This window comes from Bradyrhizobium sp. 154 (genome assembly GCF_023073875.1).
Lineage (GTDB): Bacteria > Pseudomonadota > Alphaproteobacteria > Rhizobiales > Xanthobacteraceae > Bradyrhizobium.
Window position 1 is genome coordinate 1 of record NZ_JADPKG010000094.1, and the last position, 57406, is coordinate 57406.

General features: G+C 63.6%; 50 protein-coding genes, 1 tRNA gene and 2 pseudogenes (1 of these 53 cut by a window edge). 25 read left to right on the forward strand and 28 right to left on the reverse strand.

Annotated elements, in window-relative coordinates; genetic code table 11:
* The 15 genes from IVA92_RS21345 to topA form a co-directional block, all read right to left on the reverse strand.
* Positions 1–248: nitronate monooxygenase (locus tag IVA92_RS21345; RefSeq protein ID WP_247276999.1), on the reverse strand; the 248-nt coding region annotated here is incomplete at its 3' end.
* 220 nt (positions 249–468) lie between these two features.
* Positions 469–1365, reverse strand: coding sequence for an alpha/beta hydrolase (locus IVA92_RS21350; RefSeq protein WP_247277000.1), 897 nt, complete (start codon positions 1363–1365; stop codon positions 469–471).
* Between the two features lie 174 nt (positions 1366–1539).
* The gene (locus tag IVA92_RS21355) at positions 1540–2424 is read right to left on the reverse strand and encodes a sugar phosphate isomerase/epimerase (RefSeq protein ID WP_247277001.1); all 885 of its coding nucleotides are present in this window, start codon (positions 2422–2424) and stop codon (positions 1540–1542) included.
* Between the two features lie 59 nt (positions 2425–2483).
* Positions 2484–3251, reverse strand: a complete 768-nt coding sequence (locus IVA92_RS21360) for a transporter substrate-binding domain-containing protein (protein ID WP_247277002.1) — start codon at positions 3249–3251, stop codon at positions 2484–2486.
* 32 nt (positions 3252–3283) lie between these two features.
* Positions 3284–3637 carry a cytochrome c gene (locus IVA92_RS21365; RefSeq protein ID WP_247277003.1) on the reverse strand — a complete coding sequence of 118 codons (354 nt, stop codon included), beginning with the start codon at positions 3635–3637 and terminating at the stop codon, positions 3284–3286.
* 94 nt (positions 3638–3731) lie between these two features.
* Complete coding sequence (locus IVA92_RS21370; protein WP_247277004.1) at positions 3732–5453, reverse strand: PQQ-binding-like beta-propeller repeat protein; 1722 nt, start codon at positions 5451–5453, stop codon at positions 3732–3734.
* A gap of 1151 nt (positions 5454–6604) precedes the next feature.
* Complete coding sequence (locus IVA92_RS21375) at positions 6605–8374, reverse strand: adenylate/guanylate cyclase domain-containing protein (protein ID WP_247277005.1); 1770 nt, start codon at positions 8372–8374, stop codon at positions 6605–6607.
* A 336-nt stretch (positions 8375–8710) separates the two neighbouring features.
* A complete protein-coding gene (gene mdoH / locus IVA92_RS21380) occupies positions 8711–10861 on the reverse strand; it encodes a glucans biosynthesis glucosyltransferase MdoH (protein WP_247277006.1) in 2151 nt (716 codons plus the stop codon).
* Positions 10849–12309 (reverse strand): glucan biosynthesis protein G, encoded by a 1461-nt coding sequence (locus IVA92_RS21385; RefSeq protein WP_247277181.1) that lies wholly within the window; start codon positions 12307–12309, stop codon positions 10849–10851. Before IVA92_RS21385 ends, mdoH begins: the two co-directional genes overlap by 13 nt.
* 456 nt (positions 12310–12765) lie before the next feature.
* Positions 12766–12933: a 50S ribosomal protein L33 gene (gene rpmG / locus IVA92_RS21390; RefSeq protein ID WP_007603295.1), complete on the reverse strand. Its 168-nt coding sequence runs from the start codon at positions 12931–12933 to the stop codon at positions 12766–12768.
* A 124-nt stretch (positions 12934–13057) separates the two neighbouring features.
* Positions 13058–14383, reverse strand: a complete 1326-nt coding sequence (locus IVA92_RS21395) for an LLM class flavin-dependent oxidoreductase (protein ID WP_247277007.1) — start codon at positions 14381–14383, stop codon at positions 13058–13060.
* A 249-nt stretch (positions 14384–14632) separates the two neighbouring features.
* The gene (locus IVA92_RS21400; protein WP_247277008.1) at positions 14633–15385 is read right to left on the reverse strand and encodes an NUDIX hydrolase; all 753 of its coding nucleotides are present in this window, start codon (positions 15383–15385) and stop codon (positions 14633–14635) included.
* Between the two features lie 32 nt (positions 15386–15417).
* A complete protein-coding gene (locus IVA92_RS21405; protein WP_247277009.1) occupies positions 15418–15858 on the reverse strand; it encodes a DUF983 domain-containing protein in 441 nt (146 codons plus the stop codon).
* Complete coding sequence (gene rnr, locus IVA92_RS21410; RefSeq protein ID WP_247277010.1) at positions 15852–18209, reverse strand: ribonuclease R; 2358 nt, start codon at positions 18207–18209, stop codon at positions 15852–15854. Before rnr ends, IVA92_RS21405 begins: the two co-directional genes overlap by 7 nt.
* Before the next feature lie 7 nt (positions 18210–18216).
* Positions 18217–20967 carry a type I DNA topoisomerase gene (gene topA / locus IVA92_RS21415; RefSeq protein ID WP_247277011.1) on the reverse strand — a complete coding sequence of 917 codons (2751 nt, stop codon included), beginning with the start codon at positions 20965–20967 and terminating at the stop codon, positions 18217–18219.
* A gap of 228 nt (positions 20968–21195) precedes the next feature.
* Between topA and IVA92_RS21420 the strand changes: the two genes are divergently transcribed.
* Positions 21196–21435 carry a hypothetical protein gene (locus tag IVA92_RS21420; protein ID WP_247277012.1) on the forward strand — a complete coding sequence of 80 codons (240 nt, stop codon included), beginning with the start codon at positions 21196–21198 and terminating at the stop codon, positions 21433–21435.
* 165 nt (positions 21436–21600) lie between these two features.
* Here IVA92_RS21420 and IVA92_RS21425 read toward each other — a convergent pair whose 3' ends face one another.
* A complete protein-coding gene (locus tag IVA92_RS21425; RefSeq protein WP_247277013.1) occupies positions 21601–22071 on the reverse strand; it encodes a helix-turn-helix domain-containing protein in 471 nt (156 codons plus the stop codon).
* A gap of 122 nt (positions 22072–22193) precedes the next feature.
* Here IVA92_RS21425 and IVA92_RS21430 point away from each other — a divergent pair, with 122 nt between their 5' ends.
* Complete coding sequence (locus tag IVA92_RS21430; protein WP_247277014.1) at positions 22194–22967, forward strand: SDR family oxidoreductase; 774 nt, start codon at positions 22194–22196, stop codon at positions 22965–22967.
* 71 nt (positions 22968–23038) lie between these two features.
* Here IVA92_RS21430 and dprA read toward each other — a convergent pair whose 3' ends face one another.
* On the reverse strand, positions 23039–24181 hold the full coding sequence (gene dprA / locus IVA92_RS21435) for a DNA-processing protein DprA (protein ID WP_247534317.1): 1143 nt from the start codon (positions 24179–24181) through the stop codon (positions 23039–23041).
* Positions 24182–24272: 91 nt separating this feature from the next.
* Here dprA and IVA92_RS21440 point away from each other — a divergent pair, with 91 nt between their 5' ends.
* Positions 24273–25517 carry an amidase gene (locus IVA92_RS21440; protein WP_247277016.1) on the forward strand — a complete coding sequence of 415 codons (1245 nt, stop codon included), beginning with the start codon at positions 24273–24275 and terminating at the stop codon, positions 25515–25517.
* Here the strand turns inward: IVA92_RS21440 and IVA92_RS21445 are convergent.
* From IVA92_RS21445 to IVA92_RS21460, 4 genes are all read right to left on the reverse strand, one after another.
* The gene (locus IVA92_RS21445; RefSeq protein WP_247277017.1) at positions 25509–26723 is read right to left on the reverse strand and encodes a patatin-like phospholipase family protein; all 1215 of its coding nucleotides are present in this window, start codon (positions 26721–26723) and stop codon (positions 25509–25511) included. The genes IVA92_RS21440 and IVA92_RS21445 overlap by 9 nt on opposite strands.
* A gap of 215 nt (positions 26724–26938) precedes the next feature.
* Positions 26939–27535, reverse strand: a complete 597-nt coding sequence (plsY, locus tag IVA92_RS21450; protein ID WP_247277018.1) for a glycerol-3-phosphate 1-O-acyltransferase PlsY — start codon at positions 27533–27535, stop codon at positions 26939–26941.
* Between the two features lie 38 nt (positions 27536–27573).
* Entirely contained in the window at positions 27574–28884 is a 1311-nt protein-coding gene (locus IVA92_RS21455) for a dihydroorotase (protein WP_247277182.1), read from the reverse strand.
* A 5-nt stretch (positions 28885–28889) separates the two neighbouring features.
* On the reverse strand, positions 28890–29837 hold the full coding sequence (locus IVA92_RS21460) for an aspartate carbamoyltransferase catalytic subunit (protein ID WP_157334028.1): 948 nt from the start codon (positions 29835–29837) through the stop codon (positions 28890–28892).
* A gap of 222 nt (positions 29838–30059) precedes the next feature.
* Between IVA92_RS21460 and IVA92_RS21465 the strand changes: the two genes are divergently transcribed.
* Genes IVA92_RS21465 through IVA92_RS21475 form a run of 3 tightly spaced genes read left to right on the forward strand, consistent with a single transcriptional unit; the run spans position 30060 to position 33227 of the window.
* Positions 30060–30773: a M15 family metallopeptidase gene (locus IVA92_RS21465; RefSeq protein ID WP_247277183.1), complete on the forward strand. Its 714-nt coding sequence runs from the start codon at positions 30060–30062 to the stop codon at positions 30771–30773.
* Positions 30774–30795: 22 nt separating this feature from the next.
* The gene (locus IVA92_RS21470) at positions 30796–32439 is read left to right on the forward strand and encodes an acyl-CoA dehydrogenase family protein (protein WP_247277019.1); all 1644 of its coding nucleotides are present in this window, start codon (positions 30796–30798) and stop codon (positions 32437–32439) included.
* A gap of 23 nt (positions 32440–32462) precedes the next feature.
* Positions 32463–33227, forward strand: a complete 765-nt coding sequence (locus IVA92_RS21475; RefSeq protein ID WP_247277020.1) for a type II CAAX endopeptidase family protein — start codon at positions 32463–32465, stop codon at positions 33225–33227.
* Here the strand turns inward: IVA92_RS21475 and IVA92_RS21480 are convergent.
* Positions 33224–34147, reverse strand: a complete 924-nt coding sequence (locus IVA92_RS21480) for an AEC family transporter (protein WP_247277021.1) — start codon at positions 34145–34147, stop codon at positions 33224–33226. The genes IVA92_RS21475 and IVA92_RS21480 overlap by 4 nt on opposite strands.
* Before the next feature lie 3 nt (positions 34148–34150).
* The gene (ruvX, locus tag IVA92_RS21485; protein ID WP_247277022.1) at positions 34151–34642 is read right to left on the reverse strand and encodes a Holliday junction resolvase RuvX; all 492 of its coding nucleotides are present in this window, start codon (positions 34640–34642) and stop codon (positions 34151–34153) included.
* Positions 34643–34687: 45 nt separating this feature from the next.
* Here ruvX and IVA92_RS21490 point away from each other — a divergent pair.
* Positions 34688–34941, forward strand: a pseudogene (locus IVA92_RS21490) (hypothetical protein).
* Positions 34942–35147: 206 nt separating this feature from the next.
* Here the strand turns inward: IVA92_RS21490 and IVA92_RS36080 are convergent.
* Positions 35148–36081 (reverse strand): annotated as a pseudogene (locus IVA92_RS36080) (cyclase family protein).
* A gap of 200 nt (positions 36082–36281) precedes the next feature.
* Positions 36282–37172, reverse strand: coding sequence for a LysR family transcriptional regulator (locus IVA92_RS21505; RefSeq protein ID WP_247277025.1), 891 nt, complete (start codon positions 37170–37172; stop codon positions 36282–36284).
* 96 nt (positions 37173–37268) lie between these two features.
* Here IVA92_RS21505 and IVA92_RS21510 point away from each other — a divergent pair, with 96 nt between their 5' ends.
* The 9 genes from IVA92_RS21510 (at position 37269) to IVA92_RS21550 (ending at position 45509) form a co-directional block, all read left to right on the forward strand.
* A complete protein-coding gene (locus tag IVA92_RS21510; RefSeq protein ID WP_247277026.1) occupies positions 37269–38276 on the forward strand; it encodes a nitronate monooxygenase in 1008 nt (335 codons plus the stop codon).
* A 24-nt stretch (positions 38277–38300) separates the two neighbouring features.
* Positions 38301–39377 carry a nitronate monooxygenase family protein gene (locus IVA92_RS21515; RefSeq protein WP_247277027.1) on the forward strand — a complete coding sequence of 359 codons (1077 nt, stop codon included), beginning with the start codon at positions 38301–38303 and terminating at the stop codon, positions 39375–39377.
* 77 nt (positions 39378–39454) lie between these two features.
* Positions 39455–39742, forward strand: a complete 288-nt coding sequence (gene gatC, locus IVA92_RS21520; protein WP_247277028.1) for an Asp-tRNA(Asn)/Glu-tRNA(Gln) amidotransferase subunit GatC — start codon at positions 39455–39457, stop codon at positions 39740–39742.
* A gap of 18 nt (positions 39743–39760) precedes the next feature.
* On the forward strand, positions 39761–39973 hold the full coding sequence (locus tag IVA92_RS21525) for a hypothetical protein (protein ID WP_247277029.1): 213 nt from the start codon (positions 39761–39763) through the stop codon (positions 39971–39973).
* Positions 39970–41445 (forward strand): Asp-tRNA(Asn)/Glu-tRNA(Gln) amidotransferase subunit GatA, encoded by a 1476-nt coding sequence (gene gatA / locus IVA92_RS21530; protein WP_247277030.1) that lies wholly within the window; start codon positions 39970–39972, stop codon positions 41443–41445. The genes IVA92_RS21525 and gatA overlap by 4 nt, the downstream gene beginning before the upstream one ends.
* Entirely contained in the window at positions 41436–41738 is a 303-nt protein-coding gene (locus tag IVA92_RS21535) for a hypothetical protein (RefSeq protein ID WP_247277031.1), read from the forward strand. Before gatA ends, IVA92_RS21535 begins: the two co-directional genes overlap by 10 nt.
* Positions 41735–43213, forward strand: a complete 1479-nt coding sequence (gene gatB / locus IVA92_RS21540; RefSeq protein WP_247277032.1) for an Asp-tRNA(Asn)/Glu-tRNA(Gln) amidotransferase subunit GatB — start codon at positions 41735–41737, stop codon at positions 43211–43213. The genes IVA92_RS21535 and gatB overlap by 4 nt, the downstream gene beginning before the upstream one ends.
* A gap of 1535 nt (positions 43214–44748) precedes the next feature.
* Positions 44749–45015: a hypothetical protein gene (locus tag IVA92_RS21545; protein ID WP_247277033.1), complete on the forward strand. Its 267-nt coding sequence runs from the start codon at positions 44749–44751 to the stop codon at positions 45013–45015.
* A 400-nt stretch (positions 45016–45415) separates the two neighbouring features.
* Positions 45416–45509 (forward strand) — tRNA-Ser (locus IVA92_RS21550).
* A 270-nt stretch (positions 45510–45779) separates the two neighbouring features.
* On the opposite strand, the gene IVA92_RS21555 is transcribed toward IVA92_RS21550, so the two are convergent.
* The gene (locus IVA92_RS21555) at positions 45780–48209 is read right to left on the reverse strand and encodes a lytic transglycosylase domain-containing protein (protein ID WP_247277184.1); all 2430 of its coding nucleotides are present in this window, start codon (positions 48207–48209) and stop codon (positions 45780–45782) included.
* A gap of 279 nt (positions 48210–48488) precedes the next feature.
* Between IVA92_RS21555 and dapA the strand changes: the two genes are divergently transcribed.
* The 4 genes from dapA to IVA92_RS21575 are packed head-to-tail and all read left to right on the forward strand — an operon-like array spanning position 48489 to position 50966.
* Entirely contained in the window at positions 48489–49379 is an 891-nt protein-coding gene (gene dapA / locus IVA92_RS21560) for a 4-hydroxy-tetrahydrodipicolinate synthase (protein WP_247277034.1), read from the forward strand.
* Positions 49380–49431: 52 nt separating this feature from the next.
* Complete coding sequence (gene mscL / locus IVA92_RS21565; protein WP_247277185.1) at positions 49432–49848, forward strand: large conductance mechanosensitive channel protein MscL; 417 nt, start codon at positions 49432–49434, stop codon at positions 49846–49848.
* A gap of 59 nt (positions 49849–49907) precedes the next feature.
* The gene (gene smpB, locus IVA92_RS21570) at positions 49908–50381 is read left to right on the forward strand and encodes an SsrA-binding protein SmpB (protein WP_145629990.1); all 474 of its coding nucleotides are present in this window, start codon (positions 49908–49910) and stop codon (positions 50379–50381) included.
* A gap of 3 nt (positions 50382–50384) precedes the next feature.
* Positions 50385–50966 carry a peroxiredoxin gene (locus IVA92_RS21575; protein WP_247277035.1) on the forward strand — a complete coding sequence of 194 codons (582 nt, stop codon included), beginning with the start codon at positions 50385–50387 and terminating at the stop codon, positions 50964–50966.
* 8 nt (positions 50967–50974) lie between these two features.
* On the opposite strand, the gene IVA92_RS21580 is transcribed toward IVA92_RS21575, so the two are convergent.
* Both IVA92_RS21580 and IVA92_RS21585 read right to left on the reverse strand, forming a co-directional pair.
* Positions 50975–51649, reverse strand: a complete 675-nt coding sequence (locus tag IVA92_RS21580) for a uracil-DNA glycosylase (protein ID WP_247277036.1) — start codon at positions 51647–51649, stop codon at positions 50975–50977.
* Positions 51630–52274 carry an NYN domain-containing protein gene (locus IVA92_RS21585; protein ID WP_247277037.1) on the reverse strand — a complete coding sequence of 215 codons (645 nt, stop codon included), beginning with the start codon at positions 52272–52274 and terminating at the stop codon, positions 51630–51632. The genes IVA92_RS21580 and IVA92_RS21585 overlap by 20 nt, the downstream gene beginning before the upstream one ends.
* Before the next feature lie 329 nt (positions 52275–52603).
* Here IVA92_RS21585 and rpoZ point away from each other — a divergent pair, with 329 nt between their 5' ends.
* The 5 genes from rpoZ to lepB all read left to right on the forward strand — a co-directional run.
* On the forward strand, positions 52604–52996 hold the full coding sequence (gene rpoZ / locus IVA92_RS21590) for a DNA-directed RNA polymerase subunit omega (RefSeq protein ID WP_007603391.1): 393 nt from the start codon (positions 52604–52606) through the stop codon (positions 52994–52996).
* A gap of 206 nt (positions 52997–53202) precedes the next feature.
* Positions 53203–55488 (forward strand): bifunctional (p)ppGpp synthetase/guanosine-3',5'-bis(diphosphate) 3'-pyrophosphohydrolase, encoded by a 2286-nt coding sequence (locus IVA92_RS21595; RefSeq protein WP_247277038.1) that lies wholly within the window; start codon positions 53203–53205, stop codon positions 55486–55488.
* A 45-nt stretch (positions 55489–55533) separates the two neighbouring features.
* Positions 55534–56286, forward strand: a complete 753-nt coding sequence (locus IVA92_RS21600) for a pyridoxine 5'-phosphate synthase (protein WP_247277039.1) — start codon at positions 55534–55536, stop codon at positions 56284–56286.
* Complete coding sequence (gene acpS, locus IVA92_RS21605; protein ID WP_247277040.1) at positions 56283–56702, forward strand: holo-ACP synthase; 420 nt, start codon at positions 56283–56285, stop codon at positions 56700–56702. Before IVA92_RS21600 ends, acpS begins: the two co-directional genes overlap by 4 nt.
* A 248-nt stretch (positions 56703–56950) precedes the next feature.
* Positions 56951–57406, forward strand: partial view of a signal peptidase I gene (gene lepB, locus IVA92_RS21610; protein ID WP_247277041.1) — the 5' portion only. It continues 309 nt past the right edge of the window; the window shows 456 of its 765 coding nt (coding positions 1–456); its start codon is at positions 56951–56953; its stop codon lies off the right edge, out of view.

Genomic DNA, 57406 nt, shown 5'->3' on the forward strand with positions numbered 1-57406 from the left:
TCGATTGGAAATGGCAGATGCGGTCCACTCAGCAATATACCGACCCCGAACGGCTTTTCGGTGAGCGATCGCAGGCGCCCAATCTCCTCGCGCAGCACCGGCGGCGGGTTGCCGCTAAATGACATAATGCCGAGTCCGCCAGCGTTGCTCACCGCTGCCGCAAGCTCGGGCCCGGTGATAAACCCCATCGGTGCGGCAAAGACGGGCACATCAATCGCCAACAGATGGCAGAGCGCGGTGCGCAGCATGACAGCCTCCATTGCATTCGGTGTACCCCCGCCACCGCAGCGGAAGTAAACATCGCCCAGAGGGCGGACTCAAGGTGGCGCGTGCTCCAACAATCCGGTGTTGGCCCTGAGCGGTATTGCACCGCCACAAGAACTCGGTCGCTAACAGGACATAGCGGAAATTGTCCGACAACCGACTATTGTAGAGGGCGACGCTCGTGATCCAAACCGGACTACGGTGTTAATGTTTGCCGATAAACGTAAGGACAGCCTGGTCGTACGCGTCAGGAGCTTCTGCAGGCACGGTGTGCGAACTTCCGGCAATGATGATCCTCTCGCGGTTTGGTAGGCAGGTCTCTAGCTGGTCGACAATTCGATAGAAGAATTTGGGACTTCGCTCGCCATTGGACAGAAGCGTTGGCGCATTGATCGACTTGGCCATTTCGCACGTGAACGCCGGCCTCGGGCGTTTTGTTGTGGCGTCGGCTTGAAAGGACGCCACGTTATCGAAGTTCATCTTCTGGTCGGCAATGGATCGACGTTCATAGGCGCCCGGTCCGCCGACGGCGTTCACGAACAGCGGTATGCCGGTTTTCACGTCGCCTGCCTTGACTGCCTCCCTCGCCGGTGCCTGGGCATTGCCCCACTCTTTCAACATGTCGCCGAGCCCGGGAACGCCGGCCAGGATGCCCGTCGCGGGCGGTTCGTTGAGCGTCAGGCTGACCAACTTTTCCGGATGCACGGCGGCAAAGAAAAGCGCCGCATGCGCGCCAGACGAATGCGCAACGACCCTGACCTTCGACAAGCCTAGAGCCCGCACAAACGCGGCAAGATCCTCGCCGTGCGCATCCGCAGCGCCATCCGGCATGCTCTCAGGACTTGCCTCATTTGGGAAGTGGTTGCGGCGGCTGTAGGCAATGGCGCGATAGCGATCGGCGAACTTTGGAAGATGCTGCAGCCACATTCGGTAATCTTGAAGACCGCCGTGAACAAATATAACCGGTTCGCCTTGACCAACTTCCACGTAGGCAAGTTCAGTCCCATTGGCAGTGACGCGCTTTATGTCTTCTGCGTGGGCGCTGGAAACCTCGAGAAAAATACACGACGCTGCGGCGAACTTAGCGACGAGGCGGAGCATTGCAGTCTCCCTTATGGCTTATAGCCCCACGGCAGTGAGGCTAATTCGAGGCAATCTCAGGGCTGGTGGCCCGCCCTTATTTTTGTCTGCCGGGCCAGGCGCTGGAGGTGTTGGCGCATGTGGCAACTCGGCAGTGCATTCGCTCATTGCGGGTCCTCAATTCGCGTTACGAAACTATCGGGGCGTTCGCGGCGAAATACGCGTGTGGCGAAGGAAGGCGATGCTCGTCTCTATACTTTGCAACGGATCGGCCGAAACATCTTGCTCGACGAAAAAATGCTGCACGCCGCACCGAAACGACGCGTCGAGTATTTTTGCGAAGTCGATCGTGCCGTTGCCTAGCTCGGTGGTCGATCCGTCGCTCGCCATATCCTTGAGATGCACCAAGCGGAATCGAGATGGATGTGTCTTCAAGACTTTCACGGAATCGAGGTTTCCTTTGGTTGCCCAGTAAACATCGAGCTCGAACTTGACAAAGCGCTGATCCGTACGGCTGAGCAGAATGTCGTAAGGCTGGACGCCACCTGCGAGGTTCGCGAACTCAAAATCGTGATTATGATAGGCAAGTGTCAGCCCGGAACGCGCCGCCAATTCACCGATCCTATTCAATCTGTCACAAATCCGCTTCCAATCGTCGATTGTCTGCCGTTCCAACTGGTCCAGCCATGGACACACGACAAACCGGCTGCCAAGCAAATGAGCGATGTCGAACGATGATCCGGTATTGTCTCGCAGGTTGCCGTAGTCGATATGCAGCGACGGCGCAGTGAGACCCAGGCCCAGCAAAAGTTTCCGGGTGCGCCGCACATTGGGGCCGAGAATGCCGGCAAACTCCACCTCGCGATAGCCGAGACGGGCAACCTTCCGTAGGGTCCCGTCAAAGTCGGCTTTCAGCAGATCGCGGACCGTATAGAGCTGGAGACCAATTTTCGACAGCTCCCGACCGGATACCGGCGCAATCCCTATCGCGGCACCTCCCGCGATACCGGCGAGAATATCGCGTCTGCTGAGGACCGCGCGCGGGGAACCAACGGAGAAAGTTGTCGACCGGCGGACCACAATCCCACTGCCTCTCGATGCCCACCATTGATTGCCGGGTTGCCGAGACTGTCGCGCAGCTACTTCGGCGTTTGCAGTACGACCCCGTAACGACCGTATATCCGACCAATCGTGCCGTCGTTTCGCAGCCGTTCAAGCGCTCCATTGATGGCTTCGCGCAGTGCATCATCCGGCCGAACCATGCCAACGGCGACATTCCAGTTGAGATCGGCCACGGTCTCGTCGCGATCCAGGATGCGAAATGCTTTGTCCGGGTGCGTCAGATTGAAATAGCTCGCCGACGTGGGCGTGACCGCAGCGGCGTCAATCTCATGGTTTGACAGGGCGTCGAGGCTGTCGCTCTCGAAGCCAAAGGTCGACGTGGGTACGTGCCGTTGACCGATGATCATGGCTGCGACGGATCCGACCTGCACTCCCACCTTGGTATGCTCGTTGAGGCTCTTGAACGAGGTGAGTGGGCTGGATGACGGCACGACCAGCGCGACGCCAGTGCGATAGTAGGGCTTTGAAATTCTCAAGCGGGTTTCGCCTTGCGCGTCGCGGTCGGCGATGACATCCAGGAGAATGTCGCAGCCGGCGCTACGCATCTGGTACTGGGTGATGATCCAATCTAGCCTCAGCGAGACGCCGAGTTCGCGCGCGAGCGCCTGACCCAATTCGATCTGAAAGCCGGGAGGATCACCGGTTTTGCTCGCGAAGGGAAGCGAGTTGGGATGGGCGCAGAGCCCGAGCACGCCGGACGAACGGATCGCGTCCAGGGTCCGCGCTTGCGCTGGCCCCGACATTCCGATGACGGCGCCGATGACGAGCAGAAGAATTGTCTTCATTCGCGTCCCCGCGTAGATGGGGCCCCAGCGGCTCAGCCCTCGCGCGGCTTCAAGGCGCGGATATATTTGACGATCTGGTCGATCTGCGCGTCGGTGAGGGCGCCGTCAAATGCCGGCATCGCGCCTTGCTTGCCGTGCTTGATGCGGTTGTGCAGAAAATCGTCATCGCGCGGCGAATTCATCAGCTGCGGCCCCTTGCCGGCAGCCCGTCCGCCATCGGAGTGGCAAAAGCCGCAGGTCCCCGCGAACAACTGCTCGACATCGAACGTTCCGTTCTCTGGCGCAGGGGTAGCAGGCTGCGCTTGAACCAACCCGGTGAGACACAATAACGAAGCGCCCAACAGCGCCGATCGCAGCGCGGTGATCTTGTTCGATTGCGATTTCAAGGCATCCAGCTCCATGTCCTGAAACACGTCCGGCGAGTTCAACGTCCGGGGAGCAAGCTTGCGCCCGCTCCCCGGCAGATCAATTTGCGATAGCCTATTTCAGGCTGTAGACGATGAGCGCACCGTCGTCGCGCGGCATGCTCTTGTAAACGCCGCCGAAATTTGGCGCATATTCGTCGGACAACATGCCGCCAAAGCCCGCGACCACGGCGATATATTGCTTGCCTCCGGCGGAGTAGCTGATGATGCCGCCTTGATGGCCGGTTCCGTCGGAGTGATTCCACAGTTCACCCCCGGTTTCGGCATCGTAGGCGTGAAGTGTGCCGCGGGAGTCAGGTACGAACACGAGATTTCCCGCGGTCGAGAGCACACTTCCAAGCGGCGGCTCGGGATAGCGAACCTCCCATTTCTTCGCCCCGGTGACGGGATCGCGCGCATCCAGGTGACCATAGATCTCACCGCCCGGAGGCGGCGCCATCTTGAAATCGGCGCCGATGTTGAGCTGGACCTGTGGCGTGGTGACAGGCGTCGTCTTCTGGATATCGAGCGTCATGCACCATTCCTGGCCGATTTTATAATAGAGTCCGGTCTTAGGGCTGTACGAGCCGGAATTCCAGCTGACGCCACCTCCGATGAATGGACACAGCGGCGGTTCGGTCACTTTGCCCGCGGAGAAGTCGCGCCGGCCGATCAGCGCGCCCGTCTTGGGGTCGATATCCTTGACGAAATTGATGTTCTCAACGAGCCGCCAAACGTTCTTGACGGCGAGATTGCGGTCATAGACGAAGATGAAACCGCTCTTGTTCGGATGGACGACAAGCTTCTGACCGTCACGATCGAGCATCAAGAACTCGCCGACGGCGCTGTCGAAATCCCAGGCATCATGAGGCAGCTCCTGATGGTAGAACTTCAGCTTGCCAGTATCGAGATCGAGACCGATCACCGACGTCGTGTAGAGATTGTCGCCGGGCCGCGCGCCTTGCGTCTTGTAGTCGGCGCCCGACCAATCGTAGAGCGGCGCCGGGTTGGCGGTGCCCCACAGAATCGTGTTGGTCTCGGAATCGTAGGTGCCCGGCATCCAGCCGCCACCTCCACCCGTGCGCCAGGAATCGTTTCCCCAGGACTTCATCGCTTCATCAGTGCCTGCGACCGTCAGGAACTCCCACTTCTTTTTGCCGGTGGCGGCATCGACAGCAAATATCGGACCGCGGCCCGGCCACTCTCCGCCTTGCGAGCCGATGATCACCGTACCCTTCGCGTAAAGCGGCGCACCGGTGAAACCGACTGTAAGTTTTTGCGAATCGATCAGCTTGGTATCCCAGAGAACCTTCCCTGACTTCATATCGAGTGCGATCAGACGGCCGTCCATCGTGCCGACAAAGGCCTTGCCTTCGCCGAGCGCCAAGCCGCGATTGTAGGGGGAATGGGTCTGGCGCGCGATCAGCGCCTCGTCGAGCTCAGGGAAATAGGACCAGATCACCTCGCCGGTCGCGCCGTTTAGCGCAAAAACCCGGCTGTAGGAGCCCGTGTAATAAAGAACCCCGTCGGCCGCGAGCGGCATTGATTGCAGGCCGCGCGTCGAGCGTCCGGGAATATGGATCCAGGCAACACCCAGATTGCCGACGTTGCTTGCGTTGATCTGCGCCAGCGGGCTGTAGTGATAGGATTTGTAAGAGCCGTGATAGGTCAGCCAATCATTCTGACCAGCGGCCTCGATCCGAGCTGTATCCACGGATTGAGCCAATGCTGACGACACAATCAGTGTCGCGCCAATGGCAACAAGAGGTAAACCAGATTTGCGCCACCGCCTCTTCATGTATACGTCCTCCCGTTTTTGTTTATCGACCTGCATTTTTCAAGCGCCGACCGTGAGTTGCATGCAGTTCAGTGCCTCATCGATTCATCTCCAATCGCGCGTGAGTTCCCAGCAAGCTTCGATCTCTCCGGCGAAAATCGCCAAAGAAGCTACAAGTCCACGTTCGTTGGGTTGTCGTTGCACTTCTGCTTGCGATCATAGAGTACGCCGGATCACGCGGAGTGCAATGTCGGAAATGCGCCTGGCGCAAAATGACAGACCGGCTTACCTTTTGATAAATGTTTTCTTTCGAATAGCTGCGTCGTCAGGATGTCGCCTAGAGCAACGCAAAAAGCGAGATCCCGCGAAGAGCGATCGGCCGCTGTGCACGATGCCAAAGAATCCAGGGCTAGGCCGGCCGCCACATGTTCATGAGCGGCGCGGCGCTGCGGCGTCAATTTTCGATATGGGCAAAGACCCCCGTAAAGCGGGCGGCGGGCTCGCCACAACCGAGCGACGGTCTACTCGCCGTGATCGGAAGCCTAGCAGTCCGGTATTCCTGGTGGACGCGCTGAGGCATTGGCGTTGGCACTGGTCGCGGCAGAAGGTGTGGAAGGAGAGCCAGTGCTTGCGCCGGGCGACGTTGTTGAACCGACCGTCGTGTTTCCAGATGGTCCAGTTGCAGTGGTGCCACTCATGTCGCGAACGACCTTATTGGCTACGTCCCAGCATTGCTTGGTATCATGACCGCTCGACCCACCCGTCGAAGTTCCTTGTGCGTTTGCGAATGTACCGACAGCTAACAATGCGGCGCTGATCGCCGTTGACAGAAGAATCTTCCTCATGGACGAATCTCCTCCTTGAGAGCCGGCTGGAATGCCGACGCCTCTCAATGCTGACGCGCCATCCAACGTTCCTCACAGGGCGGCCGAACACATGGCTGCTCCGACCACCGCTGCAAAGTGCAGCTTCTTCTTGCCAACCCGGAGCCGTCACACATGGCCCTTGCGCCGTATTGCACCGCCACAGAACCCCGGTCGCTTGCGACCCGCTCGGCTCCTACACCATGGCCTGGCGCATCGGCGGCGCGTTGATCTGGTCAGCTGATGAAGCTAGGGCGGAAGCAAGTGGCAGACCACCCAAACGGATGTCCGTGCCCGTACCACAGTCTATTATCGTAAGTTCGTTACGCCGGCACGGCTTAGTCCGTCCGCGAGGTGTTCGCGATATCTCAAGTCGAGGTATGGAGTTGTTATTTCGAATTGCCGCCGCGGGTCCTTCGGTTGTCGGGATATAAACTCCTGCAGCAAAGGCTGTGCTTCTTCTATGCGTCCAAGTTGCCCCAGGCTCGCAAGAAGGGCTCTGAGAGCGAGATAAGGACGTCGTAGCTGGATCGCTAGTTCGCCGTAATGCACTGCCTCCTCGTAGTTCTCCTGATGGTAATGGGCCAGCGCAACGAAGCTAAGGAAGCTTCCGGCCTGTGGATCGTTCGGATTCAGGCGTAAGCTGCGCAATAACGAATCCAGAGCTTCAGTGAAATGCCCGATATGGACCCGAACCAAACCAAGGGAGAAAAACCCTAATGCGAAATTTGGATTAAGGTCGATTGAACGTTGCGCCTCGGCAAGCGCTTGGGAGTGCATCTGCCTCAATAAGCTGGCCCAACACAGGGCGTAGTGGCAGTAGGGATCGCGGTCGTCGAGCGCGACTGCGCGCGCGGCCGCAGTATAGATGTCCGACACATCTTTCGTGAGATCGCTGCTCCAGCCATACCAAATGCGGGCATTCAGTGTACGGGCAAGCGTCATGTGAGCCTGAGCGAGGTTCGGATCAAGCGCTAACGCCTGTCTTATAAGAGTTATCGCCTCTTCGTGCTCTTCAGGTGCGAGCTGCGAGAAGTGCCACATCGCACGCATACAGCAGTCGAAGGCATCGAGATTCCTGACGCTTTTTCGAAACGCTCGTCTCCCTTCGATCAGCAGCATCTCAGGCTCGATGGCACCGACTACGCTCTGCGTGATCTCGTCCTGAATGGCGAATATGTCGGCCAAATCGCGGTCGAAGCGCTCCGCCCAGAGGTGATTTCCTGTTTGTGCTTCGATCAGCTGTCCCGTGATCCGCACGCGCTGCCCAGCCCGTCGTACACTGCCCTCGAGGACATATCGAACGCCAAGTTCGCGAGCGACCTGTTTCACGTCAACTGCGCGCCCCTTGTACACGAACGTCGAATTTCGGGCGATGACGAAAAACCAGCGGTTATGGGACAGAGCGGTAATTATGTCCTCTGTGATGCCATCTGCGAAATATTCCTGCTCGGGATCTCCACTCATGTTCGAGAACGGAAGTACCGCGATGGAAGGCTTATCTGGGAGTGCGAGCGAACCACCCAGGATGCCGGTACTTACCGGATGCTCAGGTTGCCAATCCACCGAGTAAACCGAGACTGGACGACTGATATTCTTCAGTGAGCGCTGTCCGAGCGGAGTGAGTGCAAAGTTCAGCTTGCCTTCGATCTGATCTCGCACCGTACCTGAAATGCAAATTCCGCCTGGTTCAGCCACCCCTTCGAGTCGCGCAGCGACATTCACTCCATCGCCCAGTACATCATCGCCATCCGCCATGACGTCGCCAACATTGATGCCAATCCGAAACTCCATCCTGCGGTCCTGAGGAAGATCGGCGTTGTGGCGATCAAGAGAGCGCTGGATGGCCACGGCGGCGCGCACCGCCTGGACTGCACTACTGAACTCCGCAATCACGCTGTCGCCTGCGGTCCCAAAAACCCTGCCTGCGTGTTCGGCGATTAGATCGGATATCGTGCGACGATACCCGTCCAAAGTTTGCAAGGTCGCCTCTTCATCCGCCGACATCAGGCGGCTGTAGCCCGCAACATCTGCTGCCATGATCGCGGCCAAACGCCTTGTGATCGGAGGGTTGTTCATGGCTCCGCTCCATCTAAAGGAGCGAGTTTAGCCGAAACCAGCCCGCGGGGTAAGCCGTGCGATCTCGGCTGTCGACGGTGAAGCGGACGACGGGCGGCGCTTGGTTCGATCGCCGCTTGTGGCCCAAGGCCGACGTGGAGCCATTCTGCTGCCACGTCGGCTTCTGCGCGCAAAGCGAATGCGACAATTGCGGAGGCACGCGCCAGTCAACACTCTCGTGCCCCGGACGCAGCGCAGCGTCACTTCCGACGGTGCGCTGCCGAGCCGGGGCCCAAAGCTGCGGCTTTCTGGATCCCGGCTCGGCGCAGCAGCGCTCAGCGGCCCAGGTCGAGCTCTTCAACCAGCTCCATTCTTACCTGCGCGAGGCATCTCAAGGACCCTCTGGAGCAGCGTGGGATGGCCAAGAACGGCGCGCAATTCCGGTTTGTCGAGCCATGCTGCTGCGTCCTCAAAGCTTTGGCATTCCTCGAGCTTGATGGTTGCCGTCGCCAATGGCACGTCGACGGGGCCGAATTTGCGCGGACTGGCAAGCGATAGTGATCCCAAATGCGCGCCTAACAATTCCAGATCCTGGCTGAGCTGGTGTAGTGCCCCGGCCATCGCGGTGGGCTCAGATGCGGCGAGTTCGTTTGCACGGAGCACCACAGCGGGCGGGTTGTTGGTTTCCGGCGTGGCAAAAAGTCCAGGCGTCTTCAGTCGTGCAGACGTCATGAGACCCAACGGGATTGAAAGCAGAAGACCCAGTACGACAGGCGACATCCAAAGCAGCAGGGGCAGAGAGACCGCGTAGGCACTGAGCGATAGCGCCAATCCGCAGAGCGTAGGGCCGGCGAGCTTGCGATAGATTTCGCCGCGAGCCAGCTCGCCATCGCTCCGGCGCTGCACCTGCCAGCCGGCGTCCCGACCAGCTAGAATTTCAAACACGGCCTTGGTCTGGAGGATCATCATGCATGGAGCGATCAAAGCCGCAAGAAACGTCTCGCAAGCGACTCCGGCCAGTACGCGAGGACTCCTTGCGAATCCGATCCGCTCTTTTCGATTGCCGATCAGCACCAGGTAGGCGAGCAGCTTCGGCAGGATCAGAAGTCCCATTGTCGCTGCAAAGACCCGGGCGGCAAGCACCGGGTCCTGTTGCGGCCAGGTCGGAAACAAACTGAAGCCTTTGGGAAAATACTCCGGTCGGATGAAATGCGCCTGCAGTGCAATCAGCAGGCCGAGTACCAGGAATAGAAACCACAGCGGCGCGGTGACATAGGAGCCGATGCCCGTAAGCAAATGCAACCGCGAGACCCAATGTAGCCCGCGGGCGGGCAACACCGCCAGATGCTGAAGGTTACCCTGGCACCAGCGGCGATCTCTTGCCGCAAAGTCCAGCAGTGACGGCGGGACTTCTTCGAAGCTGCCGCCAAGGGCCGGTGCCAGATAGATTTTCCAGCCCGCGCGGCGCATCAACGCGGCCTCGACAAAATCATGGCTTAGGATGTGACCCCCGAAAGGCTTACGACCGCTCAGCTCCGGCAGGCCGGCCTCCGCAGCGAACGCCTGCACCCGGATGATGGCGTTGTGGCCCCAGTAATTGCTGTCGCCACCGTGCCACCAGGCATTGCCGGCTGCAATGATGGGGCCGTAAACACGCCCCGAGAATTGCTGCAGCCTACTGAAAATTGTGCGCGCGTTGACGATGACCGGCTGCGTCTGGATCAGCGCAGCAGCGGGATGGGACTCCATCGCGTGGACAAGGCGAACTATTGTGTCGCCCTCCATGAGGCTGTCCGCGTCGAGAACGATCATGTGATCATAGGCCGACCCAAACCTCATGACCCAGTCGGCGATGTTGCCGGATTTCCGCGCGATATTGTTGGAGCGATGCCGGTAGTACAGCCGCGCGGCGCAGCAGGCGCGGCGCAGCCCAATGAACGTCATCTCTTCACGAATCCAGATGTCGGGGTCGCTCGTATCGCTCAGTAAGAACCAGTCGAACTGGTCCCCATATCCGGTAGCTTGAACTGATTCATACATGGCGCGCAGTCGCGCCATGAGATGATGCGGGTCCTCATTATAGGTGGGTAGCAGCATGGCTGTGCGGGAGGTTACACGAGGCAGGGGGCCCGTCGTATCGATCGGCAGACAAGACCGGGTGCGCGTGAGCAGCACGAGGAATCCGGCGAACGCGGACATGAAGGAGAAGGCGACCCATGCGAGCAGCACGAGGAAAAAGCCGAGCAGCATCGCCTCGAGGAAGGTTACACCGCCAACCTTCACCACGTCATACATGCCGTAGCCGCCTGCAAGCGTCAGCACCCCAGTCCCGACAAAAATAAAGAGGCGGCGGAGCGTCAAGGCGGTGCCCGAATGTACCGGCGACGGGTTAGCCTCAGTCGCGCGATCCAGCCGGCACGGCAGCATCGGCATCGGGCTTTCTGGCGGGAGGAATGTGCTGCCAGGTGCGTCCGGCGACGGCGTCGGCGACGGCATCAGGGCGTCCATCGATAGGTCCACACTTCGGAGACTGGCGCTTCGTTTTGCGCCAAGAAAGCTCGTAATTCGATGGCGGCTTGCTTCTTGACCGAGCATTGGAAGCTCAGACGCCATCCGCCTGTCATGGGATTAGGTTGCGTGACGATGTTGCTGATTTCGGCTTGTGCAGCGGTCACCACACCTTTGATGGTCTTGGCATCGATGCCTTTGAGTCGCTCCCCCATCAGTTCCAGCACGAACAGTTTGCTATCATCTCCCCGGCTTCCGATCGCCGTTCGCGTGAACCGTGCGAGCGCCTCCGGTTTGGGGGCGTCCGGACCCCAGTGCAGCCGATAGGTGAAGATGTGTTCGCTTTTGGCGGTCAGCGGGTGCTTGGGTTGCCAGAGCGCTGCGATGTTATCGTGAATCTCCTCCTTGGTAGGTATCTCGAATAATTTCACCGCTCCTTCGCCCCAATCTCCGATCGGCTCGAACCATAGACTTGGGCGCTTTTCGAAGTTGGATTCGAGATCCTGATAGGCGAAGAAGTTCCTCTCCCGCTGCATCAGTCCGAAGCCGCCCGGATTGACATCGGCAAAGCTGCTGACCTGCAGATCGTGCGGATTGTTGAGGGGACGCCAGAGTTGCTCACCTCTGCCGTTGAAGATCGCAAGTCCATCCGAGTCGTGAACCGCGGGGCGGAAATCGTCAAAATCTTTGCGATCGTTCGGCCCGAAGAAGTACATGCTGGTCATAGGCGCGAGCCCGGCATGCTCGATGTCTACCCGGGGATAGAGAACCATCTCGACGTCGAAAACCGTGCTTTGGCCTGGCCGGATCGTGAATCGGTAGCTTGCGGCCGCGCTCTTGCTGTCCAGCAGCGCGTGCACCACGATGGACGAGGCATTTGGCGTCGGCTTCTCCAGCCAGAAAGCCTTGAACACCGGGAATTCTTCGCCCTTGCTCTCGCCGGTATCGATCGCTAGCCCGCGCGCCGACAGGCCATACGTCAGTCCTTTCGCGACTGCTCGAAAGTAACTGGCGCCCAGGAACACACAAACTTCATCGTAATAATCCGGCCTGTTGATCGGCGCGTGAATGCGGAATCCGCTGAACCCGATGTTGACATCCGGCCATTGTCCGAGACCCTCTCCGAACGAGAAGTCGTCGCGCCGATACGGGATCGGTATGACGCTCCTATTCACCACCTGAAAAATGTCGACCCGGTTCTTGTAGAAAAAGCCGCGGTGAAAAAATTGCACTTCGAACGGTAGCTTCTCATCACGCCACAACGCCTTCTCAGGCGCGAAGCGAATTGATCGGTATTGGTCGTAGTTGAGATTCTTCAGTGCATCCGGCAGCTTCTCGTCGGCAGGCGCGAATGATTTCGCGGCAAGCGCGCGGGCAAGTTCGCGCACGTAGGATGGGCTGAATGGCTGGGCGGGCCCCGTCTCAGCCTTCCCTGCACGCAGTAGCATGTTGGCAACTGAGAACGCAGCCGATACGCGAAGGACTTGCCGGCGGTTCACGCTCACGTCTCCCGGTTCGAAACAGGTGGGAAAACGGCCTATGTTCCCCGGAGTTCCGTGCGGGTAGGAGGATCTGCCACTGGTGACTTCAGCAGAATGTTCGAATGGACTGAGGAGGGGATTTGAAGCAAGACTGGCGTGAACTGCGGGGCAGCTCTCGCGGCTGGTCTGCCAACTGCCGGAGCTCGCGGTGTTTGGCGTTTCCCAAGTCCGCACGCTCAGATTAGCTCAGCTCTCGCGACCGGGACGCAGCGCAGGGTCATCTCGGTGGTGTGCTGCAGAGCCGGGCCCATGGCCCTGGATCGCTGTGTGGCTTGCTCAGGCGCTGCAGCGCGCCGAGGGCGAGAGCCAAAATAAAACGGGGCCCTGAAGGGCCCCGCAAAGCTCTGCAACGCTGCGCCGAACTTACTTGATCTTGGCTTCGCGGAATTCGACGTGCTTGCGCGCGACCGGGTCATACTTCTTCTTGACCAGCTTGTCGGTCATGGTGCGCGAATTCTTCTTGGCGACGTAGTAGAAGCCGGTGTCGGCCGAAGACACGAGCTTGACCTTGATGGTGACCGCTTTGGCCATGTTCAAAACCTCAGGAATGAAGGAAATCTGGAGCCGGCCAAACGGCCCGCGTTGGCCGGCAACCTAGCCAGAAACCGCCTGATGTCAAGGTTTTAGGGGGCAGAAACCACCCAAATCGGCCCGATCAGGCCTCGAAGAAGCGGTTTTTCGGCCGCGGCAGGCCCAGATTCTCCCTCAAAGTGGCCCCTTCATACTCTTTGCGGAAAATCCCGCGGCGCTGCAGCTCCGGCACCACTTTGTCGACGAAATCGTCGAGACCGGCGGGCAGGAACGGGAACATGATGTTGAAGCCGTCGGAGCCGCGCCCGACAAGCCATTCCTCCATCTGATCCGCGATGGTCTTGGCCGTGCCCACGAACGAAAGGCCCCCATAGCCGCCGACGCGCTGGGCAAGCTGGCGCACGGTGAGCTTTTCGCGCGCGGCGAGATCGACCATGCGCTGGCGACCGCTCTTGCTGGCGTTGGTCTCGGGAATATCGGGGAGCGGGCCGTCCGGATCGAAGCCGGAAGCGTCGGTGCCGAGAATGACGGAGAGCGAGGCGATGGCGCTGTCGTAATGCACGCGGCTGTCGAGCAGCGCGCGCTTCTCCTTCGCCTCATCAACGCTGTCGCCGACCACGACGAAGGCGCCGGGAAGGATCTTCAGGTGCTCGGGATCGCGGTCGACCTTCGCCATGCGGCCCTTGATGTCGGCATAGAGCTTTTGCCCGTCGGCGAGGCTGCCGCCGCCGGTGAACACGGCCTCGGCCGTCTCTGCCGCGAGCTGCCTGCCATCTTCGGAGGCGCCAGCCTGCACGATCACTGGCCAGCCCTGCACGGGGCGGGCGATATTGAGGGGACCGCGCACTTTCAGATATTTGCCCTGGTGGTCGAGCGTGTGCATCTTCGCGGGATCGAAGAACAGGCCGGTCTCGACGTCGCGCACGAACGCATCGTCGGCGAAGGAGTCCCAGAGCCCGGTGACGACGTCGTAGAACTCGCGGGCGCGCTTGTAGCGTTCGGCGTGCTCCATGTGATCGTCGCGGCCGAAATTGAGCGCCGCGTCCGGATTCGAGGTGGTGACGATATTCCACCCCGCACGCCCGCCGCTGATGTGATCGAGCGAGGCGAAACGGCGCGCGACGTGATAGGGCTCATCGAACGTGGTCGATCCCGTAGCGATCAGGCCGATGCGCTCGGTGACGGCCGAGAGCGCCGACAGCAGCGTGAACGGCTCGAACGAGGTCACGGTGTGGCTGCGCTTGAGCGCGTTGATCGGCATGTTCAAGACGGCGAGGTGATCGGCCATGAAGAAAGCGTCGAACTTGCCGGCCTCGAGCTTGCGGATCAGCGTCTTGATGTGGCCGAAATTGAAATTGGCGTCAGGCCAGGCGCCGGGATAGCGCCAGGCGCCGGTGTGGATGCTGATCGGGCGCATGAACGCGCCAAGCTTGAGTTGCCGTTGTGCCATCGCCCGCTATCCGTTCTTGGTGACGCTCGGGAACACATAGGCATGCCGGGCAACTCCGCCATTGGGGAGGGCGGAAAGAATTTTTTGTTTTTCGATGTGGGCTCAGTAAATTCGCATCATTCCGGGGCGCCGCGTAGAGGCGAGCCCAGAATCCATCGAGCCGTGGAGACGATGGAGAAATGGATTCCGGGCTCGCGCTGCGCGCGCCCCGGAATGACCAGAGGAAAGAGCCGCGCCGTGAATGACGGCCTAGCTCAAAACATCCTTCTGCATCTTGCCGCCGTAGAAATGGAAGAACGGCACCGGTGCATCGTGGCGGAGCGGGCCGGTGGCAAGGCGGGTGTCGAGCTCGTTGAGCACGTTGCGTGTCATCGGATGCAGGTCTGCGAGTGGTTTTGAGCCGAGCTCGACCCAGACCAGCTCGACCAGCTCGGCATCGGCATGGATCACGCCCTCGACGCGATGGGTGATCGCGGAAGCATCCGCGGTAAAGAAGCGGGTGTCGAAGCGCTTGACGCGGCCGGGCGGAGTGATGGCGCGGGCGATCAGGAACAGGCCGGAGGGATCGGGCAGCAGGCCGGCATCCGCGAATGGCTTCCAGGGGCCCTCGAGCTTCGGCGCCTTGCCTTCAGCCTTGCGGCCGAGGCAGAGACCGGTCTCCTCGCAGGCTTCGCGAATCGCGGCAATGGCGAGCGATTTGGCGCGCGAGGGAGGAGTCTTCGGGCTGCCCTTGGCGAGATTGGCTTCGAGCTCCGCGGTGATGGGGGCGGCGCAGGGCACGCGATAATCGGCCTTGTCGACACGGCCGCCGGGGAAAACGAACTTTCCGGGCATGAACACCACCTTGTCGTGGCGCTTGCCGACCAGCACTTTGGGAATAGGCCCGCTGCGATCGACCAGGATCAGTGTCGCTGCATCCCTCGGACGAAAATAGGGATGGTGGTCGGCTTCCTTCTCCTCGTGAACTTTAGCCTTCTCCTCTGCCGGCGAAATATCCGTCATGTCCTCACCCAAACCGCTCTTGTTTGTTTTGCTTACACAGGCGGAATACCATCGGGAGGGTTCTCGTCAAACCCGTGCATGCGCAGAGCCCATTGCAAGCCGACCACAGCTCCCTTGACGGGCTGCAACAGCGCGAGCGAGGCGAGGAAGGTAAAAGGCAGATAGGCCACGAAACTGAGCCACACCGGCGTCGTGTAGTTGGTCTCGATCCAGAGGATGGCCGGTACCACGATGTGGCCGACGATGACGATCACGAGATAGGCGGGCAGATCGTCGGCGCGATGCGGGGTGAAATCGAGGTCACATTTGGCGCAATTGTCCGCCGTCTTCAGAAAGGCGCGGAACAGCTTTCCCTCGCCGCAGCGCGGGCAGCGGCCGCGAAAGCCATGCTTCATCGCAGCCCACACGTCGCGCCTCTCGACAAGGCCGGTCTCGCGCGTCCAGATCTTCGGCGCCGTGCTCATCGTCACCATGCCTTGCCCTTCTGTCCCTTGCTTTTGCTCTTGCTTTTCCCCTTGGCCTTCTTGCCCTTGCCGGATGTCTTCTGTTTCTCCGGCCTGCGCTTCTTCTCGGGACTGCGTCCCGGATGCGGCGTCGACGATTTGCGCTGCGGGCGGAACGGCCTGCGTTCGCGGGAGCCGGTCTCACCGGCCGATGACAGCAGCTCGAAGCGCAGCGCTCCTGCGATGGGAGCCGCTTCGATCAGACGAACGTCGACGACGTCACCGAGCTGATACATGGTGCCGCTGCGCGTGCCGACCAGCGCGTGGCGGCTCTCGTCATAGTTGAAATATTCCGTGCCGAGGGATCGGATCCGGATCAATCCGTCGGCGCCGGTCTCGGCGAGCTTGACGAACAGGCCGGCGCGGGTGACGCCGGAGACGCGGCCCTGAAAACTCGCGCCGATGCGGTCGGCGAGATGGTGCGCGATCAGGCGATCGACGGTCTCGCGCTCCGCCTTCATCGCGCGCCGTTCGGTGAGCGAGATATGGGCGGCGACTTCACCGAGAGATTCGGGCGTCGCGCTGTCGGGCAGGGCGCCTTCGCCGAGGCCGAGCGCGCGGACCAGCGCGCGATGCACGACGAGATCGGCATAGCGGCGGATCGGCGAGGTGAAGTGCGCATAGCGGCGCAGGTTTAGGCCGAAATGACCGTAGTTTTCCGAAGAGTATTCCGCCTGGGCCTGCGCGCGCAGCACGACCTCGCTCACCAGCGGGTAATAATCGTGGCCTTCGAGCTGGGCCAGCACGCGGTTGAACAGCGTCGGGCGCAGCGCACCTGATTTCGTGAAGGGGACGTCCAGTGTCTCCAGGAACTCGCTGAGGGCGTGGACCTTCTCCAGCGTCGGCTCGTCGTGCACCCGGTAGATCAGCGGCAGCGATCTCTTCTCCAGCATCTCGGCCGCGGCGACGTTGGCGAGGATCATGAACTCCTCGATCAGCTTGTGCGCATCGAGACGCTCCGGCACGACGACGCGGTCGACCGTTCCGTCGCTCTTCAAGAGGATCTTGCGCTCGGGCAGGTCGAGATTGAGCGGATCGCGCTCGTCGCGCGCGCGCTTGACGCAGGCGTAAGCCGCGTAGAGCGGCTTCAGGATCGGATCGAGCAGCGGGCCCGTGGTATCATCGGGCCGACCGTCGATCGCAGCCTGTGCCTGCGCATAATGCAGCTTCGCCGCCGAGCGCATCAGGATGCGGTGGAAGCTGTGCGAGCGCTTGCGGCCGTCGGGTCCGATCACCATGCGCACCGCCAGTGCGCCGCGCGGCTCACCCGGCACCAGCGAGCAGAGATTGTTGGAGATGCGCTCGGGCAGCATCGGCACGACGCGGTCGGGGAAATAGACCGAGTTGCCGCGATCGAGCGCGTCGCGGTCGAGCGCGGTGCCCGGCCGGACATAGAAGCTCACGTCTGCGATGGCCACGTTGACGATGAAGCCACCCTTGTTGTTGGGATCGTCGTCGGGCTGCGCGTGGACCGCGTCGTCGTGATCCTTCGCATCCGGCGGATCGATGGTGACGAGCGGCACGTCGCGCCAATCCTCGCGCCCTTTCAGGTTCGCAGGCTCCGCCGCCTCCGCCTCGCGCTCGGCCGCGGGCGAGAATTGCAAGGGGATGTCGTGGGCGTAGATCGCGATCAGGCTGATCGCCTTCTCCGACTTCACCGAGCCGAGCCTCTCCTTGACGCGACCGGAGGCCAGGCCAAAGCCGCGCGAGCGGACGATGTCGACGCTGACGAGGTCACCGTCTTGCGCGCCTTGTGTATCGGTCTTCGCGATGTTCAGCTCGCGGTCGGCGAACTTCTTGTCGACGGGAACGAGTCGTCCGCCGCCTTCGGAAAGACTGCGGAAGACGCCGAGGATGCGGCTCTTGGCCTTGTCGATGACCTTGATGATGCGGCCGCGATAGGCGGGACCTGCGTCCTCGTCCGAGCGCTCGACGCGCAGCAATGCGCGGTCGCCGACACCGGCGGCCGTGCCAGGCTTGGGCCGGCGCGGCATCTCGATCAGGATTTTTGGCGGCTCGCCGCTTTCGACCTCGTCCCATTCGGCGGGGGAGGCGATCAACTCGCCGTCGGAGTCGCGGCCGGTGATATCGGCGAGCAGCGTCGGCGGCAGCGTGTCGGGCTCGGAGACCTTGTGGCGCTTCTTCTTGATGATGCCGTCGTCGCCGAGCTCGCGCAGCATGCGCCTGAGCTCGGCGCGATCGGCGTTCTTCAGGCCGAACTCGCGCGCAATTTCGCGGGTCCCGACCTCTCCGTGGTTTGCCTTGATGAAGGCGACGATGGCTGCCCTGTCGGGAAAGCCATGGTCATTCTTGCGTTTCACTTAACCTCTAATTCTTGCCGGCACTCTTCTTGGCCGGGGCCTTGGTGGCGGCCGCCTTGGTCGGCGACGTCTTGGCAGTCGACGAGACGGCGGCGCGCGCCTTGCTGGTGGATTCGGTTTTCGATTTGGCCGGGGCTTTCTTCGCCGCCGGTTTCTTCGGCTTCGGCGCGGCGTCCTCGCCGTCCGCAGCCTTCTCAGTAGTCTTCTTGGCCTTGGCAGGCTTTGCCGCCTTCTTCGCCTTGGTCTTGCTGCCGCCCTTGGCCGCGCGTTCGTCGATCAGCGCGATCGCCTGCGGCAGCGTGATGGCATCCTTTTCGAACTCGGCCGGGATCGTCGCGTTGACACCGCCTGCGGTGACATAGGGGCCATAGCGGCCGCTCTTCACGGTGACGGTGCCGAGCGTCGGATGGTCGCCGATCGTCTTGCCGGGATCGGCGCCGAAGCGGCGGCTCGGGCCCTTCGCCGCCTTCTCGGCGATCAGCGTCACCGCGCGGTTGAGGCCGATGTCGAATACTTCGTCGCCGGCTTCGAGACTCGCATAGGTCTTGTCGTGCTTCACGAACGGCCCGAAGCGGCCGAGGCCGGCGGTGATCGGCTGCCCCGTCTCTGGGTGCTTGCCGATCTCGCGCGGCAGCGACAGCAGTTTCAGCGCAAGCTCGAGGTCGACATCGCTGGGCGAGGTGCCCTTCGGAATGCCCGCGCGCTTCGGCTTCTCGCCTTCCGCATAATCCTTCTGCTCGCCGAGCTGGATGTAGGGGCCGAAGCGGCCGGCCTTGACCCAGACATCGAAGCCGGTGTCGGGATCCTGGCCGAGCGAGCGGTCGGCGCTAGCTTCCCCATCGGCGGCGAGCTGGCGGGTGTAGCGGCATTCCGGATAGTTCGAGCAGCCGACGAAGGCGCCGAACTTGCCGGCCTTGAGGTTGAGCCGGCCGGTGCCGCAATTCGGGCATTGCCTGACGTCGCCGCCATCGGCGCGCGGCGGGTAGATGTGCGGGCCGAGCATCTCGTCGAGCACGTCCAGCACCTGCGCGACGCGCAGGTCCTTGATCTCGTCGACGGCGCCGATGAAGTCGCGCCAGAAATCCTTCAGCACCTCCTGCCAGGAGATCTCGTTGTTGGAGATGCGGTCGAGCTGCTCTTCGAGGCCGGCGGTGAAATCGTATTCGACATAGCGGCTGAAGAAGCTTTCGAGGAACGCGATCACGACGCGGCCCTTGTCCTCGCCGTGCAGGCGCTTCTTCTCCAGCTTGACGTAGCCGCGGTCCTTCAGAACCTGGAGGATCGAGGCATAGGTCGAGGGACGGCCGATGCCGAGCTCTTCCATGCGCTTGACGAGGGATGCCTCCGAGAAGCGCGGCGGCGGCTCGGTGAAATGTTGGGTGACGGCGAGCGACTGCCGCTTCAGGGCTTCGCCGGCGCTCATGCCGGGCAGGCGGCGGGAATCCTCGTCCTCCTCGTCGTCGCGCCCTTCCTGGTAGAGCGCGAGGAAGCCGTCGAACTTGATGACTTGACCGGTGGCGCGCAGCTCCAGCGTACGGCCGCCGGCCTTCGCGGTGATGTCGACCGTGGTGCGCTCGAGCTCGGCCGCTTCCATCTGGCTTGCGATGGTGCGCTTCCAGATCAGCTCGTAGAGTTTCGCCTGGTCGGAATCGAGCTTGCGGCTCATGCTGTCGGGCCGGCGCGACAGATCCGTCGGGCGGATCGCCTCGTGCGCTTCCTGGGCGTTCTTGGCCTTGGCCTGGTACTGGCGGGGAGCGTCCGGCACATAGGCGTTGCCGTAATCCTCGCCGATCACCTTACGCGCCTGGGTGATCGCTTCAGGTGCGATCTGCACGCCGTCGGTACGCATATAAGTAATGAGTCCGGTGGTCTCCCCGCCGATGTCGATGCCTTCATAGAGCCGCTGGGCGATGCGCATCGTGTGCGCCGGCGCAAAGCCGTATTTGCGGCTGGCTTCCTGCTGCAGCGTCGAGGTGGTGAAGGGCGCCTGCGGATTGCGCCGCGCGGGCTTGGCATCGACCGCGGTCACAGCGTAGGCGGCCGCTTCCAGCGCCTTCTTGAAGTCGTCGGCTTCCGCGCCGGTGCCGATGTCGAGGCGCTGGATCTTCTTGCCGTCGGCGCCGACCAGACGGGCCTCGAAGGCATCGCCGCGCGGGGTCAGCAGGGTCGCGACCAGCGACCAATATTCGCGCGCGACGAACTTCTCGATCTCGAGCTCGCGATCGCAAACGAGGCGCAGCGCCACCGACTGCACGCGGCCGGCCGAGCGCGCGCCCGGCAGCTTGCGCCACAGCACGGGGGAGAGGGTGAAGCCGACCAGATAGTCGAGCGCGCGGCGCGCCATATAGGCATCGACCAGGGCGCCGTCGATCTGGCGCGGATGCTTCATCGCGTCGGTGACAGCCTGCTTGGTGATGGCGTTGAACACCACGCGCTCGATCTTCTGGTCCTTCAGCGCGCGCTTTTCCTTCAGCACTTCGAGCACGTGCCAGGAGATGGCCTCGCCCTCACGATCGGGGTCGGTGGCGAGAATCAGGCGGTCAGCGCCCTTCAGCGATCTCGCGATATCGTTCAGCCGCCCGGCGGCCTTGGGGTCGACCTCCCAGATCATCTTGAAATTGGCGTCAGGATCGACGGAACCGTTCTTGGCGGGAAGGTCGCGGACATGGCCGAACGAAGCCAGGACCTCGTAGGACGAGCCCAGATATTTGTTGATCGTCTTGGCTTTCGCCGGCGACTCCACAATAACGATATTCATGTAGTTCCAGTAACTTACGGGAAAATCTTGGGCCGAAAACCAAAGGATTCGGGTCGGCCGTTTCGACCCGAACATGGGTGGTGAGGCCGTCCCTGTCAAATCGGGGCGTGTTGAAGGCCGCCGCGGTAGGAAAAGTTTCATATCGAAAAAGTTGCAAAATACCACCTTGGAGTTGCGATCGATGTCGGCGTAAGGTTTCTGCGGGGCATGGATTCGGGGTGGGGTCTGGTGGCTAAGCCAGCAAGGAAACGGGCGCGCGCCGGATCAGGCGCGCCGGGAGGCTCGCGCAACGAGGAACCGGGGGAAGGCGGGGCGGATGAGGCGGTCGCCTTCATCGCGGAGCAGACGGCCGCCCTGCGCAAGCTCGCCGAGCGCCACAAGCTGCACATGTTGCATTATTTATTGGGCATGACCCAGCTCGAGGCCGACGAGCATCTGAGATTGCGGACCAAGCGCAAGCTATCGTGAGATTCTAAAGTCGTCTCGGCGAAGCTGGGACGCATAGGACGTGAACTATCGAGAGTGCGCACCATCCGCACCGGCGGAGGATCGCTGCCTGTCTTCGCCAAACTGCTCCCGGTGGTTATGGGTCGCGTCGCCGGGACGACGTTGAGGAGAGATCGTGCGCGACGGCTATCCCGCCGCCCTTCGCCGCGGCGCCGGCCGCGGTTTCAGCGTGGTATCGGCCGGCGAGAGCAGGCGGCCGTCCTCGGCGCGCAATTCGAGTTTCTTCACCGGGCGGCCTTTGGCGCGATCGACCAGAATGGTCGCGATCTCGTCGGGGTGGTCGTCGAACTCCTCGCTCCATTGCCGTAGCGCGACCAGCACCGGGAAGGTGCCGCGGCCCTTCGGCGTCAGCACATATTCCTGGTAGGCGCTGCCGTCGGAAGCGGGGGCGGTCGCCAGAATGCCGTGCTCGACCAGTGACCGCAGGCGCGCGGCCAGAATGTTCTTGGCCATGCCGAGCTTGCTCTGGAATTCGCCGAAGCGCCGCACGCCGAACAGTGCCTCGCGGATGATCAGCAGCGACCACCAGTCGCCAAGCGCCTCCAACGACCGTGCGATCGGGCAGGAATCGCCGTCGAAGCTCGTTCGTCTCACCATTGTCTCTCGTCCTGTCGCGTTCGCCCGCGTGCCGCGCCGATCACGCGCTTGTGTGGTTGCATCATAAAACCATTTGTCTTAGATGACAACTTAGTTTCATAATGCAACTACTGGAGGCGAGCGTGAGATTGAAGAACAAGACGGCCCTGATTACCGGCGGCAACAGCGGCATTGGCCTTGCGACTGCAAAGCTGTTCGTGGCCGAGGGCGCCAAGGTGGTGATCACCGGCCGCAACAAGGGGACGCTGGAGGCCGCTGCGAAAGAGCTCGGGCCGAACGCGCTTGCGCTGGTTGCCGACGCCACCGACATCGCCGCGACGGAGGCCGCGATCAAGAAGGGCGCGGACAGGTTCGGCAAGTTCGACATCGCCTTCGCCAATGCCGGCATCGCCGGCGGCACGCCGCTCGGCTCAGCCACGCTTGAGGTCTTCGAGACCGTGATCCGCACGAACCTCACCGGCGTGTTCTTCACCGTTCAATCCGCGCTGCCCTACCTCAACGACAATGCCTCGATCATCCTCAACGGCTCGGTGATCTCCGTGCTCGGCATTCCCGGCTACTCGGCTTACGGTGCCGCGAAGGCCGGCGTTCGCGCGATGGCGCGGACCATGGCCTCGGAACTGTCGCCGCGCGGCATCCGCGTCAACGTGGTCGCGCCGGGCGCGATCCGCACACCGATCTGGGGACCTGCGGTGGCGACGCCCGAGGCTGAGAAGGCATTCGAGAGGCGCATCGCGCTGTCGACGCCGCTGGGGCGCATGGGCGAAACGGATCACGTTGCGAAGACCGTGCTGTTCCTCGCTTCCGATGATTCCGCGCATGTGCAGGGCCAGGAGATCTTCGTGGACGGCGGCGCGGTCGCATCTCCGAGCGGCGCGCCGATCTATCGGGGCTGATTGCTCAAGCGAACTCGATTCCCTCTGGCGCAACTCGGCTGTTGCGCCGGACGGTTCAGCGGCCGCGAGCCCTAGAGCAGCGACACCAATCCGCCGCCGTGCCGTTCGAGCCGGCCCGCGAGCTCGAGCTCCAACAGCACGGTGCGCACGATTGCGGGCGAGGCGCCGGACATCCGCACGAGATCGTCGATCGAGATCGGGGCAGGCCCGAGCAGGGCGGTGATCTGGTCGCGGTCGTGGCCTTGCGGATCGCGATCGAACGGCTCGCTGTCGGGCTCGCCTGCGGGATGCATCAGCGGCCGCTCCATGATCGGCTGCACCGCGTTGATGATGTCGGCGGCCTCGGTGACGAGGGTTGCGCCCTGCTTGATCAGATCGTTGGTGCCGGCGGCGCGCGGATCGAGCGGCGAGCCGGGCACGGCGAATACCTCACGGCCCTGTTCGGCCGCCATGCGCGCGGTGATCAGCGAGCCCGAGCGGTGCGCCGCTTCCACCACGACCACGCCGAGCGAGGCACCGGAGATCAGTCGGCTGCGGCGGGGAAAGTCGCGGGCGCGCGGCTCGTGGCCGAGCGGCATTTCGGAGATTGCCGCGCCCTCATGGTCGAGGATCGCTGCGAGCAAATCGGCATGTTCGGGCGGATAGATGCAATCATGCCCGCCGGCGAGCACGGCGATCGTGCCGCCTTCGACGCTCGTGCGATGCGCGGCCTGGTCGACGCCGCGGGCGAGACCCGAGATGACGACAAAACCGGCTTCGCCGAGCTCGCGCGCAAGCTGGCCGGCAAACTTCAGCCCGGCGCCGGAAGCATTGCGCGAGCCGACGATCGCGATCATCGGCCGCATCAAGCTTTTCGTGTCGCCGCGCACGGCGAGCAAAGGCGGTGCATCGTCGAGCGTTGCGAGCCGCGCCGGATAGCCGTCTTCACCGGGCGCGAGCCAGGCGATGCCGAACTTGCGGCTTGCGGCGAGCTCGGCCTTGGCTTCGTCGGCGCTACAGATGCGCCCCGACCGTGCCGCGCCGCCGCGGCGCGCCAGATCCGGCAGCCGCTCCAGCGCGGCGCGCGCGGTGCCGAAATGGTCGACCAGCGAACGGAAGGTGCGCGGCCCGACATTGTCGGAGCGGATCAGCCGCAGGCGGTCGATCCGCTCAGATTCGGTCAGCTCCACGCTTGGATTGATGGCGTCCACGGCGTCTCCTTGCAGGCACAGCATGGAACAACCTGAGGGCGTTGCGCAACAGTGACGTGCGCTTGCGCGACCGCGCCCCGATGCTAAAAGCGATGCCAATAAGAAGGATTTTGCCATGATCTCACTCGCCGACCTCCAGCGCCGCATCGAAGCGGGGGAGCTGTCGCCCGATTCCGCGATCGCGCAATCGCATTCGGCGATCGAGGCCAAGGAGAAGGACGTCCGCGCCTTCGTTCGCCACGACAAGGCTGCGAAGGCGCAAAGCGCCGGTCCGCTGCGCGGCATCGCGGTCGGGATCAAGGACATCATCGATACCGCCGATTTCCCGACCGAGATGGGCTCGGAGATCTATCGCGGGTGGCAGCCGCGCTCGGATGCGCCCGTCGTGATGATGCTGAAGCGGGCCGGGGCCACCATCATCGGCAAAACCACGACCACGGCGTTCGCCTCGCGCGATCCCACCCCGACGCGCAATCCGCATAATCTCGGCCATTCGCCGGGCGGCTCATCCTCCGGTTCGGCGGCAGCCGTCGGCGCCGGCATGATCCCGCTGGCGCTGGGCACCCAGACCGGTGGCTCGGTGATCCGTCCCGCCGCCTATTGCGGGACCGCTGCGATCAAGCCGTCGTTCCGCATGCTGCCGACGGTCGGTGTGAAGTGCTACTCGTGGGCACTGGATACCGTCGGCCTGTTCGGCGCGCGCGTGGAAGATCTCGCGCGCGGGCTGTTGGCGATGACGGGGCGCGGCGAATTCTCCGGCATTGCCGCCGCGACGTCGCCGCGCATCGGCGTGGTCAGGCAGGAATTCGCCGGCGCAGTGGAGCCGGCGGCCGAAGAGGGGCTGCAAGCCGCGATCAAGACGGCGACGCGCGCCGGCGCCAGCGTCCAGACCATCGATCTGCCCGAAGCGGTGCAGGAGGCCTGGCGCATCCATCCGATCATTCAGGATTTCGAGGCGCATCGCGCGCTGGCCTGGGAGTTTTCCGAACGCCACGACGAGATCGCGCCGATGCTGCGTGCCAGTCTCGATGCGACGGTTGGCCTGACGCCGAAGGACTATGACGAAGCGCGGCGGATCAGCCGCCGCGGCCGCCGTGAACTCGGCGAGCTGTTCGAAGGCGTCGACGTGCTCCTGACCTATTCCGCGCCGGGCACCGCGCCCGCCAAGGAGCTCGCGACCACGGGCGATCCCCGTTACAACAGGCTCTGGACCCTGATGGGCAATCCTTGCGTCAATGTGCCGGTGCTGAAGGTCGGCGGCCTGCCGATCGGCGTGCAGGTGATCGCGCGTTTCGGCAACGATCCGCGCGCACTTGCGGCGGCCTGGTTCCTGGAGGAGGCGCTGGCGAAATCAGGCTAGCGCAGGTTCGGGGGCAGCAATGCGATGGCCGGATGCAGCCGGCGCTGCGCTGTTATCTGCACCTTGCTTCAGCCAGCGCTCGGCGGCCTCGCGGCCGCTCCGGTGCAGCAGGCGAATGAAGCCGCGGCCGAGATCGGTGGATGAGCGCTGCGCCAGCCCGTCAACGGAATCTTCTGCCGCGATCCTGGTGAGCCGCAGCGACGGCGCGGCTTGCGACTGCGCCCATTCGATCGCGGCGATCTCGGCATTGAGGGCGGCGTTGGCCGCGATCTGGTCGAGCCGGCGGTCGATCGCGGCGAGTGTGATCGGTACGTAGCTGTCGCGCGCCGGCGTGACCTGGACGAGCAGCACATCGGCGGTCGTCGCGTCCTGCGCCAGGCGCAGCAGCGGCGGGTTGCCGCCAAGGCCGCCGTCCCAATAGGCTTCGCCGTCGATCTCGACGGCGCAGTGGACGAGCGGCGGGCAGGTCGAGGCCAGCGCGACGTCGGTGGTGATTGCCTCGTTGCGGAAGATCTGCTGCTGGCCGTCGCGGATCCGCGTCGCTGCGATCAGAAGCTTCGGGCAGTTCGGATGGCGCAGAGCGGCGAAATCGATGTCGCGCGACAGCGCCTGCCGCAGCGGATCGAGATCGAACGGATCAAAGTGACCGGAGCGCAGCGTCGGCCCGAACGCGACCGAGCTTCCCGCCGGCGAGAAGCCGCCGACCAGCATCAGTGCGCGGAACGAAGCTTCGTGCATCAGCCGGAGCCAGAACCGATTCAGCCGGGCGCGGGCGCCTTCGCGGCCACCTTCGGCAAAGCCGGAGCCGAGCAGCAGCGCGTTAATGGCGCCGGCGCTGGCGCCGCTGATGGTATCGATCGCGATGTCAGGCTCTTCCAGCAGCCGCTCGAGCACGCCCCAGGTGAAGGCCGCAAAAGTGCCGCCGCCCTGCAGCGCCAGCGAGAGTTTTCGCGGCGGCCATTGGGCGGAATGTGCACGCGCGGTGACGACCGGTAGAGTCTTCCTCACCACGATATCGAGTGGAGCGTCGGCTTTCGCGAGGGGCTCAGGCTGCGGCGCCTGCGATGAAATGGGCGCAGGCGTGTCGACAGGCGGCGAGGGCGCATCGGACCAGATATTGGTCATCGAAAGCAGTCGGCTCGCTGCGGTGCCGGAAGCACCCCGCGAACCAACCCCGTCATGCGCGCCGACAATCTTCTCGCTCATTCTGAGCAACCGCCATCATTTCCACTGTCGGGATGACAGGCTGTCAGGATGACAGGCTCGGGACCCGCTTGCCAATACAACCGTGATTCGGCCGCAAGTTGCGAACAGGATTTTGGCATATAATGCAGAAGGGCCGTTTCGGTATCCGTAGATGCCCGGCTTTGGATTCTTGTTCTGACGCGTTTTCTTGACGCGAACCGGCATCCACTTCGGCTCTAGGCCTTCTCGCCGATCCGGCTTTCCTTGCCCGCTTGCAAGCGCTTGATGTTCTCGCGGTGCGCGTAGAACAGCAGCAGCGTCAGCACTGCTGACAAAGCAGACAATGCCAGGTGCCCGAACCACCACAGGAACATCGGCGTGATGAACGCCGCCACCAGCGCCGACAGCGAGGAATAGCGGGTGGTGAAGGCGGTCGCCAGCCAGAGCAGGCAGAACACGACGGCGCCAGGCCAGAACAGGCCGAGCAGGATGCCGATGTAGACGGCCACGCCCTTGCCGCCTTTGAACTTGAGCCAGACCGGGAAGAGATGGCCGAGGAACGCGCCGAGCCCGGCCACCATGGCGGCATTGGGACCTGCGAGGTAGCCGGCGATCACCACGGCCACGGTGCCCTTGAGCGCGTCGAACAGCAGGGTGCCCGCGGCAAGGCTCTTGCGTCCCGTGCGCAGCACATTGGTGGCGCCGATGCTGCCTGAGCCGATCGAGCGGATATCCTGCGTGCCCGCGAGCTTGGTGAGAATCAGCCCGAACGGGATTGAGCCGAGGAGATAGCCGATGACGAAGGCCACCGGCAGGAATGCTTCAAGCCCCATGGCGGCATCTCCAAAGACTGGGTCTCCGTGCCGAACGATCACCCATGTCCGACATACTCGTAGACCGTCCGACCGCCGACAATGGTGCGCACGACGCGGCCTGTAAAGCGGGCCTCATCAAACGGGGTATTCTTACAGGGCGATTTCAGGTCGGCCGGATCGACCACCCACGGCGTATCGGGGTCGATCACAATGACGTCCGCCGGGCTGCCGACGCGCAACGTTCCGCCTGGTAGCCCGAGCAGCTCGGCCGGCCGCGTCGACATTGCGCGGATCAGCGTCTTCAGTTCCATCTCGCCATTATGCACGAGGCGGAGGCCCGCCGGCAGCATGGTCTCGAGCCCGACGGCGCCGGGGGCGGCTTCCGCGAACGGCAAGCGCTTGACCTCGACGTCCTGCGGATTGTGGTCGGACATGATGACGTCGAGAAGCCCGGAGGCGAGCGCCGCCACGACCGCGCGGCGGTCGTCCTCGGTCCGGAGGGGCGGCGACAGTTTCAGGAACGAACGGTAGGGCCCGATGTCGTTCTCGTTCAGCGCCAGATGATTGATCGAGACCGAGGCGCTGACGGCGAGCCCGGCGTCGCGGGCGCGCTCGAGGATCTCCAGGGAGTCAATGCAGGTCAGCGACGCCGCGTGGTAGCGGCCGCCGGTGAGTGCAACGAGTCGTAAGTCGCGCTCCAGCATGACGGCTTCGGCGGCATTCGGGATGCCCATCAGGCCGAGCCGGGTCGCGAACTCGCCCTCGTTCATCACGCCTTCGCCCACGAGGTTGGGATCCTCGGTGTGATGCACGATCAGCGCGTCGAAGTCGCGGGCGTAGGTCAGCGCGCGTCGCATCACCTGGGCGTTGGTCACGCTTCGGTCGCCGTCGCTGAAGGCGACCGCGCCGGCGGCCTTCAAGAGGCCGAACTCGGTCATCTCCTCGCCGAGCATGCCCTTGGTCAGCGCCGCCATCGGCTGGATATTGACGATCGCGGTGTCGCGGGCTCTGCGCATCACGAAGTCCACCGTCGCCGAATTGTCGATGACCGGCGAGGTGGCGGGCTGGCAGATGATGGTGGTGATGCCGCCGGTCGCGGCGGCCTGGCTCGCCGAGGCAAAGGTCTCGCGGTGGCTGAGACCGGGCTCGCCGACGAAGGCGCGCAAGTCGATCAGGCCTGGCGCGACGATCTTGCCGGAGCAGTTGATGATGTCGGTGCCTTCAGGCACGCCGGCTGCGCCAATGCCGCGGCGGGTCTCGCGGATGGTGCCGTCGGCAATGAGGACGTCCCCGATGCCGTCGAAATCCCTAGAGGGGTCGACGACGCGGGCGTTGGCGAGCAGGATGGGGCGGCGGTCGGTCAGCATCGGCATCACGCGTTCGGCAGGTTGCGGGCGAGCGCTTCCAGCACGGCCATGCGCACGGCGACGCCCATCTCCACCTGTTCGCGGATCAGGGACTGGGCGCCGTCGGCCACGATCGAGTCGATCTCCACGCCGCGGTTCATGGGACCGGGATGCATCACCAATGCATCCGGCTTGGCGTAGGCGAGCTTCTTCTGGTCGAGCCCGAAGTAGTGGAAATATTCCGATGACGAGGGCACGAACGAGCCGTTCATGCGCTCGCGCTGGAGCCGCAGCATCATGACGATGTCGGCGCCTTCCAGGCCCTCGCGCATGTCGCGCGCGACCTCGACTCCCATCCGCTCGATGCCGGGCGGCAGCAGCGTGGAAGGGCCGACGACGCGGACGCGGGCGCCCATGGTGTTGAGCAGGATGATGTTGGAGCGGGCGACGCGCGAATGCAGCACGTCGCCGCAGATCGCGACCACGAGGCCTTCGATCCGCCCCTTGTTGCGCCGGATGGTGAGCGCGTCGAGCAGCGCTTGGGTCGGGTGCTCATGCGCGCCGTCGCCGGCATTGATCACGGAACCGTCGACCTTGCGCGCGAGCAGTTCCACCGCGCCCGAGGCGTGATGGCGCACCACCAGGATGTCCGGGTGCATCGCGTTCAAAGTCACCGCGGTGTCGATCAGGGTTTCGCCCTTGCGGATCGAGGACGAGGACACCGACATGTTCATGACGTCGGCGCCTAAGCGCTTGCCGGCTAGCTCGAACGAGGACTGGGTTCGGGTGGAAGCCTCGAAGAAGAGATTCACCTGCGTCCGTCCACGTAGGACGGTGCGCTTCTTGTCAACCTGGCGGTTGAGCTCGACATATTCTTCGGACAGGTCGAGGAGGCCGGTAATGTCGGCCGCGGAAAGGCCCTCAATGCCCAGCAAATGCCGGTGGCCGAGGACGAAGGTCGATTTCGATGTCATTAAAAGCAGAGCTATAGGGGGCGACGGCGGGGGGAGCAAGGGGCAAAGATGGGGAAGTGAGTTATCCCCTGATCTGTCACCCGCTCAGTCATTCCGGGATGGCGCGTAAGCGCCAGATCCGGAATCTCGAGATTCCGGGTTCGGCTCTTCGAGCCGCCCCGGAATGACGAAGGATGGGACGGCATCGTGAAACCACTTCTTGGTGCACTTATATCGATCATCATGAGCTCATCCGCCCGCGCCCAATCGCTGCCCGGCGGCTTCGTGTACCTGCGCGACGTCGACCCCCGCATCATCCAGGACATCCGCTATGCCACCTCGAACAATTTCGTCGGCCGGCCGCTCGCCGGGTATGGCGCCGGCGAATGCGTGGTGAAGCGCGAGGTCGGGTTGCGGCTGAAGGCGGTTCAGGAGGAACTGGCCGCGCAAAATCTCTCGCTCAAGATGTTCGACTGCTACCGGCCGGCACGGGCCTCGCTCGACATGGTGAAGTGGTCGCAGAACGGCCCCGAGCGCGCCGCCGGGCGGCGCTACAATCCGAAGATTCCCAAGACCGAGCTATTTCGGCTCGGCTACATCGCGAGCCGCTCGCAGCATTCGACCGGGGCGGCACTCGATCTCACTTTGGTCGATCTCAAGGCCGACAATTCCGCCAAATACGACCCATCAAAGGCCTATGCCGATTGCACGGCGCCAGCCGAGGCGCGGGCGCCGGAGGGCAGCGTCGACATGGGCACTGGTTACGACTGTACCGACGCGAAGGGGCATACTGCGGCACCGTCGATCAATGCGGAGCAGCGCGCCTGGCGCAAGCGGCTGGTGGCTGCGATGGCCAGGCAAGGCTTTGTGAACTATTCGAAGGAGTGGTGGCATTTTTCGCTGCCGGGGGCGGGTGGGGCGGCCTATGATTTCCCGATCAAGCCGCGGCGGAACTAAGGTCCGGTTCGAGGAGGCGCATATGACCCGGCCGAGCTTTGCGACCCACGAGGTCTTCAACCAGTCGCCGCCGTTCGAGGACGTCGACCTGTTCGCGGCCGACCGTCCGCTGGTCGATGCGGTGAGGGCCAATGGCGGCGCGGCGGCGGAACGGGAGCTGTCGGAGTTCGGCAGGCACTGGGGCTCGGCCGCGATGGCCGATCGCGGACGCGTCGCGAACGAGAACACGCCGAAGCTGCGCAGCTTCGATGCCAAGGGCAATCGCCGCGACCAGGTCGAGTTTCATCCGGCCTATCACGAGCTGATGGCGCACAGCGCGCATGCGGGCGTGCACAATTCGACGTGGACGGCGGATGGAAAGCCCGCTGGCGATGCGGCGGAGGTCATCCGCGCCGCAAAATTCTATATCGCCGCCCAGGTCGAGACCGGTCATCTCTGCCCGATCACGATGACACGAGCCTCTGTGGCCGCGCTGGCGATGCAGCCCGATCTGCTCGCGCGCGTGATGCCGGTGCTGTCAACGAGGAGTTATGATCCCAGCTTCGTACCGTGGTGGCAAAAGCGCGGCATGACGCTCGGCATGGGCATGACCGAGAAGCAGGGCGGCACCGACGTGCGCGCCAACATGACGCGCGCCGTACGCGACGGGGATGCCTATCGCATCACCGGCCACAAATGGTTCATGTCAGCGCCGATGTGCGATGCGTTCCTGGTACTGGCGCAGGCAGACGCGGGCCTAACCTGCTTCTTCATGCCGCGCTTTGCGCCGGACGGCTCGGTGAACGCGATCCAGTTCCAGCGGCTGAAGGACAAGCTCGGCAACCGCTCCAACGCCTCCTCCGAGGTCGAGTTCGTCGGTGCCTATGCAGAAAGGGTCGGCGAGGAGGGCAAGGGCATCCGCACCATCATCCAGATGGTGCAGCTGACGCGCCAGGATTGCGCGATCGCCTCTGTCGGCCTGATGCGTTCGGGGCTCGCGCATGCGCTGCATCACGCCCGTCACCGCAGCGTGTTCCAGAAGCATCTCGCCGATCAGCCCTTGATGCAGGCCGTGCTGTCAGACATGGCGCTGCATGTCGAGGCGAGCACCGCCCTGGTGATGCGGCTCTGCCGCGCCTTCGACCGCACGCCGCACGCTGCGGCGGAGGCCGCCTATATGCGGCTGCTGACGCCCGCGATCAAATATTGGACCTGCAAGAGCGCGCCGCCGTTCCTCTACGAGGCGATGGAGTGCCTCGGCGGCAACGGGTATGTCGAGGACGGCATTTTGGCGCGTCATTATCGCGAGTCTCCGGTCAACGCGATCTGGGAAGGCTCGGGCAACGTCATGTGCCTCGACGTGCTCCGCGCGCTCTCGCGCGAGCCGGAGGCGGCGATGGCCGTGCTGCAATCGCTTGCGGCCGAAACAAAAGGACTGCCCGGAGCGGGTGAGGCCGCCGCGTTCATCGGCAAGACCTTTCGCCGTGCCGACGGCGAGCGCGTCGCGCGGCTGCCAGTCGAGAAGCTGGCATTGCTCGCCGCGGCTGCGGCGCTGGGTGGCGTGTCACCGCGCAATGCCGAATTGTTCGCCGCAACGCGCCTTGCTGCCAATCACGCCAGCATGTACGGCGCCGTGGAGTTGGAGAGCGCCGACGTGTGCGCGCTGCTGGAGCGAGCGCTGCCGTGAGTCTCCCAAACGAAAGCCTTTTGATGGATTCCCTCAATCCCGACCATCCGCCGCTCACCATGACGCCTGCGACGCCGCGGGTCTGGATGTTCTGGAGCACCGCACTGTGGGGTCTCCTCATCTTCCTCGCGATGTTCGTCGGGCAGATCGGCGCGATCGTTCTGCTGGTAGCGCAGCGTGGTCTGCCCATGGATCTCGCCTCGCTGCAAGTCGTCGGCCATGAGCCCCAGGCGCTTGCGCTGTCAGTGGCCATGGGCCTGCCGTCGACGCTGGCCGTGGTCTGGCTTGCCATTCGCATCAAGAAGGCGTCCTTCGTGGATTATCTCGCGCTGCATTGGCCGTCCTGGAAGCAGCTGCTGTTCGGCGCGGTCGGCCTGGTCCTGATCGTGTTGGCCTGGGAGACAATGTCGCGCGCGCTCGGCCGCGAGGCGACGCCGGGCTTCATGACAGATTTGTTGAAATCAGGTCGCGACAAGGGCGCCGCAATGGTGCTGCTGTTTGCCTTCAGTGTGGCGGCGCCCATGTCGGAAGAAGTGTTGGCGCGGGGCTTCCTCTATCGCGGCTGGTCTGCGAGCTTCTTGCGCGTGCCCGGCGCGATCATCCTGTCGTCGCTGGTGTGGACAATCGTGCACCTGCAATACGACATGTATTTTCTCGCCGAGGTTTTCACCATCGGCCTGTGGTTTGGCTACATGCGCTACCGTGCCAATTCGCTCTGGCTCACGGTCGTGTTGCATGCGCTCAACAATCTGACCGCAGTGGTGCTGACGATGTGGTTGGCAAGTTAGGCGGCCAGCGCGATCGCGACCGGCATCGTGATGGCCGCAAAAATCGTTTGCAGCGTGATGATCTGCGCCAGCAGCGGCGCGTCGCCGCCCATCTGGCGGGCCAAGACATAGGCGCTGGGCGAGGTCGGCACCGCCGCGCAGATCGCGACGATCGCGAGGCTGTCGCCGGAGAGCCCGAACCAGGCGCCGAGCCCCAGCGCGAGCGCGGGCATCAGCGCGAGCTTGAAAACGACGCCGGTGGCCGCGCCGAGGCTCGGGCGCAAGAGACCTTCGAGATGCAGGCCGGCACCGGTGACCAGCAGGCCGATCGCCAGCGAGGAGCGGCTCAGCGCATCCGCCACCTCGTGCCAGAGTTTCGGCAGCGGCAGGTGCGTCAGATTGACGGCAAGGCCGATCACGCAGGCCCAGATCAGGGGATTACGAACCACCGTCATGACGATGGCGCGTGCGGACTGCTTTTCGGGGGCGGCGTAATGGGCGAGCACCACGACGCTCAACACGTTGACCAGGGGAATGATCGCGACCATCGCTACGGAGGCGAGCGCCAGCCCGACGTCGCCGAACATATTGGCTGCGACCGACAGTCCGACGAAGGTCTGCCAGCGCGTTGCGCCCTGAAAAATCGAGGTGAAGGCGGGGCCGTCGATGCCGAGCCGGGTAAGGGCGGGGCGCAGTGCAAGGCACAAGAGTGACATCGCGAGCGCTGACAGCAGCAGCGCGCCGCCGACCCCGGCGACCGGTACCTTGGAGAGGTCCGCCTTCACCAGCGTCTGGATCAGCAGCATCGGAAACAGCACGAAGTAGGTCAGCCGCTCCAACCCTTGCCACTGCGCATCGAGCCGCATCAGGCTGCGCTTCAGCACGACACCGAGCACGATGAGGATGAAGACCGGCAGCAGCGCCGCGATCACGACGGCCATGAATCAGTCCGTCCCCGGGCCAGCGCGAAGATTGGCAAGGCGGTCGAGCGCGCCTTGCAGGATGAAGATCGCCGCGTGCTCGTCGATCACCTCGGCGCGCTTGGCGCGGCTGACGTCCATGCCGATCAGCTCGCGCTCGACTGCCGCCGTCGAGAGGCGCTCGTCCCAGAGGCCGATGGGGAGCGCGGTCAGGCCGGCAAGATTGCGGGCGAAGGCACGGGTGGATTGCGCGCGCGGGCCCTCGCTGCCGTCCATGTTGATGGGCAGGCCGAGCACGAAACCGGCTGCCCTGCGTTCAGCCGCGATGGCGAGCAGCCGGGCGGCATCCTGCTTGAACGCCTTGCGCTGGATCGTCTCGACGCCGGTAGCCAACCGCCGGTCGGGATCGGACACGGCAACGCCGATGGTTTTCGTGCCTAAGTCAAGCCCGACCAGCGCGCCGCGCGCGGGCCAGTGTGTTGCAGCATCGACGAGAGGCAGGATAAGAGCCGGCATGGCTTAGCGCATATCACGCGTCGCGCTGCGGAGTGAACCCTGGACATGGATGCAGTGACACTATTCGGCTTGCCGTGACGGCGATGCTGGTCTGCTATGCATTGGAAGACCGCAGCCATTGGTTCGTGCCGCTGTTCGCGGCGTGCTGCGCACTCGGCTCGGCCTATGGCTTCTTGCAGGGCGCTTGGCCGTTCGGGCTCGTCGAGGCGATCTGGACTCTCGTGGCGCTGCGGCGGTGGCACCGGAAGGGCCAGCGACGGAGGCTCGTCTTCGGACCCACCCGAAGAGAGCCTTTCTAAATCGGCCGGGCCGCGAAACCGACGCGGCGTTCGGGTGAGGGTAGCGGTGCGCTCTACAGAGACGCTGAAGGACCCTCACCCGGCTTCGGCCAAAACGCGAGGAGATTAGGATGAATTGCCATCGCGCTTTGGGTTTTTGTTGAGCATGATCTCTTCGGAAAACCGCCGCAACTTTTCCGGATCATGCTCTAGGCCCGTTACAGGCGTCAGCGGATCGCGATCGGATTGATCATCGCCTGTACGCCGCCGGTCCAGCGCGGCTGGCCAAGTACGAACAGGAATTCGTAGCCCTTGTCCCGGGCAAGCGCAGCCGTGTCCATGTTCTCCAGGATGTAGGTCCCGTTCATCGCGAGCAGGATCTGGTGTACCTCAAACACGTTCTTGGATTCGAACGGCAGCACCTCGAGACCCCAGGTGTCGGCGCCAACCGCGACGACGCCCTTGCCGGTCAGGTACTTCGCACCCTCGACACCGAGGCCGGGCTCGGCGGCCGAATAGCGTTTATCGTCCTTGCCGATCAGGCTGAGCCAGCCGGTGTGGAAGATGACGACGTCGCCCTGACGGATTTCGACGTTCTGCTGCTTGGCGGCCTCCTCGATCTCCTTGACGTTGAAGGCGGTGCCTTCCTTCACCACGTCGGTCTTGAAATAAGCGGCCATGTCGAGCAGGACGCCACGGGTGACCATCGGCGGCACCTTCTCGATGCCGAGCTTCTTCAACCCGTTAGGATCGGCGAAATCGGCGAGCTTGTTGCCGTTGTAAGACGTGCTCGATGCCGAGATGGCCGAGCCCGTCGAGCTGGCTGCCGATGCCGACCCAGGTGTCGAGGATGTCGTCGTTATAGGTCGCCTTGTTAGGACCGAGACCCGGGCTGCCGGCTTGTCCGGGCTGCACAATGGTCAGCTTGAACGCGCGCGGCGGATAGGCTGGTGTCTGCGGCGTGACGGGAATGCCGAGGGCATAGGTCTTGCCGGTCTTCACCAGTGAGGCGGCTTTCACCACGAGTTCGGGTGTCATGTAGTTGGCGGCGCCGATCTCGTCGTTCGGACCCCATTTTGATTTGGTCCAGTCCTGTGCACTTGCAGTTCCTGTTATCGCCGACAACGCAGCGACACAGCACAACACGAGGGTATTGCGCATTGATAGTCCTCCCGATGTTTTGGCTTCGTTATGGTTTCGCGCCGGCCAGTGACGCATCGTAACGCAGAACAGTCGGACGCTTCAAACTTTTCGACGTATTGCGCTGCGACGGCCGAGCACGGCATCCGCAGGGCACGACGAATTCAGGTGCGACAGAGTTGTGACAGCGAATTTCGCGCGGTGGAACGAATTGCGCCGCGTCAGGCCGCGATGACGTCGTCATCCTTCGTCAGGCACGCGGCAAAACCGGAGAGCGCGCTGGTTTGGTGTCCGGCGCAGCGCTGGATGAAAAGCGTTTCGGCGCGGGCGTGCGAGGCGCCCAGCGCGTGGATCGACACGCTTCCGTTCATCGCGCTGCGTTCGACCACAATGCGCGGCAGCAGCGTCACGCCCATGTCGGCAGCGACGCAGCCGATCATGCCATCCAGCGTGCCGAGCTCGAAGCGCGCCGCCGACGGCCAGCCGAACTCGACGAACACCTGCTCGAGCCGTTGGCGGTAGGTGCAGCCGGTGCGGAACACCAGCGCCGTCGGGCCGGGCTCCGGCGTGCCGGCGCGCAGCTCGGCCAACGAAGCCCAGCGCCGCGCGCTGACCAGCACCAGCTCTTCGCGGAAGGCGCTCGTCGCAATGAGCTCGGCATGCGCGATGGGACCCGCGACGAAGGCGCCGTCGAGCGAGCCGTCGAGCACGGCGGCGACGAGGTCTGCGGTCGGCGCGGTGCGCAGAGAAAGGCGCACGGCAGGAAAACGGCGGTGGAAATCCGCCAGCACGGGCGGCAGCCGCACGGCCGCGGTGGTCTCCATCGATCCAATCGCGAGCGGTCCCTTCGGCTCACCGTCATCTTGCGCGGCGAGCACGGCTTCACGCGAGAGCGCCGCCATTTTTTGCGCATAGGGCAGGAGGCGTTTGCCGGCACCGGTCAGCGTCATGCCGCGGCTGTGACGTTCGAACAGCGGCGTGCCGATCTCGGCTTCCAGCGCCTTGACGCGCTGCGTGACGTTGGACTGCACGGTATTGAGCTCTTCGGCGGCGCGCGTGATGCCGCCGGTACGGGCGACCACGGCAAAGGTCTGGAGATCACTGAGTTCCATGGCATCGTTCCGCATTTGAGATGGCAGCGTTCTCTAGAATTCAATTTTAGAGAATGCTATTCGCGGCTAGTGTTCCTGTCCAGAGTGGGAGGACGCATGCCGATCGCCACGCCACTGACCGAGCTTCTGGGGATCAAGCATCCCATTCTGTCGGCTCCCATGGACACCATTGCAGGCAGCCGGTTGATCCGTGCCGTCAGCGGTGCCGGCGGCTTCGGAATCTTGGGTGGTGGCTACGGCGACCGGGCCCGGCTGGAGGCCGAAACCAAGGAGCTGAAGGGTCTTGCGCCGTTCGGTGTCGGCTTCATCACCTGGAGCCTGGCAAAACAGCCGGAGCTCCTCGACATTGCGTTGGACGCCCAGCCGCAGGCCATCATGCTGTCGTTTGGCGATCCCGCGCCGTTCGCGCCGCGCATCAAGGCGGGCGGCGCGCGATTGATCTGCCAGGTGCAGAGTGAGGACATGGCGAAGCAGGCGCTCGATGCTGGCGCGGACATCCTGATCGCACAGGGTACCGAGGCTGGCGGCCATGGCGCATCGCGCACTACGATCGACATCGTGCCTGCGATCGTCGATCTCGCGGCAGGGCGCGTGCCGGTCGTTGCGGCCGGCGGTATCGCGGATGGCCGGGGTCTCGCTGCAATGTTGATGCTGGGCGCATCCGGCGTGCTGATCGGCACGCGCTTTTATGCGAGCGTGGAGGCCAATGGCGCGGAGGAAGCGAAGCGGCGCATTCGTGACGCCGACAGCAATAATACCGTGCGCGGCGTCGTCTTCGACTGGTCGCGAAATCTGTTCTGGCCGGCGCCGTTCACCGCGCGCTCGCTGGTCAATGATCACATCAAGCGCTGGACCGGCCGCGAGATCGAGTTGATGCAGCGCGCAAGCGAGGTCGCCGTGGAGTATGCTGCGGCGAAGGCCGCGGGCAATTTCGAGATCGCGGCGGTTTTTGCCGGCGAGGCGGTCGGACTGATCCATGACATTCCGTCCGCCGCGGAGATCGTCGAGCGGATTGCGCTTGAGGCGGAGCAGTTGCTGGAGGGCCGGCGGAATTCGATAGTCGCGGCGCAGAATTCTTCACCCTCCCCCTCCAGGGGAGGGTAAGCAAAAACGAGAAAGAGACACACCATGTGGCCTGACCGTCGACTGATCGATCTCTTCAAGATCGAATTCCCGATCGTGCTAGCGCCGATGGCGGGCGTGATGGATACAGAGCTGGTGATTGCGGCCGCGCGGGGCGGGGCGCTGGGGTCGCTGCCTTGCGCGATGATCTCGCCGGAGAAGGCGCGCGAGCAGGTTGGTCTCATCCGCCAGAGCGTGAAGGCGCCGGTCAATCTGAACTTTTTCTGCCACACGCCGGTCGAACTCACGACCGAGGCCGAGGCACGCTGGAAGCAGCGGCTCGCGGGCTATTACACCGAGCACGGTCTTGATCCGGCGGCGCCGATCGCTGCGGCGAACCGTGCGCCGTTCGACGCGGCCTTCTGTGAGGTCGTCGAGGAGCTGAAGCCGGAAGTCGTCAGCTTTCACTTCGGCTTGCCGGAGCAAACTCTGCTCAAGCGTGTGAAGGCAGCCGGCTGCCTCGTGATCTCATCGGCCACCACGGTGAAGGAAGCGGTCTGGCTCGAGCAGCGCGGCGTCGACGCCATCATCGCGCAAGGCGCGGAGGCGGGCGGTCATCGCGGCATGTTCCTGACCGACAAGATCGCGGAGCAGCCCGGCACCTTTGCGCTGGTGCCGCAGGTCGTCGATGCCGTGAAGGTGCCGGTGATCGCCTGCGGCGGTATTGCGGATGGGCGCGGCATTGCCGCGGCCTTTGCGCTCGGTGCATCCGGTGTGCAGATCGGCAGCGCCTATCTGCGCTGTCCTGAATCCAAGGTCACGGCGGGAGGCCGCAAGGCCCTCGCCGAGGCGGGCGACGAATCCACTGTCATCACCAATGTCATGACCGGTCGTCCGGCGCGCGGTGTCCAGAACCGGCTGATGCGCGAGGCTGGCCCGATCTCGCCGGATGCACCTCCCTTTCCCCATGCTGCGACCGCGCTCGGGCCCCTGAAAGCGGCTGCCGAAAAGCAGGGGAGGGTGGATTTCACCAATCTCTGGGCTGGGCAGGCCGTGGCCCTCGGCCGGGACGTCCCCGCGGCCGAATTGACCCGCGATCTCGCCAAATCGGCGCTAGCTCGCATGAAAGCGCTCGCTGGATAGGTGGGAAGCGCCGGTTGCGGCGCAAAACCGGCCTCTGCTATACGGCACATAGGTTTTGCCGTGAGAGGCCTTATATAATGTCCGTCGACGCCACGACCGTCCGCCGCATCGCGCATCTGGCGCGCATTGCGGTTTCCGAGGACGAGGTTCCGCATTTGCAGGGCGAACTCAACGCCATGCTCGCCTTCGTCGAGCAGCTCTCGGAGGTCAATGTCGAGGGCGTGGAGCCGATGACCTCGGTCACGCCGATGCAGATGAAGAAACGGCAGGACGTCGTCACGGACGGCGGGATCGCCGATGATATCGTTGCCAACGCGCCCGCGACCGAAGGTCACTTTTTCCAGGTGCCGAAGGTCGTCGAGTAACTTTTAGGACGTGGTCCGATGTGTCTGCTTTGCGACGATGAGAAGGCCTATCAGGCCTACATGACCTATCTCGACAAGATGGAGCGGCAGGGCAAGGCTGCCGATCCCGACGTCGCCGTCAATGCCGTGCTCGACGAGATCGAGGCCGCCGCAAAAGCAGCCGCCAAAAAAGACGACCCGGCCAACGACAAGACCCTGTCTCCGTTCTTCTGTAGCCCGATCAATAAATGACCGATTTGACATCGCTGACGCTCGCCGCGGCCCGCAAGGGTCTCGCCGACAAGACTTTCACGTCGCTCGAGCTGACCGATGCGCATCTTTCCGCGATCGAAGCTGCGCGCGTGCTCAATGCCTTCGTCATGGAGACGCCGGACCAGGCGCGCAGCATGGCGCGCGAGGCGGACGCCAGAATCGCCAGGGGCGACGCCGGTCCGCTCGCCGGCATCCCGCTCGGGATCAAGGATCTGTTCGCGACCAAGGGCGTGCGCACCACAGCGTGCTCGAAGATCCTCGACAATTTCGTGCCGACCTACGAATCGACCGTGACGTCGCAGCTCTGGCGCGACGGCGCGGTGTTGCTCGGCAAGCTCAACAATGACGAGTTCGCGATGGGTTCGTCGAACGAGACCTCGTGCTTCGGCCCGGTCGGCAATCCCTGGCGGCGCGACGGTTCGAACGCAACGCTGGTGCCGGGCGGCTCGTCCGGCGGTTCGGCCTCGGCCGTAGCGGCGCTGCTCTGCATGGGCGCGACCGCGACCGACACCGGCGGCTCGATCCGCCAGCCGGCCGCGTTCACCGCGACCGTCGGCATCAAGCCGACCTATGGCCGCTGCTCGCGCTGGGGCATCGTCGCCTTTGCCTCCTCGCTCGACCAGGCCGGCCCGATCGCGCGCAGTGTGCGCGATGCCGCGATGCTGCTGCGCTCGATGGCCGGGCACGATCCGAAGGATACGACCTCGGTCGACATCCCCGTGCCGGACTACGAGGCTGCGATCGGCAAGTCCGTGAAGGGCATGAAGATCGGCATCCCCAGGGAGTATCGTCTCGACGGCATGCCGGCCGAGATCGAGAAACTCTGGAGCGCGGGCGCGGACTGGCTCAGGAGCGCCGGCGCCGAGCTTGTCGAGGTGTCGCTGCCGCACACCAAATATGCGCTGCCGGCCTATTACATCGTGGCGCCGGCAGAGGCGTCCTCCAACCTCGCGCGCTATGACGGTGTGCGCTACGGCCTGCGCGAGCAGGGCAGGAACATCATCGAGCTGTACGAAAACACCCGGGCCGAGGGCTTTGGCGCAGAGGTGAAGCGCCGCGTCATGATCGGCACCTATGTGCTCTCGGCCGGCTATTACGACGCCTATTACCTGCGGGCGCAAAAAGTACGTACGCTGATCAAGAAGGACTTCGAGGACTGCTTCGCCAAAGGCGTGGATGCCATCCTGACGCCGGCGACGCCGTCGGCTGCCTTTGGCATCGGCGAGAAGGGCGGCGCCGATCCGGTCGAGATGTACCTCAACGACATCTTCACGGTGACCGTGAACATGGCGGGCCTGCCCGGCATCGCCGTGCCCGCCGGCAAGGACGCGCAGGGCCTGCCGCTCGGCTTGCAACTGATCGGCCGTCCCTTCGACGAAGAGACGCTGTTCTCGCTCGGCGAGGTGATCGAGCAGGCTGCCGGCCGCTTCAGGCCCGCGAGGTGGTGGTGAATGTCGCCGCGTTCATCGCGAGCCTTGACGGCGCGGCGCCTGCGCCGGAATTGAACGCGTCGCTCGCCGGCCTCTGGTGGGCGGCCAAGGGCGACTGGGAGCGCGCACACAGAATAGTCCAGGACGAGAGCAGCCGCGAGGCGGCGTGGGTGCATGCGTATCTGCACCGCGTCGAAGGTGATCTCGGCAATGCTGGCTACTGGTACCGCCAGGCCGGTCAGCCCGCGGCAAAGGATTCATTGGAAGCAGAGTGGGAGCGGATCGCTGCCACGCTGCTTGGGAGCAAGACATGAGCACGGCCACGCACAAGCTTCTCAAGGGCGCCACCGGCGATTGGGAGATGGTCATCGGCATGGAGATCCATGCCCAGGTGATCTCGAACTCAAAACTGTTCTCGGGCGCCTCGACCACATTCGGCGGGGAGCCGAACAGCCACGTGTCGCTGGTCGACGCCGCGATGCCGGGCATGCTGCCCGTCATCAACGAAGAATGCGTCAGGCAGGCTGTCCGGACCGGGCTTGGCCTCAACGCAAAGATCAATCTGCGTTCGGTGTTTGACCGCAAGAACTATTTCTATCCGGACTCGCCGCAAGGCTACCAGATCAGCCAATACAAATCGCCGGTGGTGGGTGAGGGCGAGGTGCTGATCGAGCTCGACGGCGGCCGCAGCGTCACCATCGGCATCGAGCGGCTGCATCTGGAGCAGGATGCAGGCAAATTGCTGCATGACCAGTCGCCAAGCATGTCCTTTGTCGATCTCAACCGCTGCGGCGTGGCGCTGATGGAGATCGTCTCCAAGCCCGACATCCGCGATGCCGAGCAGGCCAAGGCCTATGTGACCAAGCTGCGCTCGATCCTGCGCTATCTCGGCACCTGCGACGGCGACATGGAGAAGGGAAGCTTGCGTGCCGATGTCAACGTCTCGGTACGCCGGCCCGGCGGTCCGCTCGGCACCCGCTGCGAGATCAAGAACATGAACTCGATCAACTTCATCGGTCAGGCGATCGAGTACGAGGCGCGGCGTCAGATCGAGATCTTGGAAGACGGCGGCGCGATCGAGCAGGAGACGCGGCTCTATGACCCCAATAAGGGCGAGACACGCTCGATGCGGTCCAAGGAAGAGGCGCATGACTACCGCTACTTCCCCGATCCCGACCTGCTGCCGCTGGAGTTCAGCCAGGAGTTCGTCGACGATCTGAAGGCGAAGCTGCCCGAGCTGCCGGACAAGAAGAAGATGCGCTTCGTCGCCGACTTCGGCCTGTCGGCCTATGACGCGAGCGTGCTGGTCGCCGAGCGCGAGAGCGCGGTGTTCTACGAGACGGTGCTCGACAAGCTCGCCAACCGCGCGCGCGACGCCAAGATGGCGGCGAACTGGGTGATCAATGAGCTGTTCGGCCGTCTCAACAAGGAAGGCCGGAATATTACGGGCTCTCCCGTCAACGCCGAGCAACTCGCCGCGATCATCGACCTGATCGGCGAGGGCACGATCTCAGGCAAGATCGCCAAGGATCTGTTCGAGATCGTCTGGCAGGAGGGCGGCGACCCCCGCGCGCTGGTGGAAAGCCGCGGCATGAAGCAGGTCACCGACCTCTCGGCGATCGAAAAGGTGGTTGACGACATCATCGCGGCCAATCCCGACAAGGCCGCGCAGGTCAAGGACAAGCCGCAGTCGCTCGGCTGGTTCGTCGGCCAGGTGATGAAGGCGTCGGGCGGCAAGGCCAACCCGCAGAGCGTCAACGACCTGCTCAAGTCCAAGCTCGGCGTCTAGCCTCGCGCATTCGAACGAGGTGACGAGTACGCTTCGTCACCTCGTTGTCGGCTCTCGGTGCGGCGCTCGCGCGCATCCTCGGCGGCAGAACTTCATCGCATCGACAGCGATGCGGCGACCGAATCGCAGGCACGCGATTCGCGCAAAACGGCGGTTTGCACACGATCAGGCGGGCCTTCGTGCCGTTAAGCATGAAAATTTTTTCGTTGCCAAAACTCGCGACTCAGAGTCCGCGAAACGCCTTCGCGCGGCAATCGTGGGATCGAAGAGGCACGTCATCACATCGATCATGCGCGATGCATGTGTGCAGAAAAATACTTTCTGCATAGTGTTTTTCTGCAATCGCATCTGTTGCAGACGCCGACGATGCGCCCACTCTCTGCGATCGCAAGCACATGTAATGCAGTGCGCTTGCGCCGCGCTCGCCAAGCGCACGCGCGTTGCGTCGTCAACACTTCTTTAAGCGAGACGCTGTTTTTTTCTTCGTGTTGGTGTATTCGGGATGAGTGCATTCGATCCCCGAGTGCACGCAGCGATTAAAGCCATCTCACACATCGGAGGGCAACATGGCCAAGAAAGCGAAGAAGGCGAAGAAGGCGAAGAGCGCAGTGAAGAAGACTGCGAAGAAGACCCGCAAGGTCGCGAAGAAGAAGAAGTAACTTCGCTTCTGAAGTTGCCGGCTCTAGATAGCCGGCACGTCATCAGCGCCTCCTAAGGGTTCTGGTCGACGATAGAGGGTGTCGGCGAGACATCAGGTCAACGGTCGGGTCGTCTCTTGCGGCCCGGCAGAAGAAACGAGTTTTCTTCGTTCGGTGCGGTTCTCCTCAAGGGCTCCGCAATTTCACAAGCGGCCTTCGCGCCAACGTGAAATCTGGTCCTGACGTGTTCGCCGACGCCCTCGTTCTCTTGAGGCCGGGGCATTGCCGGCATTCCTTTCCCCAGACATTGCTGATCTGATTGCGACGCGGCCGCGCGCTTGCTCGCCCTGCCTTGGGCAAGGCTGGGGCGTGCGCCCACGTCGCCTGTCTGCTCTAGCCCGAGCGCCGTTCTACGTGTGCGGTGTCATCGCCCGGCTTGGACCGGGCGATCCAGTACCTGCGGCGTCTCGACTGATGACTGCTATCGGCGGAACACCGGGTCACGCGCCTGCGCGGGCGAGGACAGCAAGCGGCACGCGGGACCCCCACAATGCGCGTCCGACCCTGCGCGATGGTTATCGTTCTCCCAAAATCGCAGGGTAAACCGAATCTGACGAAGCGCAGAAGTGCTTGCAAATCAGGCGCTTTTTGAATTCCGTGCGCAAGCACCGCGCGCTCGCGTTTACGTCTGCTTCATCGCGATACTTAAACTGCCATTCAAATTTGCCCGCCATCATCGCTCCACAAGCCGGCAAACGGCATGGGCAAAAGCCTTGGGGATGAGTTGAACAGCGCAAAAGTGGTCTTCCGGTTTTCCGGGAAGGATCATGCGAAATCAGAGTTGGACGGGAGCCGCGCTCGGGGAAACGGGGCGGCATAAGAAAAAGGGGATGCGACATGTTTCAGGGTACTTTCGATCTGGAGACGGCGACGCCGATCGGCGCGAGCGCGCTCTCGGACGTGCTGTTCGAACGCGGGATGTACTGGGCGAGCGGCCGCTCCGGCCTCGTCGACCTCGTCGCCGCGCATAAATGGTTCAACCTCGCCGCGCTGAAGGGCCGCAAGGACGCCGTCGCGCTGCGCCAGGAAGTCGCCGGGCAGATGTCGGAGGCCGAGATCTCGGCCGCGCAGCGTGAGGCGAGGGCGTGGGTTTCCGCTCACTGAGCGGAAAATCGCATCCGGAACCGCCCTTACGGGTACGTCCGGTTGAGCATGGGGCAGGGCTGCGATTCAGATCGCCTGATGACCTGGAACCCTGCCGGCTGCACGAGGCCGGTGTGTCCAAGATCAAGGTCTCGGACTTTCCATGCCGGCGCAATCCGGCGTCTGGTTCAACGTCTGGCCGGCGAGGCGGTGCCGATCTCGTCCTCGCATTGGCGATCCGGCGGTCCGGTCGCCCGAGGCGGAGACATACATAAGGCGGCACGCATCGGTGGTCGCGCGCTGCGGATCCTTTCGCGTGCCTGAGCAGCCGCCCGCCTGGCAGCTTTCAGGTGAAAAGAACCCGCCGACCTCAATTCTGCCGCTTGCGGCTCGCCGCCGTGTCGGGCATACCCGGCATATTGGAGACGTGGCCGAGTGGCTGAAGGCGGCGGTTTGCTAAACCGTTATAGGCTTGTAAAGGCCTATCGAGGGTTCGAATCCCTCCGTCTCCGCCAGCCGAGCTGTACTGATCTTCAATATCCCCCGCGCCCGCCCCTAGAATACTGCCGCCTCTACGGCGGGTGTCGCCGTGACCGCATGGCGCTATCGCAGAAACTGTAACCAGGACAGTATGTTGCGAGAGGGAAGGCGGCTAACCGGAGTTAAGGCCAAGGGAGCCAAGCTCAGGACGCCGCCATCCAGCTGATCTGGAACAAGATTCGGGCATCGACCCGCGCACGGCGACCAGATACGGCGGGCATGCTTTCACCCGAAAGATGGCGCGGCTATTCCACGCTGCCGGTGCCGCGGCGCAGGTCGGCCTCGATCTGCAACCGGGTGCCGCCGCCGAAGCGGGCGCGGTAGACCTGAAGGTTTTCCATGATCCGCTGCACGTAATTGCGCGTCTCGGAGAACGGAATCAGCTCCACCCAATCGACCGCGTCAACTTTCGGATCGCGTGGATCGCCGTAGCGCTCGACCCATTTCTTCACGCTGCCGCGACCGGCATTGTAGGCGGCAAAGGTCATGATGTAGGAGCCGCGATAATCCTCGAGCAGCCCACCGAGTTCGGCCGAGCCGAGCGTGGCGTTGTAGACCGAATCGTTCTTCAGCCGGGACAGGTCGTAAGTCGCGCCGTGGCGTTTGCAAACGTAGCGCGCGGCGTCCGGCGTCACCTGCATCAGCCCGTAGGCCTGCGCCGGCGAGACCACCGACGGATTGAACGCGCTCTCCTGTCGCGCGATCGCATAGACGATGCTGCGCTCGACCTCGGGCCCGATCGGCGTGAACTGCGGAATGCCGTTGACGGGATAGGCGTAGAAGTCGAACGGCAGGCCGCGATTGAGTGCGGCCTTGCCGAGCAGCAGCATGCCGCGCGCGTCGCCGTAGCGCTGGGTGAGCTCGCCAAGGCCGGCAAGCGCTTCGGGATCGCCGTTCTCGCCCATGTCGGCGAGCAACGGCACTGCTATCTCACGCTCGTCAAGCTCGTAGAGCAGTTGCGCGGCGCGCACGATCTCGAGCCGCTCGGCGCCGCGGCCCCGCGGCTGACTGTGGAGCTCGATCTGGGGCAGTCCGAGTTTTGCGCGCGCGAGCTGGCCGTAATAGCTGGTCGACTGCTCGGCTGCGCGGGCATAGGCGTTGCGCGCCTCCTGCTGGCGGCCCATCGCTTCCGCGGCGCGGCCCTGCCAATAGCCGGCGCGCGCTAGCGTCGTCGGATTGACGCTGCCGACCCCGATGCGGGCGAAATGCTGGGCGGCGGTCGCGGGATCGTTGAGGAAGCGGAGTGCGATCCAGCCCGCTGTAAATTCCTGCTCGGTCTTGTAGATGTCGCGCGAGGGCAGGGCGGCATCGCGCGCGATCAGATAGGCGCTGCGGAATTCCTCGGTGTCGATCATCTTGCGCGCCAGGAGGCGCCGCTCGATCCACCATTCGTCGAGATTGTAGAGCCGGTTCGGATCCTTCGGCGCCGACAGCATGAGCTGCGCCGCTTCGGCAAACTTCTCCTCGCGGCGCAGGAGCTGGATCTTGCTGAAGACGAAGCCGGGATCGTTGTGCAGCTCACGCGGCACGGCGTCGAGCAGCGCGCGCGCGTTCGGCGCCTTCTTGACGGCGGCGATGCGAGCCTTGGCGAGCGCGACATAGCCGGCGCCAAGGCGCTTGGCGGCGCGCAGCGCGGCCTCGTTCTCGCTGCCGTAGAGCAAAGTGTCCATCCGCGCCTTCTGATCGCCTGGCGTCAGCAGGGCGCCGAACTGGTCGAGCGCGTTGTTCTCGGTGTCCTCCGACATCGGATCGCTGCGCCAGGCGTCGCGCACCAGCCGCTCGGCGTTGGCGCGGTCGCCGCGCGCCAGCATCGCCTTGGCGAGCGTGAAGCGGCCCTTGGCGGAGATCGGCGACTCATTCTCGAACCACGACCACGCAACTGAATCGTCGCGCCTGTCGTCCCACATCGCGGCCTCCAGGCGCCGGCGGAGGAAAGTCTGCGACGGCCAGCTCGGATTGGCGGACAGGAAGGCGCGGTAGCGCTCCACGGTCGCGCCATTGTCCTCGCTGCGCAGGATGATCCATTCCGCGAGCTTTCGCGCGACGGGATCCAAGATCGAAGCTGCATAATTGGTGGCATCGCCCGCCTTGCGCTTGCGCACGAGCTCGATGACGGTCTCCAGCGTGTCCTTGTCGGCCTGCGAGGTCGACGACGTTGCGGCGACCGCAGCCGGTATGACCGGCTTGCGCGGCGCTGCATGCTGGCGGGTCGCAGGAGCCAGCACGGGAGCTGCGACGGGTTTGGCCGCGGCCGGGGCGGCCGGTCTGACGGTGGCCGTTGAAGCCGGGGCGGGTGCGGTTTTGGGCGGCGCGCCGTTGGCGGCCGGTTTTGATGCTGGCGCGGGGGGAGCTGTCGCGGGCTTGGATGCTGCCGCGGGCTTGGACGCTGCCGTGGGATTGGGCGCTGCCGCGGGTTTTGGCCTGTCCTTCGCGGGTTCCTTGCCGGCGTTCGTCCCAGCGTCCTTGGCAGATTTCTTCGCGGTATCTTTCGCCGGGGCGCTGGCGGCACCCTTGCTGGCCCCCTTGGCCGTATCCTTCGAAGTTGCCTTGCCGGTTCCCTTGGACGAGTCCTTGGCGGCTGGCTTCGCGGAATTCTTAGCCTCGTCCGCAGTCGTCTCGTTGGACTTGTCATTGGACTTGGCCAAGGCAGCACAGCCGACCGACAGCCCTGCCATCAGGCACACGACCAGACCGGTGGATCGCCATGCGGCACGAGGGAGGGAGGTCACGGCGTTTCGTCGCCCCGAATCAGTCAAGTGGCCCAAGATCTAGCTGAATTTGATTGAATATGCGGACAAAATACCAACAGCCGCTTACCTCGGGCCGATTTGCACCATCACCGCGGCAAAATCGCGGCCTAAACGGTGAGTCACACGCGGCGGGCCTTTTACCGGCCGGACAGACCCGATATGAATGGGCCTTGCTCAAGAGATCGCCGCGTACGGAGGAAGTCCATGGCAGCCAAGACGAAATTCCGGGGGTCGTTCACCGCCTTGGTCACGCCGTTCAAGAACGGCTCGCTGGACGAGGCGGCGTTCCGCTCCCTGGTGAATTGGCAGATTTCAGAGGGCACCAACGGCCTGGTCCCGGTCGGCACCACCGGCGAGAGCCCGACGCTCAGCCACGACGAGCACAAGAAGGTCGTCGAATGGTGCATCGCTGAAGCCAAGGGCCGCGTGCCGGTGATCGCGGGCGCCGGCTCCAACTCGACCAAAGAGGCCATCGAACTCTCCCAGCACGCCGAGAAGGCGGGCGCCGATGCCGTGCTGGTCGTCACGCCCTACTACAACAAGCCGACCCAGGAAGGCATGTATCAGCACTTCAAGGCGATCAACGACGCGATCGGCATCCCCATCATCATCTACAACATTCCGCCGCGCTCGGTGATCGACATGTCGGTCGACACCATGAAGCGCTTGTGGGAGCTCAACAACATCGCCGGCGTGAAGGACGCCACCGCCAGCATGGTCCGCGTGTCGCAGCAGCGCGCGGCGATGGGCGAGGATTTCAATCAGCTCTCCGGCGAGGACGCAACCATCCTCGGCTACATGGCCCATGGCGGCCACGGCTGCATCTCGGTGACCTCGAACGTCGCGCCGCGCTTGTGTTCGGAGTTCCACGTCGCCTGGCAGAAGGGCGACCATGCCACCGCCTTGAAGCTGCATGACAAGCTGATGCCGCTGCACAACAACCTTTTCATCGAGAGCAATCCTGCGCCGATCAAATACGCGATGTCGCTGCTCGGCAAGCTGGACGAGACGCTGCGGCTCCCGATGGTGCCGGTCTCCGAGCCGACCCGCGTTGCCGTGCGCAGCGCGATGGTGCACGCGGGCCTGATCAACTGACGCGTTGGCCTTCGGGGAGCCTTTCATGAGCGTCGAGGAAAAGGGCACGCGTATGCTCAAGGAGTTCCGCGAGTTCGCCATGAAGGGGAACGTCGTCGATCTCGCGGTCGGCGTCATCATCGGCGCGGCCTTCGGTGCCATCGTCAACTCGCTGGTCGGCGATGTCATCATGCCGATCATCGGCGCCGTCACCGGCGGACTCGACTTCTCGAACTACTTCACCCCCTTGTCGGCGAAGGTCACAGCCACCAACTTAGCCGATGCAAAAAAGCAAGGCGCCGTACTTGCTTGGGGCAGCTTTCTCACGCTGACGATCAACTTCATCATCATCGCCTTCGTGCTCTTCCTGGTGATCCGCGCCATGAATACCTTGAAGCGCAAAGAGGAGGCGGCACCTGCCGCTCCGCCGAAGCCGTCGGCCGAGGTCGAGCTGCTGACCGAGATCCGTGATCTCCTCAAGAAGTCTTGACGCGCGCGCTTCATCCGACCTGTTAGAATCCGTGCGCATCTTGATCAGGTTTGTCTGCGATGGCCGATAAGAACGAACGTCCGATCAAGGTCATGGCGGAAAATCGCAAGGCCCGCTTCAACTACGCCATCGAGGATACGATCGAGGCGGGCATCGCGCTGACCGGCACCGAGGTCAAGTCGATCCGCAACGGCAAGAGCACGATCGCGGAATCCTATGCCGACTCGAAGAACGGCGAGATCTGGCTGATCAACGCCACCATTCCCGAATATCTCCAGGGCAACCGCTTCAATCATGAGCCCAAACGGCCGCGAAAACTGCTGCTTCACCGCCGACAGATCAACAAGCTGATGGGCGCGGTCGACCGCGAAGGCATGACGCTGATCCCGCTCAAGCTGTACTTCAACGAGCGCGGTCGGGCCAAATTGCAGCTGGCGATTGCCAAGGGCAAGAAGCTGCACGACAAGCGCGAGTCCGAGAAGAAGCGCGATTGGAGCCGGGAGAAGGGCCGCCTGATGCGGGCAAGGGGATAGGGGATGATCCAGAGGAACCTGCTCGAGGTCGATTGGAGCCAGATTCCCGCGCCGGCCGACGACGGCGGCGCCGCGCATCTGACGGGCATGACGTTGCCGGCGATCGGCCTGCGCGCGACGGACGACACGTCAGTCACGCTGTCGGCGCTGCGCGGCCGGACCGTGGTGTTCGCCTATCCCCGCACAGGCGAGCCCGGCAAGATCGCACTGGTCGACGATTGGGACATGATCCCGGGCGCGCGCGGCTGCACCCCTCAGACTTGCGCGTTTCGCGACCTGTTTGCCGATTTGAAGGCGGCTGGCGCCTCGCACGTGTTCGGTCTCTCGGCCCAGAGCAACGACTACCAGATCGAGATGGCCTCGCGGCTGCATCTGCCGTTCCCGGTGCTGTCGGACGAGAAGCTGAAGCTGACGCGCGCCCTGAATTTACCGACGATGCAGGTCGCAGGCCTGACGCTGATCAAGCGGCTTGCACTGATCATCGACGACGCCAGGATCACGCACGTGTTCTATCCGGTGTTTCCGCCGGACCGGAACGCCGGCGATGTGCTCGGTTGGCTGAAGGCCAATCCAGTCAGGGGCTAGGTCGGGGCCTAATCGAGGTCGGCTTTCACCTTCGCGAACACGGACCGGAACATGTCGGGCGTCAGCACCCCTGTGTTGGTGTTGTAGCGGGAGCAGTGATAGCTGTCGTAAAGCTTGACCGCGCCCGCCTGGTGCACGGCGCCGTGGCCGAAGGGAGCTTGCGAGCCCTTCAGATTCAGGGGCTTGAGCACGCTGTCGTGCGCAATCCGCCCGAGCGCGACGATGGCGCGCAGGTTCGGCATGGTCGCCAGATTGGCGACGAGAAACCGGCGGCAGGTGGTGATCTCGATCGGAAGCGGCTTGTTCTGCGGCGGCACGCAATGCACGGCATTGGCGATCCGGCAATCGACCAGCTTCAGGCCGTCATCGGGGCGCGCCTGATAGGTGCCCTTGGCGAACCCATATTCGAGCAGCGTCGCGTAAAGGAGATCACCGGCATAGTCGCCGGTGAAGGGACGACCGGTGCGGTTGGCTCCCTGCATCCCCGGCGCAAGGCCGACGATCAGCAGGCGCGCCTTTATGTCACCGAAGGGCGCAACCGGCGCATTGTGCCACGACGGCTCACGCGCGCGGTTGGCCTCGCGAAAGGCGACCAGGCGCGGACAGAGGGGGCAGTCACGGTCGGGAACGACGGTGGATGGCTGGCGGCTTGGCCGGGCCGCCTCACTCCTCGAAGTCGTCATCGCCCCTCGGCGCCATCGTGGTTGCGCGCTGGAGGAATTGCGGGGCGTGGTGGCGTCCCTCGCGCTCGCCGCGATCACGCGGGGCGGGGCGTTCGGACGGGTCGCGGCCGAGCTTGGATTGCAGCTCGACGAGGTCGGTGAAGACGTCGGCCTGGCGGCGCAGCTCGTCGGCGATCATCGGCGGCTGGCTGGCAATGGTGGAGACCACGGTGACCCGCACGCCGCGGCGCTGGACGGCCTCGACCAGGGAGCGGAAGTCGCCGTCACCCGAGAACAGCACCATCTGGTCGATATGCTCGGCGAGCTCCATGGCGTCGACGGCGAGCTCGATGTCCATGTTACCCTTGACCTTGCGGCGGCCGGAGGCGTCGATGAATTCCTTGGTCGCCTTGGTGACGACGGTGTAGCCGTTGTAGTCCAGCCAATCGATCAGCGGGCGAATCGAGGAGTATTCCTGATCCTCGATGATAGCGGTGTAGTAGAACGCCCGAAGCAGAGTCCCGCGGCTCTGAAACTCCTTCAGCAGGCGCTTGTAATCGATGTCGAAGCCCAGAGTTTTCGCCGTCGCGTAGAGATTGGCGCCATCGATGAAGAGCGCGATCTTGTTGGTAGGAGAAATTGACATTCAGTTTGCTCGCGTAGTGGTCGTGATTGATCGTTTATTGTTGGCGCGGCGGCAGCAAGCCGCGCAGTTCTAAGGCGCCGTCGAAAGCCGTCGAAACCGCAAATCCGGAGAAGTCGGGGCAATCAAGGTATAGTTATGGCGGACTTCCACACGCCCGGCGTTACCTTCGATGGCAGCCCGGGAAATCACCCATCCCAGCCCCAATGTGGGGGTAGCAGAGCCGTTTGGCGAGGCCAAATCACAAATTGGCCTTGCGAAAGCGGCCCGGTCCCTATAACTAGCCCCGATCACCCACATATTTCGTCCCACCCACAACGGAGCGACAGTCCATGGCTCGCGTCACCGTAGAAGATTGTATCGACAAGGTCGACAACCGGTTTGACCTGGTCCTGCTGGCCGCCCACCGCGCCCGCATGATTTCGTCCGGTTCACAACTAACGGTTGATCGCGATAACGACAAGAACCCTGTTGTGTCCTTGCGCGAAATTGCCGAGACGACCATTTCGCCGGAGGACCTCCGCGAGGAGCTGGTGCACTCGCTCCAGAAGTTCGTCGAGGTCGACGAGCCGGAGCCTGATACGGTGCCGCTGATCGGTTCCGCGGGCGCGAGCGTCGATGCGGACGATACCGAGGTCGCCGTCGAACGCATGACCGAAGAGGAGCTCCTAAAGGGTCTCGAAGGCCTCGCACCGCCCGAGGAGCAGCCGGAGGAGGACGAGTAGGTCGTCCCGTCGCAATCATCGACCTCTTGTGATCTTATCAAGGCCCGAACCGTTGTTCGGGCCTTTGCTTTTGTTGGCGTTTTCGTGGTTACCATAGTGTTGTCGGTTCGCGCTGCGCCCTGTCACTGAATTGATCGGACGCGCCGGGGATCGGCGTTAAGATGTATGCAACGGGTCGCGTCGGGGTCCGTTTGAAGGCAGGACTTATGGTGTATCGGCGCTGGAAACCAATGCAGATGCAGGCCGCAACCGAATCGGTTGCCGTGGCCCCGACTGCGCCGGTGGCGCGCCCGGCGAAGCCTCGCGCACGCATGATGCGTCAATATGACCTCGTCGAGCGCGTCAGGTCTTACAATCCCAACACCAACGAAGACCTGCTCAACCGTGCCTATGTCTATGCGATGAAGGCGCACGGCTCGCAGACCCGCGCCTCAGGCGATCCGTATTTCTCGCACCCGCTTGAAGTGGCGGCGATTCTCACCGACCTCAAGCTCGACGACGCCACCATCGTGGCCGCGCTGCTGCACGACACGATCGAGGACACTGAAGCGACACGGGCCGAGATCGACCAGATCTTCGGGCCCGAGATCGGCGCTCTGGTCGAGGGCCTGACCAAGCTGAAGCGGCTGGAGCTGGTGTCGCGGGAGGCCAAACAGGCCGAGAACCTGCGCAAATTGTTGCTGGCCATTGCCGACGATGTCCGAGTGCTTCTGGTCAAGCTCGCCGACCGCCTGCACAACATGCGCACGCTGGACTTCGTGCCGACGGAATCGCGCAGGCGCATTGCCGAGGAGACGCTCGACATCTATGCGCCGCTGGCCGGCCGCATGGGCATGCAGGAAATGCGTGAAGAGCTGGAGGATCTGTCCTTCCGCACGCTCGATCCCGAAGCCTATTCGGTGGTGATGCAGCGGCTCGATGCGCTCGCCGAGCGCAACCGCAATCTGATCGGCGAGATCGAGGACCAGCTCTCCAACAATCTGCGCCACCGGGGGCTGGGCGCAAGGGTCTATGGCCGCCGCAAGAAGCCGTTCTCGATCTGGACCAAGATGGAGCGCAAGTCGGTCGGCTTCGAGCAATTGTCCGACATCTTCGGCTTTCGCCTCGTCGTCAGCGACATCGAAGCCTGCTATCGCGCGCTCGGCATCGTCCACACCACCTGGCCGGTCGTGCCGGGGCGTTTCAAGGACTACATCTCGACGCCGAAGCAGAACGACTACCGTTCGATCCACACCACCGTGATCGGCCCCGGCAACCAGCGCGTCGAGCTCCAGATCCGCACCGAGGCGATGGACCAGATCGCCGAGCGCGGCATCGCCGCGCACGTCTTCTATAAGGAGGGCGTAGGCTCGCCGACCGAATACCTCAAGCGCGAATCCAACGCCTTCGCCTGGCTGCGCCACACCATCGGCATCCTCTCCGAGAGCGCCAATCCCGAGGAATTCCTCGAGCACACCAAGCTCGAGCTGTTCCATGATCAGGTGTTCTGCTTCACCCCCAAGGGCAAGCTGATCGCGCTGCCGCGCCATGCCAACGTGATCGACTTCGCCTATGCGGTGCATACCGACGTCGGCAATAGCGCGGTCGGCTGCAAGATCAACGGCAAGTTCGCGCCGCTGTCCTCGGAGCTCCAGAACGGCGACGAGGTGGAGGTGCTGACCTCGGAAGCGCAGTCGGCACCGCCGTCGGCCTGGGAGACGCTCGCGGTCACCGGCAAGGCGCGCGCCGCGATCCGCCGCGCCACGCGCACCGCCATGCGCGATCAATATGTCGGTCTCGGCCGGCGCATCGTCGAGCGCCTGTTCGAGCGCGCCAAGATCGAATATGCCGACGACAAGCTCAAGGGCGCGCTGCCGCGGCTGGCGCGGACCTCGATCGAGGACGTCATGGCGGCGGTCGGGCGCGGCGAGATCAAGGCTTCCCACGTCGCGCGCGCGATGTATCCGGACTACAAGGAGGAGCGCATCGCGCGCTACGGCATCAAGAAGGGGCTCGCCGCCAAGCTCAAGGAGAAGTCGTCGGAGTCGCCACGCAGCCCGGTCGCCATTCCGATCCGCGGCATCAATTCCGACCTGCCGGTGAAGTTCGCGCCGAACGGCGGCGCCGTGCCCGGCGACCGCATCGTCGGCATCGTGACGCCGGGCGAGGGCATTACGATCTACCCGATCCAGGCGCCCGCCCTGAAGGATTTCGAGGAGGAGCCGGAGCGCTGGCTCGACGTGCGCTGGGACATCGAGGATTCCTTGCCGCAGCGCTTCCCGGCCCGCATCAAGGTCGAGAACGTCAACGAGCCCGGCGCGCTGGCACAGATCGCGACCGTGATCGCCGAGCACGATGGCAACATCGACAACATCAGCATGCAGCGCCGCTCACCTGATTTCACGGAGACGACGATCGACCTCGAAGTCTACGATCTGAAGCATTTGAGCGCGATCCTGGCCCAATTGCGCGCCAAGGCGGTCGTCGCCCGCGTCGAACGTGTTAATGGATAGACGCTTCTCGCATGCGTCTGTCCCCCTGAGCTCGAGAGTCCTGCAATGCCCGCACTTCCGCTCCGCCTCGGCGTCAACGTCGACCATGTCGCGACCCTGCGCAACGCCCGCGCCGGCCGCAATCCCGATCCGGTGCGCGCCGCGCTGGTGGCGATCGAGGCCGGCGCGGATGGCATCACGGCGCATTTGCGTGAGGATCGCCGGCACATCCGCGACGAGGACATGGCGCGGCTAAAGGCGGAGATCTCCAAGCCGCTCAATTTCGAGATGGCGGCGACCGACGACATGATGCGGATCTCGCTCGCCACAAGGCCCCACGCGGTGTGCCTCGTGCCGGAGCGGCGGCAGGAGGTGACGACCGAGGGTGGGTTAGATGTCGTCGGCCAGCACGATGCGCTCGCGCCCTACATCGCGCGGCTGAGCGATGCCGGCATCCGGGTCTCGCTGTTCATCGCCGCCGACCCCGCGCAGATCGAGATGGCGGCGCGGCTGCGCGCCCCCGTGATCGAGATCCACACCGGCGCCTGGTGCGACGCCGTCCTCGACGGCCCGACCGGCAAGGCCGATGCCGAATGGCAGCGGATCGTGGCGGGGGCGAAGCTGGCGAAGGAAGCGGGGCTCGAGGTCCATGCCGGCCACGGGCTCGACTATACGACGGCGGAGACGATCGCGGCGCTGCCTGAGATCATGGAGCTCAACATCGGCTACTACATGATCGGCGAGGCGCTGTTCGTAGGGCTCGCCGAGACCGTGCGCAGCATGCGCGCGGCGATGGACCGCGGCCGGAGCCGGGCATGATCATCGGAATCGGCTCGGACCTGATCGACATCACCCGCGTCGGCAAGGTGATCGAGCGCCATGGCGAGCGCTTCCTCGACCGCATCTTCACCGCGGCCGAGCGGGCCAAGGCGGAGCGGCGCGCCAAGAACGAGAAGATGGTGGTGGCGACCTACGCCAAGCGCTTTGCCGCCAAGGAGGCCTGCTCCAAGGCGCTCGGTACCGGGATCCGGCGCGGCGTCTGGTGGCGCGACATGGGGGTGGTCAACTTGCCGGGCGGACGGCCGACCATGCAACTGACCGGCGGCGCCTTGGCTCGGCTTCAGGCCCTGACACCGGAAGGGTTCGAGGCGCGGATCGATGTTTCGATCACAGACGACTGGCCGCTCGCGCAGGCCTTCGTCGTCATTTCCGCCGTCCCGCTGGCCAAGCCCTGACCGGATCCTGTAATCTCATAATTCATTTGAAATACCAATATCTTATGCAGTTTTGATGCGATCCTTGATTGCGCGGTCTCCGACAACCGTCTAAAAGTCCGTCGACGCAAATCAGGCTGGGTGAATTCGGCTTTACGCCGGAATTGGCCCTCACTATCAGAATCAGGACAATCTCCTTGGGCCGCGAGCCGATCGGCTGTTCGCGGGAGGAGGGCGCTCTGTGACCGCCGGCCGGAATTGAGAGAGCAATGAGCGTGACTTCGGGAACGAAAACTGAGAGCGGTGTCGGCGAAACGATTCGGGTCGTGATCCATGCTCTGCTGATCGCGCTGGTGATCCGCACGTTCCTGTTCCAGCCGTTCAACATCCCGTCCGGTTCGATGAAGGCCACGCTGCTGGTCGGCGACTATCTGTTCGTCTCGAAATATTCCTACGGCTATAGTCACTATTCGATCCCGTTTTCGCCGCCGCTGTTCTCGGGGCGGGTCTGGGGCTCTGACCCCGACCGCGGCGACATCGTCGTGTTTCGGCTGCCCAAGGACGATTCCACCGACTACATCAAGCGCGTGATCGGTCTTCCCGGCGACCGCATCCAGATGCGGGACGGTCTGCTCTACATCAACGATACCCCGGTCGAGCGGCAGCGCATGAGCGAGTTCGTCGGCGAGGATCCGTGCGGCTCCGAAGGCGGGGGCATCTCCCGG

Coding starts and splice junctions, on each gene's coding strand:
- IVA92_RS21350 (WP_247277000.1), bottom strand. CDS start 1,365: ATGCTCCGCCTCGTCGCTAAGTTCGCCGCAGCGTCGTGTATTTTTCTC.
- IVA92_RS21360 (WP_247277002.1), bottom strand. CDS start 3,251: ATGAAGACAATTCTTCTGCTCGTCATCGGCGCCGTCATCGGAATGTCG.
- IVA92_RS21370 (WP_247277004.1), bottom strand. CDS start 5,453: ATGAAGAGGCGGTGGCGCAAATCTGGTTTACCTCTTGTTGCCATTGGC.
- IVA92_RS21375 (WP_247277005.1), bottom strand. CDS start 8,374: ATGAACAACCCTCCGATCACAAGGCGTTTGGCCGCGATCATGGCAGCA.
- mdoH (WP_247277006.1), bottom strand. CDS start 10,861: ATGGACGCCCTGATGCCGTCGCCGACGCCGTCGCCGGACGCACCTGGC.
- IVA92_RS21385 (WP_247277181.1), bottom strand. CDS start 12,309: ATGCTACTGCGTGCAGGGAAGGCTGAGACGGGGCCCGCCCAGCCATTC.
- rpmG (WP_007603295.1), bottom strand. CDS start 12,933: ATGGCCAAAGCGGTCACCATCAAGGTCAAGCTCGTGTCTTCGGCCGAC.
- IVA92_RS21395 (WP_247277007.1), bottom strand. CDS start 14,383: ATGGCACAACGGCAACTCAAGCTTGGCGCGTTCATGCGCCCGATCAGC.
- IVA92_RS21400 (WP_247277008.1), bottom strand. CDS start 15,385: ATGACGGATATTTCGCCGGCAGAGGAGAAGGCTAAAGTTCACGAGGAG.
- IVA92_RS21405 (WP_247277009.1), bottom strand. CDS start 15,858: ATGGTGACGATGAGCACGGCGCCGAAGATCTGGACGCGCGAGACCGGC.
- topA (WP_247277011.1), bottom strand. CDS start 20,967: ATGAATATCGTTATTGTGGAGTCGCCGGCGAAAGCCAAGACGATCAAC.
- IVA92_RS21425 (WP_247277013.1), bottom strand. CDS start 22,071: ATGGTGAGACGAACGAGCTTCGACGGCGATTCCTGCCCGATCGCACGG.
- dprA (WP_247534317.1), bottom strand. CDS start 24,181: ATGCTGTGCCTGCAAGGAGACGCCGTGGACGCCATCAATCCAAGCGTG.
- IVA92_RS21440 (WP_247277016.1), top strand. CDS start 24,273: ATGATCTCACTCGCCGACCTCCAGCGCCGCATCGAAGCGGGGGAGCTG.
- IVA92_RS21445 (WP_247277017.1), bottom strand. CDS start 26,723: ATGAGCGAGAAGATTGTCGGCGCGCATGACGGGGTTGGTTCGCGGGGT.
- plsY (WP_247277018.1), bottom strand. CDS start 27,535: ATGGGGCTTGAAGCATTCCTGCCGGTGGCCTTCGTCATCGGCTATCTC.
- IVA92_RS21455 (WP_247277182.1), bottom strand. CDS start 28,884: ATGCTGACCGACCGCCGCCCCATCCTGCTCGCCAACGCCCGCGTCGTC.
- IVA92_RS21460 (WP_157334028.1), bottom strand. CDS start 29,837: ATGACATCGAAATCGACCTTCGTCCTCGGCCACCGGCATTTGCTGGGC.
- IVA92_RS21465 (WP_247277183.1), top strand. CDS start 30,060: ATGAGCTCATCCGCCCGCGCCCAATCGCTGCCCGGCGGCTTCGTGTAC.
- IVA92_RS21470 (WP_247277019.1), top strand. CDS start 30,796: ATGACCCGGCCGAGCTTTGCGACCCACGAGGTCTTCAACCAGTCGCCG.
- IVA92_RS21475 (WP_247277020.1), top strand. CDS start 32,463: ATGGATTCCCTCAATCCCGACCATCCGCCGCTCACCATGACGCCTGCG.
- IVA92_RS21480 (WP_247277021.1), bottom strand. CDS start 34,147: ATGGCCGTCGTGATCGCGGCGCTGCTGCCGGTCTTCATCCTCATCGTG.
- ruvX (WP_247277022.1), bottom strand. CDS start 34,642: ATGCCGGCTCTTATCCTGCCTCTCGTCGATGCTGCAACACACTGGCCC.
- IVA92_RS21505 (WP_247277025.1), bottom strand. CDS start 37,172: ATGGAACTCAGTGATCTCCAGACCTTTGCCGTGGTCGCCCGTACCGGC.
- IVA92_RS21510 (WP_247277026.1), top strand. CDS start 37,269: ATGCCGATCGCCACGCCACTGACCGAGCTTCTGGGGATCAAGCATCCC.
- IVA92_RS21515 (WP_247277027.1), top strand. CDS start 38,301: ATGTGGCCTGACCGTCGACTGATCGATCTCTTCAAGATCGAATTCCCG.
- gatC (WP_247277028.1), top strand. CDS start 39,455: ATGTCCGTCGACGCCACGACCGTCCGCCGCATCGCGCATCTGGCGCGC.
- IVA92_RS21525 (WP_247277029.1), top strand. CDS start 39,761: ATGTGTCTGCTTTGCGACGATGAGAAGGCCTATCAGGCCTACATGACC.
- gatA (WP_247277030.1), top strand. CDS start 39,970: ATGACCGATTTGACATCGCTGACGCTCGCCGCGGCCCGCAAGGGTCTC.
- gatB (WP_247277032.1), top strand. CDS start 41,735: ATGAGCACGGCCACGCACAAGCTTCTCAAGGGCGCCACCGGCGATTGG.
- IVA92_RS21545 (WP_247277033.1), top strand. CDS start 44,749: ATGTTTCAGGGTACTTTCGATCTGGAGACGGCGACGCCGATCGGCGCG.
- IVA92_RS21555 (WP_247277184.1), bottom strand. CDS start 48,209: ATGGCAGGGCTGTCGGTCGGCTGTGCTGCCTTGGCCAAGTCCAATGAC.
- dapA (WP_247277034.1), top strand. CDS start 48,489: ATGGCAGCCAAGACGAAATTCCGGGGGTCGTTCACCGCCTTGGTCACG.
- mscL (WP_247277185.1), top strand. CDS start 49,432: ATGCTCAAGGAGTTCCGCGAGTTCGCCATGAAGGGGAACGTCGTCGAT.
- smpB (WP_145629990.1), top strand. CDS start 49,908: ATGGCCGATAAGAACGAACGTCCGATCAAGGTCATGGCGGAAAATCGC.
- IVA92_RS21575 (WP_247277035.1), top strand. CDS start 50,385: ATGATCCAGAGGAACCTGCTCGAGGTCGATTGGAGCCAGATTCCCGCG.
- IVA92_RS21580 (WP_247277036.1), bottom strand. CDS start 51,649: ATGACGACTTCGAGGAGTGAGGCGGCCCGGCCAAGCCGCCAGCCATCC.
- IVA92_RS21585 (WP_247277037.1), bottom strand. CDS start 52,274: ATGTCAATTTCTCCTACCAACAAGATCGCGCTCTTCATCGATGGCGCC.
- rpoZ (WP_007603391.1), top strand. CDS start 52,604: ATGGCTCGCGTCACCGTAGAAGATTGTATCGACAAGGTCGACAACCGG.
- IVA92_RS21595 (WP_247277038.1), top strand. CDS start 53,203: ATGGTGTATCGGCGCTGGAAACCAATGCAGATGCAGGCCGCAACCGAA.
- IVA92_RS21600 (WP_247277039.1), top strand. CDS start 55,534: ATGCCCGCACTTCCGCTCCGCCTCGGCGTCAACGTCGACCATGTCGCG.
- acpS (WP_247277040.1), top strand. CDS start 56,283: ATGATCATCGGAATCGGCTCGGACCTGATCGACATCACCCGCGTCGGC.